The following is a 48,938-nucleotide window of genomic DNA, read 5'->3' as shown; positions in this document are numbered from 1 at the left end:
GAATCATTCAATGCTAAGGTGAAAGCATTCAGGGCAACTTCCAGGGGAGTTAGGGATGTTAAATTTTTCCTATTCAGGCTTTCTAAAATCTATGCTTAAATCTCATTCCCCCCCAAGAATTTCGCTTGATCCCTTATCCCTTCTTTTGATCTTAGTATAGGTATTCCTTTAGGATGCCTTCGGGATGCTGCTGTACTGCGCTTAGGTTTGCTCAATGGTTAGAAGATGGTTGGATAATGGTTGGATGATCCCTGGTAGGTCTAATTGACCTTTCAACGATGTTCTAAGGATCATGTGTAGCTGACGAAATCTAGAGCTCCTTCCAAAAGGATGTCGAAGGGATTAAGTACCCGGGATTAGCAGATAAGAATCAGGATTGGCTTTAAATCGGATAGTTTTTAATAATTTATGGAGAAGTATAACATACTGATTTCCCCTCAGAATTATATAAAAGATTTGCATAATCCTGTAAGCCTTAATTTAAAGCCGAGGGCCATCTTTGTGTCTCCATATGAAAAGACTGTTTAGCCTATTTCTTTGTCTGTTGTTTCTGATCGTATCCACTGGATTTACGACTAGCGCACATATTTGCAAAGGCGTAAAACAGGAGATCCGGTTATTTTCTAAAGCGCAGAAGGATCAGGTGTGTCCGGTATGTGCGTTAAAAAATCAACAACGAACCAAAAAGAAGAACTGCTGCAAGCACGAAAAAGATCAGGTAAAACTAGCGGATAAAGTGCAAAAGATTGCGCAACAGGAAACGCTTTTGAAGTTTTCTGGAGAGGCAGTGCTATACCTTCATCCAGCCAATACGACCATTTGGGATGATCAATTGTCAGCTGTTAAAACGGATACCCTTTACTTTTCTTCCCCATTAAAAAGCCCCCCTTTCTATATTTTACATTGCGTATATCGGATTTAGGCCATTATCATTTTGAAATCCGGAGCCTGGCAAATGCTCCTTCATCATGATGGTTTAATTTCTAATTGCAGATATAAGACAATGAATACAAAATTCATTGCGTTAGCGGTGCTATGCGGCTTATCGACGGTGTCGTATGCCCAAACTTTGCAACTGCCTGACGCATTACAACGTTCAATTCGGAACTACGAAAAAATAAAAGCAAAGGAGGCTCTGGTAAAAGCTTCCATGGAAAACACCAATTATCAAAAAAGTCAATATTTACCAGATTTCACTGTTTTGGCGCAACAGAGCTTTGGCACGATCAACGCGCAAAACGGTCCGATGTATGGTTATGGAGGCTTAGGTTCGGCGGCAACTTCGATGCCTTTGGCGGAGCAAAACTGGAATGCGGCTTTCGGATCGCTATACCTGGCGAATGTCAACTGGAACCTATTTACTTTTGGTAGGATCAAGAATCAGGTGCAGTTGGCCAAGGTAGAAGAAAACCAGGCCAACCGCGGATTTGCCATTACTGGTGATACAAAGTAACCAAAAGCTTCGCTTGTCATTGTCTGTGCCAGAAGTAAACACGCCTTACTTGAACATTGGTGATACCATTCGCTTCATGGTGAAGTCTATTCCTCAGAAAATGTATATGGCGAAAATTTCTAGGAAATCGGGGGCATTGGATGAAAAGTAGCATTCAGAAAAGATAGAAGCGGATTTGATGAATGTCAATCAGGAGCTAAAGCCATTGATGGTAGCAGAAACCAATATTCCTTTGCAAGCGAGGGAAGCTAGCTTTTTTATTCCGAAAACTGCTTTAGTGGACGCGAATTTAGGGGTTTATGTGATCCGAATTGAAAATGGGAAGACGAAGAATATTCCCGTTGCTAAAGGAAGGATGATGCCGGATAAGGTGGAGGTATTTGGAGAATTGACGGATGGAGATCATATTTTGCTGAAAGCAAGTGAGGAGATCGAGGAAGGAACAACGATTAAAATTTAACTTTTTGTTGTTTAGTTAAATTGCTTACAAAAGCCAACTTCGGTTGGCTTTTGTGGTTTTTGATCTCAACTGTGCGTATAATAGGGGCTTTTGAATATGTCACACTTAAGCGCTTCCAGTCAGAGAATTTCCGGAGTTTTTTGGGGAAACGCTCTTTTTATTTTAAGACATAATTGTTTTATAAAGAATATTTTGATGTTTTTTTTGAGAAAGTTTTTACGCAATTATTTAAGGTATTTGGAGCGTTAAAGACCATACTTTATGACGATTATTATCCTAATACTGTAAAAATCAGGAATTATTTTTTGAAAAAGCAGCGCTGGTATTTATTAATAAACAAGACATTAATGGCATTTTTGATCATTTTATTGACAATAATGTATAGTTTTTAAGGGTGTTTTTCTTGTAACGAACCTGTTATGTGCCAAAATATGTGTGGAATGGCATTTTTTATGGGAATTGTCAAAAAGCGCAAACGTTTGTGTAGAGTGCGTAAACCTTTTATTTTAATGGAAATAGAACTAGGGTTAGTAGAATTCTGAGCATGTTAACTTCGTTTTTACGGCGTTATTTTTCTTGTATAAGTCTTTTTATTACCTGTTTGCGTATTACTAAACGCTTTTAGTTTTTTCGTGCAAAACTTAATTATTAAACGTTACGTTTTTAAATATGGGATTAGTATTATTCTACAATAAAAGATGATAGTCTCTGTTTTTTTTTATTCATAAAAATTCATGGGTTATTTTTAATACTGATTAATTTATGTCTAATAAGTTGATGTTAAATTTATGTTTAACGATGTTTTTATTGCTTTTATACGATAATATCGGCTTAGGCAAACGTTTGCGCTATACTTTTTGAGGACTTCAATGTATAATAGTTCTAAATTGCTTGCATTAAGTATTACATAATCCTTGAGCTTTTTGCTGAATACAGAATAACTCGTTCTGTAGCATGTGGATAGCTGAGCCACAAGGAGGCATTATATGTGATGAATGATAAACAAACCAACCAAACCAACCTAAACCGAACCACTATGATTAAAACTTTTACTTTCTACCAGCAATTGAGTCTTCATTGCTTGACCCGGATATAATATCCTAATTAATACTGTCACCAGTTGATTCCATTCTAAATTGTAGCGCAGGACATCGAACATAAACTGAGCAATTCAGAGTTAGGGTTTTGCCGCTTCATTTCTAATTTGAATCTCCAACCGCCAAAACACGATTTGGCCGGAACGGTATTGTTATGCCTAAGCTTTAAAAACACGGTGCTTTCTGCGCTCAGTAAGTCACCAAAACTAAATCGTCCAATACTTAATTAACACGAATGAAAATGGTCCGAATTATTGCGGGTGTCACTTGTGCGTTCTTGCTTTCTGCGCTTTGTCCTTCAGAGGCAGAAGCAAGATCCCTTCATGCCACTCCTCTGAATTACAATTTGATTTTTAGACAAGACACGGTTCCCAAGGTCTTAAAGAAAGCAATTGATACTGCTGCCTGGGTAAACAATGTATCTCGTAGAAATAAAGGAATCGATTCCTTGAATTTAAAAGTCCTGGCTCTTAGCCCGAATATTTCTCTTCAGCAGATGCTAAAGGGAGGGATTGCCGGCTTATACGTTCAGGAAACCAATGCTGAGCCCGGAACAGAACAAAGTATGTTGATCAGGGGCTTATCTGCTCCGGTTTTCAAAAGGAGAGACATTTATGCGGTGCAGCCCATAGTTTATTTGAATGGAATTCCATTGACGCAGGACAATCCTTTTGCTTTTGATATTCAGAAATACGACTACAATAGAATTGGACCTGCCACCAATCTATTAGCAGGAATTGACATCAGCAACATCAGCTCTATTGAGGTGATCAAAGATCCCGCAGCTTTGGCATTATTGGGACCAAATGCGGCAAATGGCGCGATTTGGGTAACCACCAAGCAAGCGAAAACCGGTTTTAGAAAAATTAGCGTCAATAGCTATTTTGGAATGGTCCAGGCAGGTTCAGCAAATACGGTGAATGCAGCATTTGAAAACAATTTTAGAAAACCTTTCTATCAGAAATACGCTACGGTGGCCGATTATGCAAATTATGCGGGTTATTTAAGTGACTCTACAAATACTGATTATTATGGCCCGTCTAACTGGAACGATTTATACTATAAAACAAAGCCTATTTATTCGGTAGATCTGAGTTTAACTGGTGGATCTGATCGCGCCAACTTCCGTTTCTTCGGGGGGGTAACCAGAAATGCAGGTAGTGCAGATGAAACCAGTTTGAACCGATACAATGCAACTTTTCAGATCAATATGGCGCCATTCGAATGGCTAACTGTATCGAGTATGGTAAATGTGGTGAAAATGGACAGGAGCAGAAACAGAAGTTTAACCGATCGTTATGCCGAAACCAGATACCTAACGGATTTTAGTAGCCCTTTATCTCCAAATAAACTAAGTTATGGGGGCTTTTTAAATGAGTATGAAAAAGCAATTGATGAAAATTCAAATAACCTGATTCAAGGATCTTTTGGTTTGACATTTAAACTAAACAAAGTAAAGTTTACTTCCAGCCTGATGTTTGACTATACGGAAGGCATCAGGGACGTATTTTATCCTTCTACCTTAATGGAGGGCAATAACTATGTGTCGAATTACTTTGGCTTTAACCAACGTGCGATCTGGGATAATGCGTTTACCTACGATTGGAAAATCAATCAGGACCACAAAATTGATTTCAGATTGGGGCAGTCATTGCAGTATGATGTCTACAAGTACAACTATGCAAATGCCTACAACGGACCAAATGATTTCATCAAAATCAATCTGGTAGACCGCAACCTTGAAGCTTATCACTCATTTTATGTATTCCGCTATACAGATCGGGAGAAAGCGACTTTGGCTTCTTTTTATGGTAGCGCAAAATACAGCTATAAAGACCTCCTGGAGTTCAGAGCAGTATTGAGAAATGATGGCAGCTCTTCTGGTCAGCCAAGCAGCAGATGGATGATTGCTCCGGCAGCAAGTGCCAGCTGGAATCTTAAAAATCAATTCTTAAAAGCGAATAATTTCTTCCAGGATTTAAGCGCGCAGGTATCTTATGGACGCAGTGCAAAATTGTTCCTTGATGATCGTTTTTCTGGCGGGCCTCAATATCGTGTAGAAGGTGGGTCCAAAGAAGAACCAACCATCCCTAGTTACGGTGGACAAGGTGGGGTAACCAGACCTTATACTTCAGGCTGGGTAGGCTATGGCATTAAAATGCCGCATACTGACCAGTTTAATTTTACGCTGGCAGGAAGTATGTTAAAAGACCGGTTAACTGCGAGTGCAACCTGGTATCTAAAAGAGGATAAGGACATGGTGCTAAATATTCCTTTACCTGCTGAAAGTGGTTATACCAGTGAGTTTCGAAGCGGTCTTGGCGTAAAAAACACAGGATTAGACTTGACGTTATCGGCATTAATGCTTAAAAGTGTGCGTGGTCTGAACTGGAATACAGGTTTGAATTTCAACATCAATAAGAACAAACTACAAACCTTACCTGGCGGACTGAAGTCATTAATCATTGGCGACAATAAGCTAGAGGTTGGTAAGCCAATTGATGCTTTCTGGGTGTATCAGAATGAAGGAATTTATAACACCAATGGAGAAGTTCCGGTAAATCCGGCGGATAATCAAAGATTATCATTTGATGGATTGGATCTGAAAGCAGGTGATCCGAAATGGAAAGATCAGAATGGGGATTTTGTGATCAACCAAAAAGATAAAGTGTTGACCGGTAATCGACTTCCAGTCTTCACAGGTGGTTGGTCTAATGGATTCAGTTACGGTAACTGGGATTTAAATTTCCAGATTTTCTTTGCGGTAGGTAATAAAGCCATCAATAAATATGATGCCAGCCGTTACGATTTTATCAATCAGGAGTTTACCAACAACATATATTCTATTAAGGAAGTCACCTCTTGGCAGACTTCTTCAGATGTTAAATCTTATCCAGTTTACAATGTTTGGAGTAATGTGATTCCTTACCGTGCAGATCAGGATCTATTCTTAGAAAATGCTTCTTATGCGAAGCTAAGAGCAGTTTCTGTAGGTTATGATTTTTCAAAGTCAAGGATGTTTAAAGCCATGAATTCTGGTATCAGCAGGGCCTACTTATATGTAACCGCCAATAACCTGGTTACAGTTACTTCATTTTCAGGTAGAGATCCAGAATTGGTAGACTATACAGGAATGTATACAGGAGCGGGAATTCCTATTCCACGCACCTTCACCCTGGGTATAAAATTAGATTTATAGTAACTGATATGAAACAGATGAAGATGATATCTTTTAACAACAGCAATATATTTTTAAAAAAAGCACTTGGATTGGTAGTGCTAAGTGCCTTGGTGCTGGGTAGTTTTTCCTGTAATAAGGAGCTGGAAGTAAAGCCAAGCCGCTATACTGTAGACAAAAACCATTGGAAGAGCATTGATGATGCGAAGTCAGGTATTTTTGGAATGTATGGTTTAATGCGTACTGCAATTACCAGCGATAACTTACACTGGTTGATGGGCGATCTGCGTCAGGGTGATTTTGTAGCCACCAGCAGACCAGATTTAAAAGCAATTATTAACGGGCAGCTGAATGCTTCTTATCCGGTATTGAACGAAATCACGAACTGGCGTAAATTTTACGCAGTGATCAATAGCACTTCTCTATTTATTGAGCGCTCAAGGGAAATCGTCGAAGCTGACAAACGATATACCCCAGTAAATAATAATGTAGATGTGGCACAGGCAAGAGCTTTAAGGGCATTTGCTTATTTCTATATGGTACGCATCTGGGGAGATGTTCCTTTGCTTACTTCTTCTCATGATGGTAATTTTGAACAACATGACAGAACAGCTCAGGCAAAGGTACTGGCCTTCGCAGAATCAGAATTGATTTTGGCGGCTAAAGTCCTGCCTTATTATTATGGTGGAACAGATCCGCAGTTGCCAGGAGAGTACTTTGGTATTACTGCGCAAGGTTTGAATGGGGTTTTGTTTACTAAGATTTCAGCCTATGCTTTATTGGCACATGTTTCTGCATGGCAAGGTCGATATATCGATACCGAAATTTATACCAAGTTTATTATGGACAATTATACTAAAGGGGATGGATACGGCCCGAGGTATATCAACATGGATGAATTAACGGGAACAGGTTCCGGTAGTCCTTTTGCCTATAAAAGGGGGACGATTATCGTTGGTTTCTCTTCTGAATACGGAAACGGTGAGTCTACGGCGAATGGACACATTGAACAACTGACACTTGCCCAGCCGCTTGTTCAGAAAATAAGGCCAGATATTTACGTGCCTAAAGAAGTCATTGCCGCTGCCTTTACCGATCGTAAAGACCTACGTTTTGGTTTAGATACCATTACAAAAATTCATAGAACGCCATATTTTGTAAACTTCACCACAGATATGCCGATTTTCAAGAAGATCGCAATTCTGGCCAATGGTGGATCAGCAGGTTCTTTTGCCATTTTCAGCTCTACTGCGCTGTTTACGCGTCTGGAGGAGTTGACCTTATTAAGAGCAGAGGCTTTGGCAGTGATCGGACAGCGTACTGATGCGATCGCCAATCTGAATATTGTCTTGAGCCAAAGAGGTGTAGCTGCTATTGAGGCCCTTTCTACTAAAGATCTGATCGATGAAATTTTTGCAGAACGCAGAAGAGAATTGATGGGAGAAGGCTGGAGATGGTATGACCTAATCCGCTATAACAAGATTAAAGGAACCAATCCCGATTTCAATAAGCTGATTACTGAAAAAGGGATCTACTGGCCAATTTCCAAAGATGTCATCAATGCTAATCCAATGATCACTCAAAACACCTATTGGAAATAAACGGAATAATATTCATTCTCAATTATTAAAAAAATGATCAAAAGAAATATACAAATAAGTAGCAAACGCCTGGCAGGTTATGGCCTGAAGGTTTTGTTGGCTGTAATTTGCTGTTCTGCCATTTTCTCCTGCAAAAAGAACGACTCTCCATATTATGATTATAGAAATGAAGTGCAGGAATTTGATGGTGATATCCTGGCTTATTTAAATGCCAATAGAAGTCAGTATGATTCGATGTTATTGGTCTTAGACCGTTTACCTGCCTTAAAGGATTCCTTGGTAAACAGAAAACTAACCGTCTTTGCATTGAACAATAAGTGTTTTCAAACTGCAATTTCGGAGCTGAATCAGGCCCGGGCTTTACAGTCGAAGCGCAAACTTTCTCTACAAAATTCGGATATCCTGGAGCTGGATACCATGATGTCCAAGTACCTGATTCGCGGGAACTATGGTACAGAAAGGCTAAGCCCATTTGTGGATGGTTCCTATGTAGAGAGCATCAATCATGACTATCCAATGCACATCCTTTACAAGAAAATTAATGCTTCTGGATTTGAAGGTGGTGGCCCTCAGGTATTGACATTCAGTGATCCGAAGGGCTCTATTTTCGTGAAATTCTGGGAGCGTACGCAAACTGTAGCAGTCAATATTAAGGCCAAAAATGGGGTCATCCACATCCTTTCTCCCGGACATGTTTTCGGATTTAATGAATTTGTAAAAAGAATAAATAAATAAGGTAATCATATGATGAATAATAAACAGCCTTTAGCATTACTATACGTTTTGATGGCAGGAATGACTTTACTCCTGACTCCTTCGTGTAAAAAATATCTTCCTGATGCCCGCTTAACATTAGGTAATGATGCGGCATTCACCACTACTACTTACGAACCCGTATTGGGAAGAAATACCTTATTTACAGGGAATTTTAACATAGGAAATTCTACGCTTTCCCAGCCATTGGACTTTAAGATCATCAACCTGCGAAGGAAAAATGGTGATCCGGCGCCAGAATTAACAGAGAACCATCCAACATTGGTATGGAAACAGCCTTACCTGGGAGATGAAAAATCCCTGGAAGAAATTGAGGCAAAAAGAAAGATAGAATATCATCCCTTGTTTGAAATCAGGGAACATTCCGGTCAGTTTCTGGTATGGGCAGGTGCTAACTCTACTTTTGTAAAAGTACGTCCGGATTCAGGTTATGTATTTGACGTGGAAGTTTCCAATTCCGGTGGACGTAGATATTTCCGCGATTTCAGGTTAAAACCTTTTCGTGAACGCCCTTATGAACCATCTAACCTTGATCCTATTACCGGTAATGCGACCAGCCCTGCTGTAAATGCTTCAATTGTGAACAATGTAAAAGGTGTTCGTACTTCACGTAACATGGGTGGTGGAGATGTCGCAGTTTACTTTAACAGAGTGGGAACTGGAAAGTCCCTCACCTTCAAGTTCCTGGATTCCGCACAAAATGTAATTGATCCAAACCTATTTGCCCTAACGAAATGGGAAAGCCTGGTTCATGGTTTTAAAATGGAGAAAACAAACACCCAAGTAAAATATGAAGTGGCTTATCCGATTCCTTTGATCACCTATCAAACCAAATATACAACGCCTAGCGGCGAAAGGGCAAGAGCAGTTTTCAGGTATGAAAGGCTGGGCTTTGGTGGTATCCGTGAGGAAGCAAATCTGGGCATCGACTTCAGTATTTATCAGGAAGGTAGTTGGGAGATTGTGTTCCAGTTCAGGAATGAGAGCCCAAAATTCAATAATGATTAATTAAATATTCAGAATATCAAATTTATACAATATCTAATATGAGGTATCTCTTTATAATATCTGCTCTGTTGTTGTGCTGTATCAGTACCGCCACAATAGCCCAGCAGAAAAAGGTTCTGATACAAGGAACTGTAATCGATAAAAAGGAAAAGGTAAGCATTCCGGGAGTAAATATCTTGTCAGGTACCCCCCTGGCTTCTGTCGGGATGACCAATGAAAAAGGGGAGTTTTCAGTGTCGGTACTCCCTGATGCAAAGCTGGTATTCAGTTATGTCGGATATACTACGGTTACTCAGAAACTGGATGGGAAGACAAAACTGACCATTTTTATGAACACTTCAGCCAGCTATCTGAATGAGACGGTAGTGGTGGGTTATCAAACGAAATCTAAGATTTTAAGTACAGGTTCCAGTGTTGTAATTACGGGTAAACAGATTCAGGATGTACCTGCTGGTAACGCGATGGAATTACTTCAGGGTAAAGTTGCCGGTTTAAATATCCAAAACAATAACGGGATGCCAGGGATGAGAGGAAGTATCAATATCCGTGGTCTTTCCAATATCAATGTATCTGGTGCAGGCGATAATGCCTTCCTGACACCCACTTCTCCATTATTTGTAATTGATGGGGTGCCAATTGATGATAACAGTAGCTATGAGTACGGTTTCCAGCAGGCAGGTCCTGGGATTAGCCCGGTGTCCTTAATTCCTACGGAGGACATTGAAAGAATTGAGGTTTTGAAGGATGCACAGGCAACTTCCCTTTATGGTTCAAAAGGTGCCTATGGGGTAATCCTGATCACTACAAAACGTGGTAATTCAAAAATCCCAATTGTAAGTTATACTTCAAAATTCTTCATGAACACTGTCCCTCAGTTGCGTAAGGTTATTGGTGGAAGAGATGAGCGTATGATGAGAATTGATCAAATATTGAGATACGATACCAGTTATTACCATGGTCTGGGCATGATCAATAACAGTGCGATGCTTTCAGATAGTTTAAATGCTTACTGGAACAATTCAACAGACTGGCAATCTTATTTCTATAGACAAACCTTCAACCAGTCGCACAACGTAGATATTTCTGGTGGTGATCAGTTGTTCAACTATAAAGTGAACGTAGGTAGTTATGCGGAAAACGGGATTCTTGAAAATACCGGTTTCACCCGATACAACCTTAATATGAACATGCAATATCAGCCTAGCCCAAGGTTTAAGCTTTTTGCTTCCATTAACAATGCATTAGGAAAAAATAGTGTGGGTAGTGGAAACGGGCTGCTGCAAACCGGCGTAGCTACCGGGGGTAGTTCGTCCTCCTTATTACCGGCTCCTTCTCAGTTTAGCGCGGTGAATGATTTGCTGGCCAGTTTGAAAACGCAGAACGACAATAAAACGGTAAATACAGTAACCACTCTTGATATTCAGTATGAATTTATCAAAGGACTACGTGCCTCTACGAACTTCAGTTATAATTTCAATACTGCAACTGAGGATACCTTCAGACCAAGTTCATTAAGTAACGGAGGAGGTGGGCAATCTACTTACTTTAACGAAAGAAGAAGCACGGTTTATAACAGGAACATGCTTTCTTATTTCAAGACCCTCAATGATAAGCACAATTTTACCGCTTATGTATTTAATGAGATCAACATGAATAAGGCTAAGGCGGATAAAGTAAGATTGGTATCCAATGTGAGTGATTATATCCAGGGCCCTTATGGCTATGGTTTTTATAACTCAAGAGGAGGAACGCTGGATAATTTTGCCGATGCACGCTCAGTGGCTTTTGCGGGTGCTTTTACCTACAACTACGACCAGAAATATGTGATTGACTTAACCTATCGTGTGGATGGTACTTCTACTAACGGACCAGATGCGGGATACTCTAAAAACCCATCCATCGGATTAAGGTGGAACTTCTTTAAAGAGAACCTATTTAAAGATTTTAATTGGTTGGATTATGCTTCCTTAAAGGCCAGTTATGGTAAAAACATCAATCCTAATGGAAGTATTTATGATGTATATGGTAAATACCTATCTGGACCTGCTTACAATAACAATACTACAGTAAGCTTAGATAAAGGGGTAATTCCAAATACCGGACTATTGCCGACCACTACGATGCAGCTGAATGCTGGATTTGAAATGGGGATTTATAAAGACAGACTTTCCTTTACTTTTGATACCTATTACAAACAGGTAGATAACATTTTACGTTCTAAAGCAGTAGCGAATATTAACTCTTTTGGATCGATCAGTACCAATGAAACCAGTCTGGTGAATTATGGATATGAATTCTCTATGAGGGGAAGACCATTATCGGAAGGCAGTAAAGTAAACTGGACATTGTCATTTAACGGTGCCATCAATAAAGATGTATTGACACATCTGCCAAATGGTGATCGTGAATTGATTTATGATGATGGCAGACAGTTGATTCTTTACCGATTGGGAATGAATAGTTTGTCGAACGTATTGTACAATACCAAAGGGGTTTATGCGACGAGTGGAGCAGTACCTGTAGATCCGCTTACAGGTTTAAGATACCGTACTGCAGGAGGAAACCCTGCTTATTTCCAGGCTGGTGATCCATATTTCACCGACTTGAACGGAGATTATATCCTGGATAACAATGACCTTGTTGTTGTTGGTAATTCACAACCTAGGTTTGTCGGTGGTCTTGGCTCTTTTGCACAATACAAAGGCTTTTCACTCAACATGAACTTTTCTTTTACGTTGGGTAGAGACATCATTAACAATGCTTTGGCAGACCGTCTGCAGAATTTTAGTAACCCTACTGCACCAGGTGCGATGGTACCATTGAATGAATACAATTCATGGCAGAACCCAGGCGATATAGCTGATTTTCCTAATGGTTTAGATTTCACCAGACAAGCTCGTGTACAGCCCTTCCGTTATAACCAGACCTTATTTCAGGAAGATGGAAGTTACTTGAAATTGAATGACGTCACTTTATCATACAATTTAAACAGGAAGTTTACACAGCGCTACGGCATGAACTCCCTGCGTATTTATGGCACAGCTAAAAACCTGCACACGTTCTCGAATTATTCAGGTCCAAATCCTGAAAATGTAAGTGCATTAGGAAGAGATACTTCAGGGGGATACCCAAATAGCCGCTCTTATACCTTAGGCTTAAGTGTTCAGTTTTAATTATTTAAAAAGATATTATGAAACGTTTGATATACAAATCTTTAATCCTGTTATGTGTACCCCTGGCTTTCTCGGGTTGCAAGAAGTTCTTAAATGTAACACCAATTGATAACCTTTCCGGAAATAATTATTGGCAAACCAAAAGTGATGTAGAGAACTTCACCAGAGGGATTTACGCTACTTTGAGAATAAAAATAGCTGGACCTAGTGCCGGAGGTTATTTTCCGGCCATGGATCTTCGTTGTGCGCCTATAAAGAAAGTTGCCAATGGTTATGAATTTATTAATCAGTTGAGAACTAATAATTTTAAAGGCATTCAAAGCGACAATAAAGATTGGACAGGTGGCTATGCCGTTAAAAATTTAACGACATGGAACGCTTTTTATGACATGATCCAATCGGCTAATATTTTACTGGTGCAGATCGATAAAATACCGGATCCAAATTTTACATCGAATGATAAAAAGCACTACCGCGCTGAAGCAGTGTTCTTACGCAATCTAGCTTATTTCTTTATGGTTAGACAATTTGGTGATGTTGCTTATTATACAAAAGCCTACAATAGTGAGCCATTGGAAAGAATGCCTATGGTTCAGGTCTTAAATCTTTGTCTGGAAGACATGAACAAATATAAAAATGATCTTCCATGGACTTATGAAGATCCTTCTACAGTTGGCATCCGGGCAATGCGCGGTGGGGCAATTGCCCTAATGATGCACATGAACATGTGGGCAGCAGGCTTTGATGAACCCAATAAACTAAAATATTATACTGCAGTAAAGCAATTGGGCGCAGAGTTGATGAACAATGGAGGAAATTACGAATTGCTACCTATGACCAGAGAGGAAAGTAAAAAAGTATTTAAAGGACGCACCAAAGAAAGCCTTTTTGAAGTTCTGCAAAACGTGAACTATGGGGAGGTCTTCGCTGCTTATGCTTCGCTGTCCAGCCTATTGGTACATTATCCTTATCTAGGTAGTGTAACTACCACAAATAGTGTGGCAGCCTATGAAAAAAAGTTCATGGAGAAATTATATTCTGATGGCAGTCCTGATTTGCGTAAAGAACTTTGGTTTGAGAACCGCCTTTCAGAAAATGGAAGTTTCCAATTTACAAAGCTGATCAATACCTATGGTGGAGAAGGACAAAATATCAAGAATGATGACAACATGATTATTTTCCGTTTGCCAGACGCCTTGCTGTTAACAGCTGAAGCATTGGCAGAGTTGGGAGAGGATAATGAAGCCCAAAAAATGTTAAATATGGTCAGAAAAAGAGCCGGAGCATTGGATGTTACTTCAACCGGTGGTGCACTGAAAGACGAAATCTATTGGGAACGTTGCAGAGAGTTGATGGGCGAAGGCCATTATTATTATGATCTGGTTCGCACCAAAAAAGTAATGAATGATAAGTACTGTTCATATCCGATTTCGGTGAGTGATTTTAATCAGGGTGCATGGACCTTCCCTATTGATCCATCAGCGATGAATAACAATCCGAAGATGACACTTAACAACTTCTGGAGATAATACGAACGCGATTTTTAACCATAAACGACATATGATGTTTAAGCTAATAAAAAAAATAATCCCGGTTTTACTGATTTCTATAGGCCTTTTTTCTGCCTGTAAGAAAGATAAGTATTTCTTTGATACGGGTGTTCATACCCCAAATTATAACGGAACAATTTTAGAATACCTGAAAGCAAAACCTGCCTATTTTGATACGCTGGTAAGGGTGATTAAAGTAGCTGGAATGGAAGATGTTTTTCAAAAAGAGAACATCACCTTCTTTGCTCCTCCGAGTTCCAGTATTTATAAATCGGTTCGTCGACTGAACAATTACCTCCGTTTGCAGGGACGGGATACGGTTTCTAAATTAGAACAAATTAGGCCAGAAGTATGGAAAGAAACCCTGTCTATGTATGTTTTTCAAGGAAGTTATCGCCTGAAAGATTATCCTCAACTGGATACGCTGGCCTTAGTGGCTTACCCTGGACAGGGGTATTTCTCTTATGGTAAAAGAACGATGAACATAGGTGTCCTCTATAATGATGCCGGTGGGGTGAAGTATGCGGGATACCGACAATTGTATTTGTCATTTATCCCGGATTTCTCCAAACCTCTGGAGCGCCTGGTGAACATTCCGGTAGCCTCCTCTGATGTGGCCCCAACCAACGGAGTGGTTCACGTCCTTCGTTTTCAGAAACACAATTTTGGATTTGACACCGATCGCTTTATTACCAACGTGGTAACCAGTGGGATTCTTCCCGCAAATTAACAGGCTGCATTTATAAAATATAGAATTCATATGGCAAACCATAGCAAACGAAATAGACTGTTCAGCATCTCAGCTTTGATGCTGTTACTGACCATGATTACTTCTTCCTGCAAGAAAGATCTTGTATTGGGAGCAGACCCATATAAAGGAGGGAAGGAGCCACTTGGCGTGAAATTTCTGGAAAATGATACAGACAATGATCCGGGAATCCAGGGGGGGGAATACAACTTCCGCATTAGAGGATTACTGAATTATAAAGATAAGTTTGAGTTTTTCCTGAATGAGCAAAAGGCAGAGGTTTTGAGCCTGACAGATTCTACCATCCGCGTGAAAATACCTGAGTATGCAAGTTCCGGTGGTGCAACAGTGGTGTTGGAAGGTCAGACTTTTTTTGGCCCGAATTTAACCATCGAAGGTAAAGTAAACATTGATCCGACGTTTAAAGCGACAATCGGTTCAGATTACTCCATCTATGATATGTTTAAAATGCCAAGCAATGATTACATCCTTGTAGGAGCCTTCACAAATTATGAGAATAAGAATGTGAATAGAGGAATTAATAGGATCGCCAAAATAAATGCGCTTGGAGAGTTTGTGGCCGATTTTAGTGCGAAAAAGAAAGCCATTAATGTAGGCGCTGATGGAGGTTTACTTTCCATCAATCCGTTGAGCGGAGGCAAATTCATTGTAACCGGCCGTTTCAATACTTTCGATGGCTGGAAAGGCATCAATAACATCACCAGAATCAATGCCGATGGTAAATTGGATTCTTCGGTAGTGCAGCTGATTAACCCTACGCCGGATATTCCTTCTAAAGGACAGGATACGGTAGCAACCTTTAATGGTGGAGTGGATGGTCGTATTTTGAATAGTTTTATGAAAGACAATAAGATCATTGTTGTAGGTGATTTTAAAAACTATTACCGAAATTATTACGAAGGTTCTACTAAAGGTAATACGGTTACTGATGTGACTAAGATGGCGCAGGTATTGAGAATGAACGACGATGGCAGTCTGGATCTGAGTTACAATTACAATCCTGGTACCAAGCAGAGTAATGCTGGAGGAAATGGAAATATCAATGGCGCTTTTATGCAGGCTGATGGGAAAATTATACTGGTAGGTGAATTCAGCACATTCAACGGAGAGACGGTAAATCGCATTGCCAGAATCAATACAGATGGAACTTTGGATAAAAGTTTCAACTCTGGATTGGGTGCAGATAATGCCATCCTTTCCATGAGCTATAATTCAGTTACCCAAAAAATCATGATTGCCGGTAGGTTCAGTTCGTATAATGGTAATCCACGATCCGGAGTGGCCATGCTAAACGCGGATGGCAGCCTGAACGATGTGTTCAAATTTGGGGTGCTAGCGGGTGGTTTCGCCAATTTTGCAACGCAGTTGAGCACAGGAAAAATAATTGTTTCTGGTGGATTCAACAATTACAACGGTATCCTTAGACAAGGTTTTATGTTCTTAAATCCAGATGGATCATTGGCTGCGGGTTATAACAACACCGGTGCTTTCCAGGGACAGATCAATAAGGTGACCGAAACCACAACAGTGGCAGGAACACCTGCATTAATTCTGGTGGGAAGTATCAGCAAGTTTGACAACAAGAAAGTCGGCAATATTGTCCGTATATCAGTTAAAAAGTAAACAGGACCATATACCTCATAAAATTAAGCATATGAATCATAAAAATACATATCTATATAAAGGCATGAAAAGTCTATTGGCTTTGATGTCCCTTGCCCTGATTTTCTTGATGGGTTCTTGCAATAAGGATTTTCCTAATCAACTAAGTCAGGAACACAAGAACGATACAGCTGCCGTAAGTTCGAAGAACCGAAAAGTACTGTATTTAATCATTGATGGTGCAAGAGGAAGAGCAATAAGGGAACTAAATGCTCCTAACTTAACGCAAATCATTAAACGTTCCATTTATTCTTATGATGGACTTTCTGACTTTAATAAGACCAGCATGAGCAATGCCGATGGTTGGTCGACCATGCTAACAGGGGTTACGGCTGCGAAACATGGTGTTCGTTCGGAAGATTTCTCAGGAAATCGTCTGACACAATACCCTACCTTGTTTAGTAGAATGAAAGCCCTGAATCCGACATTAAGGTCTGCTTCTTTTAGTGCATCTGCAGCCTTTGCCAGTAATCTGGCTACGGATGCTACAGAAAGCAAATCATTTAATAACGATGATGTAGCCGTAAAAACTGCTTTAATGCAGGAGTTAAACAGAGATGATGCCACACTGGCTGTCGCAGAGTTTGGAAGTGTTGAAGCTGCCGGAAAGGAATTTGGCTATAGTGAAAATACACCAGGATATGCTACTGCATTACTGAAAATGGACGCTTATGTTGGGGAAATTCTGGAGGCCCTAACTAAACGTAAAAATTATGCCGGGGAAAACTGGTTGGTCGTGATTGCTTCTAATAAAGGAGGCGCATTGCCAGCAGGGCCACCTACTACAGACAAGACTGTTTATGCGGACGACAGCCGTAATAATTTTATCGCTTTTTATAATCCTAGATTTATAACTAGCCTGGTTGCGAAACCGGCTTCAGATCAGATTCCATTTACGTCCGTTGCACCAAAATTCTACGGGGGTGATGGACAGAATGTAAAAGCTGTGATTCCTAATGACAATGGACTTTATAATTTTGGGACTAACGATTTCACGATTCAATGCAAATTTAAAGGAAGTGGAACTGACAGATCCTGGCCAGTTTTCCTATCGAAATCAACTGGGATTAATAATGGATCAACTCCGGGATGGGTTATTTATCTTTCTGGTAAAGTTTGGTCTATGAATGTGAGTGGGAACGGTGGCTGGTCCAACTTTAGCAGCAACGGGGTCGTGAATGATGGCTTATGGCATACGATCACTGTAGTTTTTTATACCGAAGGTGCAAAGAAAATGGTGAGGTGTTTAACAGATGGCGTTGTGACCAATGCTGGTGTAGACATCACGAGCAGAGGGACCAGAGATACTTCAGTACCATTGGCTATGGGACGTAAGTCTGGGGATGCTGAAAATCCAGATGTACTCATTTCAGAATTACAGATTTTTAATACTGCTTTATCGAATGCAACAATTGCTGCTCAGGTTAAAAAAACAACCTTAGATCCAGCGCATCCAAACATCAATAACCTGGTAGGTTACTGGCCATGTAATGAGGGTAAAGGAAATCAATTGATCAATCTGGCACCAAGAGGAAAGGGCATTGATTTTACTTTAACAGGCCTTTATCAATGGCAGGTCTTCAGTGAATATAGTCCATTTCTTGATCCGCCGATTTCTGATTCGTTTTATTTATTGGTTCCTAACAGTGTGGATATCCCTTTTATGATTTATCAATGGATGGGAATGAATGCCCCAACAGGATGGGGATTGGAAGGTGTCGTTTGGAAGGCAAAATATACAGATGTTAAATAAAAAAATGGCTATAGCTATGAAAAGTAATAACTTATTGACTGCATCATTGGCATTGATGCTACTGGCAGTCTTACCTTCTTGCAAGAAATACGGTACTGCGTTTAAAGATGGTTACAATGATGCCTCTGGCAATGAACAAGGAACGATAACGGTAGATACCGCAATGAGTAGAGTAGATCGCTCGATGTATGCGAAAGCACGTGTTTTCCCTGGATTGGTAGATGCGGCAGAGCCTCGCCTGATAAACGAAAAGGTTAAACTTGACCTGAATTTTTCTTCTTCTACGGCACAGACCCTGAGAATCTCTGTGGCACCAAGCCCACAATTTAGTACAGGTTATTATGCCCCTGCCGGGGAATTGATTAAGATTGTTGTTCCTGCTGGAATATCTGGATTAAGCGTACAGGTAGGTGGCCATACGGATAACCTGACAGGTCATGATCCTTTGTTAAGAGATCCGATTATATACACCGTGAAACAGCTTTTTCCAGGTGTAAACTATGTGCGTAACCTATACGGTGGTACCATCTACATCCGTGCGCAGGTGGCAATTGCCCAACCGGTAGAGTTAATTTTTACCGGAGCGGTAAAAGCACCTGATTTTGTACTGGGAGAAATCACCGATGCAGAATGGAATAAGAAAGTTCAGGAATCTTCTGTACCCTGGCTGGAAATGAGAAGTAAGCGTGTGATATTTCTGATCCCAAGAAGCTTCTTGTTGAGAATGCCAGTGGCTAATCCAACGGCATTAATGACAGAATGGAATGCAAAGTTCGAACTGGATTACAATGGCTGGATGGGCTTATCTGATAACAGCGCTGATATCAGAGATAGAAGTCCTCAAAGTGCATGGAGAGGGATTCTGGACATTCAACTTTCGGTTGGTTATGGTCATAGCGGTTTTCCTTTTGTAGGTACGATGGACGATGAATGGTTTGGTGGAATGACTAACCTTCAATCTTTATTGAATGGCAGCAATTGGGGAACTTATCATGAGTTTGGCCATAACTGTCAGCAGGGCCTTTGGAGCTGGAGCACTTTAGGTGAAACGACGAATAACTTGTTTAGTTTTAAAATTGCCAACCGTAATAAAGTAGGATATGCAGGCTTGCATCCGGCAATGCCTAATGCAAATACGGAAGCACTTGCTTTCGCTGCTTCTAAAACAGCGAAGAATTTTGATACATATTCAGTATTTGGTCCTTTCCACAGGATTATTCCTTTTCTGCAGATCTTTGACCTTTATGGCTATGACGCAATGGCTTATTTATACACAGAAGCCAGACATGCCGCGCGTACCCCATTAACGGATATTGAAAAGCATGATTTTGTTTATGAGAAATTTTCTGATTATGCAAAAACCGATCTGAAGTTGTTTTTTGAAGCCTGGGGTATTGATTTAACTCCTCAGATGAAAAGCAAAGTAGCGGCATTGTATCCCCGATTAACTAAAACCATCTGGACCTATAACCCAATGACCAAAACAGGTGGTACTGGAGCGGTGATCATCGAACCTACAGTGACGGCAAGTTCTGAAGAGAGAGTAGGGGAAGGAACGAATGGTTTTGCTAAAAATTTGATTGACAACAATAACAACACCTTCTGGCATTCACAATGGCAGGGATCCCCACTGGGAGCGATGCCATATACTTTGACCTATGATTTCGGGGAGCCAACGTTGGCAAAAGGAATGTACTTTGTTCCAAGAGATAATGCAAGTCAAAGACCTAAGGACATTGATATATTCACCAGTACAGACAATGTGAATTGGACGAAAGAAGGCTCAACAGTAATGACGAATGCGTTTAGTCGATTTAACTACAACTTCCCTGCTGCTAAAACCGCGAGATATTATAGGTTGGTGATTAAGAACAATCATAGTGGTACATCCTTCGCAGCATTAGCTGAACTTGGGCTTATTAGATAATTATTATAGAAAATCAGAACATGAATAATCATATTATAAAAACACTTTTTCTAGGCCTGGCAGTGAGCACTGTGTCTTTATTTTCTGCTTGTAAGAAATACGACAATCCTCCTCCGGTTTTTGAGGAATACGGAACCTTACCTTCTACAAATGCCAGGAAGGTCTTGATCATCGGTATTGATGGACTGGCTGGTGCGGAGCTGAAGAAGATTAACCCGGCGACGATTGGAAGTCTGATCGCCAATGGTAAATACAATTATGAGGTGATTGCGGATGTCAATGCTGGTACGATTCCTACCTGGGTAAGTTTGATGACGGGTACATCTTCCAATAAGCATCGCGTATTTACAGATAGTTTCCGACCATCGCCAAATGAGGATGAGCATGTGACTTCTGTCATCTATCCAAATTTTTTATATAGGATTTTAGAGACAAAACCAGATTTAACAACGGTTACTGTTACTTCCAATCCAACATTGAATAGGTACTTCAATGAAGCGGCAAGGCCCGTTCTGGCCGGTAATGATGCCAGTGTAAAAGACTCTGTGCTGAAGGTACTTCAAAACGCCAATCCAAGTGTCGTTTTAGCAAATTTTCAAGACGTAGAAACTACTGGTAAAAAAGATGGCTATACCGCAGATGTTCCGACTTTCAGTGCAGCAGTGACTAAAGTGGATGGCTATATTGCTGAAGTGCTTGACGCTTTGAAGAAGCGTAAGGAGTACAATAAGGAAGAGTGGCTGGTGATTGTGACTACAAATCGCGGAGGAAGTGAAACGAGCCCAAAAGCAGGATTTATCGTTTGCTCTAATCCAAATCTGAAATCGGAAGCATTGGTGAAGAAAGGGTTCAATACCATTGCGTTTAATAACTCAAAAATTGCTGCGGTCATTGAAAAAGACAACGGCCTGTATGATGGCGGGACCAATAAAGATTTCACGACTCAGGTACAAGTGAAGTTCAACAACAATGCCACCTGGCCAGGTTTTTTCTCTAAAAGTACAGATGTTGGAGGCCACGCCACTACAGGTTGGACCATGATTTATAATGGTGGCAATTGGGAGGTGGTAATTGGGGGTAAGAATAACGGCGGAGGATCCAGCTTGTTGGGCGGAACTACTGTAAATGATAGGAAATGGCATACGTTAACACTCACCGTTAAAACCGTTGGAGCAGTAAGAACGGCCAAAGTGTATACAGATGGAGTCCTTAACAGGACGACCGATATTTCAGGATCTCTAAATTTAACGACTACCGAGCCTTTGAAAATAGGTTATCGTAATCAGGACAATGGTGGAACCAATCTTGATTTTAATATTGGAGATGTACAGTATTTTAACGTTGCTTTAGATGATGCCACCGTTAAAAATAACATCGCATTACAAGATATTACCAAACATCCTAATTATGCTAATTTAACTGGTTTCTGGCCGGTAGATGAAGGTGCCGGGGCATTGTTAGTGAATAAAGCACCTGTTGGTTATAGTTTTAAGATGACTGGTCCATATAGATGGGTAGGATTGGGTACAGATATTCCGGTAAGCAGAGTTCCACAATCGATGGATGGAATTTCTGTAGTTACCGCAGGGCCAGATGTGACTGCGTTATTGTATTATTGGTTAAAAATACCGATTAAACCAGTATGGGATGTAGATGGAAGCGGGTGGCTGTCGAAATTTGAGGTTGAATTCTTAAAGTAAACCGATAAATGTTATTATTGTATGGCCCTGGAAATCTCTAGGGCCATATTTTGATAAAGACACCCTTTTTACAAGCTTAAAGAAACGAATGAATATGATGCTAAATTTTAAAAGACGACTGATCCCCATTGTTTTATGTGTACTCACTAAAGCTGCTACTGCCCAGGAACTGCCAGTAGTGATTTATCCCCAACCTCATCAAATGGTGACGGAAACCGGATCGATTTCTTTAGAACAGGCTTTTTATGTAAAACCAGGATCGGTAAAGCCAGAATTACAAAGCCTGCTAAGTACGGTGTTAAAATTGGATGGAGGCAAGAACGTATTGCCAGTAAAGGTTCAAATAAATAAATCTGCCGGCCAGCGTTCCGGGGCTTATGAATTAGCCATTAATAAAACAGGTATTCAAATCACCGCTGCGGATGATCGGGGTGCTTTTTATGCAGCGCAGACCTTAGTTCAGTTGGCAAATGGGAAGGTTAAACTTCCTTTTATAAAGGTGATTGATTATCCAGATGTTCCCTTCAGAGGTACAGTAGAAGGCTTTTATGGAGATCCATGGACACAACAGGATCGTGTTGCACAATTACGCTTTTATGGTCAGCTGAAATTGAATACCTATATATATGGTCCAAAAGATGATCCTTACCATTCTTCCCCTAACTGGAGGTTACATTATCCGGAAAAGGAAGAGGCAGATATCAAATTGTTGGTGCAGGAAGCAAAAAAGAATTACGTTGATTTTGTATGGGCCATTCATCCTGGAAAAGACATCAAATGGAATCTGGAGGACAGTACAGCGGTACTTAAGAAGTTTGAGATGATGTATGGTCTTGGCGTACGTTCATTTGCGGTATTCTTTGATGACATTTCCGGAGTGGGTACGGATGCTGCAAAACAGGCTGGCTTATTGAATTACATTCAGTACCAGTTTGTGAATAAGAAAAAGGATGTGACACCATTGATCATGTGTCCTACAGAATATAATAAAGGATGGTCTGATCCGAAACCTGGAACTTACCTTGATATTTTGGGTGAAAAGTTAGATCCGGCGATTCACATCATGTGGACTGGAAATACGGTAGTTGCTGACATTACTAAAGAAGGTTTGGAATGGGTAAATAAACGCATCCGCCGTCCGGCTTTTGTATGGTGGAATTTCCCGGTAAGTGATTATGTACGAGATCACTTATTAATGGGCCCATCTTATGGAATTGATATCGACGCGCAAAATGAGATGTCTGGTTTCGTGTCTAACCCGATGGATAAAGCAGAGCCTTCTAAAACGGCCATATTTGGGGTGGCATTGTATACCTGGAATATGAAGAGTTATCAGCCAGAACAAGCATGGTTAGCTTCGCATCGTTATATTATGCCGGAAGCTCCAGAAGCTTTTCAATTGTTTAATGCCCACAACAGTGATCCAGGGCCGAATGGGCACCGTTACAGAAGAACGGAGTCAGTGGAGATGATACCTTATACCACCGCCTTTCTGAAGTCTTTAAAAGAAGGGGGATATGCTGCTGCTGATGCGCAAAGACTTAAAGCGGAATTTGAAGCGATGATCGCTGCGTCGAAAGACATTCCTTTGAAAAGCCAGAACAAAAGGTTGGTCGAACAGATCACACCATGGTTGGCACAGTTTTACCTGCTTGGAAAAGCTGGTGTGGCAGTGATGGACCTGGCAGATGACTGGAACAAAAAATCGTATGTTTCGGCATGGGATAAGTACTTGGCGACAGAGCGTTACCTGGATAGCATGACGGAATTGGATCAGAAGATGAACCTTAATCCCTATCAGCCGGGTGTTAAAACAGGCTCATTGGTGATGCTACCTTTCGTAAAAGAGGTTTTACTGACCGTAGGTCAGCAAATGACGGCTGGAAAGGGTTTGGCAGCTGCGGGAACAGCAGTTCAGAGTTCAGACCAAACGGCACTTTATACGAACAATGCCAAGTTGAAGAGTCAGCCCTTGCAAATTGGAAATCAAAGCGTGGCGCTTTCACCTGCACTGGAGACGATTACGCTGAACGCGGGTGATTACTTTGGCGTACGCCTACATCCTAATTTAAAGCCTAAAACCTTACAGTTTAACCTGGAGTCAGCTACCCTTACGAATTGGGGAGGCTTTGAAAGCTCTGCGGATGGGCTAAACTGGGTTGTTTTGCCGGTAGAAGAAAAAAAAGGGAAAGGATTGGCGACTGCATTTGATGCGACTAAAGATCGATATATTCGTTTTAGGAATAAATCTGAAAAGGCACAGAATCTATACCTTAAAATGTTTAAATTGGAGGTGGGGACTAAAAATGAAGCAGATAACGGAGTTTATGTTTTGGACGGTAATTTGGCTACATATAGCACTTTTTCTAAAAATGAGCCAAGATTGGTGCATCTGCCAAAAGACTTTCAGCAGGCAGATTTACTACTGCTCTTAAGACTAAACAGAGAATCCATAACCATCTTCTCTAAAGATAAAAAAGGTAAGGAGACTATATTATACGAAGGAAATGGGGACTACATTAAGATCGATAAGGTTGCGTTGAAAAAGGTGGACACCTTATATTTTAAAACGAATGCCGTGGAACCACTACGTATTTATGAAATAGCTAAACATTAGCGTGTATCTAGTTTATGCTCATAAAAACCTGGCAGGGGATTAATTTTTATTACTTATTAAAACGATAAATATATGCAACTATATGAATGGGCAATATTGGTTTTAGCGATTATTGATGGGGTAATCGTATTCTGGATAAGTGTAATGGATAAAAAAGTATAAATGTATAAATAAGGCCCATCGTAATCGATGGGCCTTATATTTTCTAAAATAGGTTTTCTAACTGAAAAGTTCCTGAAGATCCCGGTCTGCGGTAGGGATCTTTTTCAGGAAGTCATCAAATCCCGGGTCCTCCTGAGAGCTATACATGCCATAAGCATCAAGAATATAGCCAATCTGACCATCTTTATCTTCTAAGATATAAAGCACAGAATTATCTGCGGGATCAGAATCGCCCTCAAAACGATAGGTTTTTATAATGGATAAATCTTCCGGATTATATATTTTATTGAGACCAACACCTTGCATTTTACCATGATCTGTCATCTTCACTTCATTGTCCAGTCCTTTAAGTCTTAATTTTTCCAGGATCTGGCTAAGGGTATTCATTTCTACTGGCTGTTCCATAATGATTGATGTTTGTTTCATTAATTAACATCTGTTTAGGGAAATGGTTTTTTGTTTATCTGGTCTTCTCAGAAAACAGGCCTTTAGGCCATTAAAAAAGGCGCTATCCTTGATGGAATAGCGCCTTTTTCAATATGATGATTTATCGTTCTACAAAGAGAAAGCAGCTTTCACCTGATCTACGAAATCTAGTTTCTCCCAGGTAAACAGCTCTACAGTTACAGTTTTTTCTTCTCCATAAGGAGTTTTGAAAGTTTTAGTAACGGTTTCATTTTTGCGACCCATGTGGCCATAAGCTGCAGTTTCGCTGTAAATAGGGTTTCTTAGTTTTAGACGCTGCTCAATAAAGTAAGGACGCATGTCGAACAGGCCTTCTACAATTGAAGCAATCTCACCATCAGTTTTATTTACTTTGCTTGTACCATAAGTGTTGATATAAATTCCCATCGGCTTTGCTACACCAATGGCATAACTAACCTGAACAAGAATTTCTTCTGCAACACCTGCAGCTACTAAGTTTTTCGCGATATGACGGGTTGCATAAGCTGCACTTCTATCTACTTTACTTGGATCTTTTCCAGAGAAAGCACCACCACCGTGAGCACCTTTACCACCGTAAGTATCTACAATGATTTTACGACCAGTTAAGCCAGTATCACCATGTGGACCACCAATTACGAATTTACCGGTTGGGTTGATATGGTACTCAATTTTGTCATTAAATAAATGCGCGTATTGAGGGTATTTAGCAATGATTCTTGGAATTAAGATCGAAACCAGGTCAGATTTGATTTTTGCCAGCATGGTCGCTTCTTCGTCGAAGTCGTCATGTTGAGTCGAAATTACGATGGCATCAATACGAACTGGTTTATTGTTGTCATTATATTCAAGTGTTACTTGAGATTTTGCATCCGGGCGTAAATAAGTAATTTCATTATTTTCGCGTCTTAGCTCAGCAAGTTCTTGTAATAGCTTATGAGAAAGATCAAGTGCTAAAGGCATATAGTCTTCAGTTTCGTTGGTTGCATAACCGAACATCATACCTTGATCACCTGCACCTTGTTCTTCTTTGCTGCTTCTATCTACACCTTGGTTGATGTCTTGTGATTGTTCATGAATTGCAGAAAGGATTCCGCATGAGTTGGCCTCAAACATGTACTCACTTTTAGTATAACCAATTTTTTTGATGACATCACGAGCAATCTGCTGTACATCAAGATAAGTCTTTGATTTTACCTCACCAGCTAGGATCACCTGACCGGTTGTAACAAGTGTTTCACATGCAACCTTTGAATCTGCGTCAAAAGCCAGGAAATTATCAATTAGTGCGTCGGAGATTTGATCTGCGATTTTATCAGGATGACCTTCGGAAACAGATTCTGATGTAAATAAATATGACATCTTAAATAATTAATTTTGTAATAAACAATTATATAAAATGGCCTCTGATCCTGCAATACAGGCAGTAAATTCAAGTGTATGATAAGGTTAGCACTTTTTTTTACGTGGTTGCAATCCCGCTATTTTTGATGATAGCATCGCAAATCAGTCCACTTTAATGATGCAAAATTACTATATATATTCAAATAGTCAAAAAATATCAATTATTTTGTACCGTATTTAAACCACTGTTTTGTCAAAATCTAATATTTTATTTATTATCAACCCGATTTCGGGAGGAAAGGACAAGCTGAAAATTCCAGCATTGATCGATGCGCATTTGGACCGTTCCAAGTTTAACGCGAATTACAGCTTCACGGAATATGTAGGCCATGCTTCAGAGATTGCTGAGGAAGCGGCGAGTAAGAATTTCGATGTGATTGTAGCCGTTGGAGGGGATGGTACGATCAATGAGATCGGAACGAAGGTAATGCAGCAAAATAAGATTCTTGGGATACTTCCTTTTGGATCAGGAAATGGGTTGTCGAGGTTTTTAAAAATTCCGATGAAGACCATCCAGGCGATTAAGGTGATCAATGATTTCAAGGTTAGGGTGATTGACACGGGTAGGTTTAACGATAAATGCTTTTTTAACATGGCAGGTATGGGCTTTGATGCGCACATCAGTTCAGTTTTCGCTGGGAATAAGTCGAGGGGACTATCTGGCTACCTGAAACTCGGTCTCAAAGAAATGCTGAATTATAAACCCCAGACCTACCATATTTATATAGATGGTAAGGAATATGTGCGTACTGCTTTTGTGGTCAGTGTCGCAAACTCATCCCAATACGGTAACAATGCACACATCTCTCCTAATGCATCCATTACAGACGGATTATTGGATGTGTGTATCATCAAGAAATTCCCATTGGTTAAGATACCACTATTGGCCTATCACATGTTGAATGGCACGGCGGATCAAACGGCGATGGTGGAAATTATTCAAGGAAAGGATATCAAGATTGTCCGGGCTGCAAGTGATGCAATTCACATTGATGGCGAGCCTTATTTTATGGGTAAAGAACTGAACATTTCTATGGTGCCTTTATCTTTAAATATCATTACACCGGATTATGAAGCTGCAAAGCTTCCCATTTCATAAAAAACAGCAATGAAAGCGAAAAAGAAAGTATTGAATGATTTTGGTGGTATTATGTTTTCTACAGACCCTTCTTTTGTATATGAGCAGGACAATGAGGTGGAAGATGTACCATTAGCGGCCAATCAACAAGATCTTAGGGTGATGTTGGATCGGAAAAATCGCGGAGGTAAGGGCGTAACTTTAGTCACCGGTTTTATCGGGAGTACTGATGCGCTGGAAACTTTGGCAAAGATGCTGAAATCTAAATGTGGTGTTGGTGGTGCTGCTAAGGACGGCGAGATCCTCATCCAGGGTGATTTCAGGGATAAGGTCTTGTTACTTTTACAGAAAGAAGGTTATAAAGTTAAAAAATCTGGAGGCTAACAAAGCCGCTGCTGATTTGTAATCAGCTGATTTTTAGTGTATTTATTGTTAGTGTACCAACAACAATAAGTAAAATTTTTCCTGCAAAAGCGCTGATAATACCTTTTTATCTGTATAACTTTGTCTCACTAACTTATTTATTTATGAGCAAAGCACTTACGCTTAAGCCGGATTTGGGGTATTTGAATTTAAATTCAGATCAGGCCCTGTATCAGCTTAATGTATCACAATTGGTTGAAGAGGCCTTAAAAAATGGAGAAGGAACACTTGCCGATACCGGAGCATTGGCAATAGACACGGGTAAATTTACCGGTCGTTCTCCAAAAGACAGATTTATTGTTTGCGATGAGGTGACAGAGGACACAGTGTGGTGGGGTGATATCAACATTAAATTTAGCCCTGAACATTTTGATTCGCTTCTAAAAAAGGTTACTGATCACCTGAATCAGGAAAAATTCTACGTAAGGGATGCCTATGCCTGCGCTGATGTGAGTTATAAAACGACCATTAGAGTGGTGACAGAAAGCGCTTACCAGAACTTGTTTGCCCATAACATGTTCTTAAGATTTGGGGAGGAAGGTTTACCAGATAGTCCGGAGTGGACGATTATCGCTGCACCAAGCTTTTTAGCAGATCCAGCGGTAGATGGTACCCGTCAGGGAAACTTCTCTCTATTAAACTTTACTAAAAAGATGATTCTTATTGGTGGTTCCGGTTATACTGGAGAGATCAAAAAAGGGATCTTCTCTGTTTTAAATTTCATTTTACCACAACAAAGAAATACGCTTTCTATGCATTGCTCTGCAAATGTGGGCAAGGATGGCGATACTGCAATTTTCTTTGGGTTATCAGGAACGGGTAAAACCACGCTCTCTGCTGATCCGGAAAGAGGCTTGATCGGCGATGATGAGCATGGTTGGGGTAAAGACACGATCTTCAACTTTGAGGGAGGCTGTTATGCGAAATGTGTGGACCTAACGGAAGAAAAGGAGCCGCAGATTTTTAATGCCATCAAATTTGGCTCGCTTTTGGAGAATATTAATTATTTCCCTGGAAGCCGTGAGGTTGACTTCAGCAATGTGGAGAAAACAGAGAATACCAGGGTAGCATACCCTATTCATTATATTGACAATGCAATCCTGCCTTCTATAGCAGGCGTACCTAAAAATATATTTTTCCTGACTGCTGATGCTTTTGGAGTATTGCCACCGATTTCTAAGTTGACACCAGGACAGGCCATGTTCCATTTCATATCTGGATATACGGCAAAAGTTGCTGGAACAGAAGCTGGGGTGACAGAGCCTCAGGTTACTTTTTCCGCTTGTTTTGGAAAGGCATTCTTGCCGTTACACCCGACTAAATACGCAGAACTGCTTGGTGAAAAAATGAGAAAGCACAATGTGAATGTTTGGTTGGTTAATACTGGATGGAGTGGGGGAGCTTATGGTGTCGGCAAACGAATGAAATTGTCGTACACACGAGCGATGATTACTGCTGCCTTGAAAGGTGAACTCGAAAAAGAGCGTTACAACGCAGATCCTGTTTTCGGTTTACAGATTCCTGAGGCTTGTCCAGGGGTTCCATCAGAAATATTACAGCCCAAAAATACCTGGGAAGACCAGAAGAAATATGACCAAAAAGCGAATGAGCTTTCGCAGGAGTTTATTGCCAACTTTAAGCAGTTTGAAGCTTTTGCGAGTGCTGAAATCCTCGCATCCTTCCCTAAAGTTGTGGAAAACGCCTCATAAAGCTTTTTTTTTGCTCTAAAATTTGCATATCAATTTTTTTTTAGTTTAAATTGTGAATGATTGTCTCCGAAAGGGGACAATCTTTTTTAATATACGCCGATGCGGACAGGGGGGAGACTTAGTTCAAGGGAAGAAACTAACGATTATTTAATTTGGAATTAAAATCAAAGTTATAAATTTGTTCTTGCAACAATTGTTTGTAATGATCGTTGTGTGTATTACAGAATAATAATCTAAATTTAAAAAAAACACGAGTACTAAAAACTAAAAAACTAAAAAAAAATGGCAAACGCACCAAAACCAACAACAGCTCAAAAAGAGAGCTCATCATCTGCTTCAAATTTATTTGCAACATTAGTAATTCCAATCTGTATCATTATCGGTATTTGTCTTTTCAAGTTTGTCTTGGGTAGTAGAGATAACTTTATTGACGGTGCTGATCCGGATTTGCATGAGACTATGCCAAAAGTAGGTAACTACGCAGGTATGGCTTACAAAGGTGGTGTTATCGTACCAATCTTAATGGGTATGTTCTTAATGGTTATCGTTTTCTCAATCGAGCGTATGATCGTAATCGGTAAAGCAACTGGTAAAGGTAGCTTAGATGCTTTCGTTAAAAAAGTACAATCACTTTTAAACTCAAACAACATTGAAGGTGCTATGGCTGAATGCGATAGACAACAAGGTTCTGTGGCTAACGTAATCAAATCTGGTTTGAAAAAATACAGAGAGATGGAAGTTGAGCCAAACATGGATACAGATCAAAAATGTTTAGCTATCCAAAAAGATATCGAAGAAGCAACTACTTTAGAGATGCCAATGTTAGAGCAAAACTTAACTGTAATTGCAACATTAGTATCAGTAGGTACATTAACAGGTCTATTAGGAACAGTAACAGGTATGATCAAGGCCTTCGGTGGTTTAGCTAACTCTGGTGCTCCGGATCAAGCGGCATTAGCAACTGGTATTTCTGAGGCTTTGATTAACACAGCTACAGGTATTGGTACTTCTACTTTCGCGATTATCATGTACAACATCTTAACTTCGAAAATCGATAAATTGACTTACGCTATTGATGAAGCAGGTTTCAGCATCATCCAAACTTACGCTTCTACGCATAAATAAAAAATAATGTATTTTTTTTTACCGGCTTTTATGGAAAACCGGAAGAATAAACATCATTAGTTAAATACATAAGTAATTTTTAAAATTATGCCAAGAGCAAAGGTTCAAAGAAAGAGTACTTCGATAGATATGACCGCCATGTGCGACGTATCTTTCCTATTGCTTACTTTCTTTATTTTAACAGCAACAGCACGTCAGCCTGATCCTTTGGATGTTACTATCCCTTCTTCGACATACAAGATCAAAGTTCCGGATATGGATATGGGTATCCTGTCGATTGGTAAAGGTAAAGTGTTTTATGAAATCGTAGGGAAAGACATTAAGATGGCTACCCTTGATAGAATAGGTAAACAATACAATATTCAATTCACTCCGGAAGAAAGAGAGCGTTTTGGTGTAGTTGGTGCTTTCGGTGTACCGGTTCAGAGTTTAAAGCAGTTCATTATGATGAGCGGTGATGAGCGTACTAAATCTGGTATTGACGCAGGTATCCCAACGGATTCGACAAACAATCAATTAGAGTCATGGGTGAGAGAATCACGTCATGCTGTAGCTGAACTTCATGCCGCACCAATGCGTATCAGTATCAAAGGTGATGCGAAAGAAGAGTATCCTGCGATAAAGAAAGTGATTGATATTCTGCAGAAGCAAAAAATTAACAAGTTTAGTTTAATCACATCCGCCGAAGGCGATGCTAAATAGATAAAATATTATGGCTGAATTAGATACCTCCGGCGGGGGGAAAAAGGGTAAAAAAGTAAGGAGTAAGAAAGCGAATACCAAAGTCGATTTAACGGCGATGGTGGATTTGGCCTTCTTGCTAATCACCTTCTTTATGTTGACCACTTCCCTGTCGAAACCAATTGCAATGGATATTGCAAAGCCTGATAAAGATGACAACTCGGTAGAAAGAAATGCATTACGTGCTTCTGAAACCATGACCATTTTATTAGGTAAAAATGATAAAGTAGCCTGGTACATGGGAGAAGCTGGTAAATCAAAACCTAATGTTGAGAGTTTTGCTGATATCAGAAAATCAATATTAGATAATAAAAAGAAAGTATCGGAAACTACTGGTGGAAGAGAGATCATCATGGTCATCAAACCTACCTCAGGTGCTACTTACAAGAACTTCGTTGATATTATGGATGAGTTGTCGATCACTAAGATCAAAACAGCTCCTGCAATTGACGATGAGAACATTACTGATGCTGAAAAAGATTTCATGAAAAGTGCTGGAATTTTATAATAAAAGAATTAACAATATTAAATAGTAAGCTATGTTAGGTTCTAAAATAGATTTATTGAAACGGGAATGGCTTGACGTCGTCTTCGCGGGTAAAAACAAGAAGTACGGAGCATATCAGCTTCGTAGTACGAGTACCGCGAATACCACAAAGGCATTGCTAATTGCTTCTAGCATTTATGTAGTTGCGTTTTTAGCCCCAAAAGTGATCAGTATGATCAAAGGAAGTCTTCCTGAAGACGAGATTGTGAAACAAGTAGAGGTTACAGTTCAATCACCTCCACCGGTGAATCCGGATACCCCTCCACCTCCACCGGTAGAGCCACCGCCACCGAAACAGGATCAGATTAAATTCCCTCCTCCGATTGTAAAACCGGATAACGAGGTAATTGACAAGGAGCCTGTTCACATCGAAGATTTGAAGAAAGCGGATCCAGGTCAGAAAACCATTGAAGGTGATCCTACTGCTGATATTGTAATTGCCGGTCCTGTTGGAGATGGCCCTAAACAAGCAGCTGTGGTAGAAGATACTAAGGTTTATGACTTCGTAAGTATTGAAACTCAGCCAGGTTTCCCTGGAGGTATGGAGAAATTCTACGCTTATCTAAGAAAAGCAGTAAAATATCCACCAGTGGCTATGGAAAACAACATTCAAGGTAAAGTGTTCTTATCTTTCGTAGTAGAGAAAAATGGAGACTTAACTGACATCAAGGTAGAAAGAAAACTTGGTGGTGGTACTGATGAAGAAGCGATCAGAGTATTGAAAAACAGTCCACGTTGGACTCCGGGTATCCAGAACGGAAAACCGGTTCGTGTGAAGTACAATATTCCAATCAGCTTTACCTTATCTCAATAGTATTACAGAATGTTTAATTTCAAAACATTTATGCAGAAATCGCCTCAACAGCGATTTCTGCTCATTTTAGGCCTGGTGATGTTTACGTTTTATTTCGTCTTGGGCTTATTATTGATCTTCTGGACTGATATTCCTTTTGAAATCCAAAAAACTTATCGCATCTTGTTTGGGTTATTACTAATCGTTTATGCAGCCATTAGATTTGCCCGGTTAATTAATCCAAAAGACGATTAGCAACGAATTATGCTAAGTTAGCCAGTTGAAATAACTTAGCATAATCGAATGAACTAACAAAAAATTTGATTCAAATGAAGCACCTAAGCCTGATATTGCTGTTATTCGTATTTGTTGCCTGTAAGCGTAAACCAGAGCGTACAGTGGAACAAAGCCGTACCTCAGGTACGGTGACCATATTGGCTGATGAGTCTTTTGCCAGCGTGTTGGCAGACCAGATTGAAGTTTTTAAAACGGATTATCCCAACGCAGAATTTACGGTGATCGAAGGTGATGAGAATAAGATCTTTCCTACCTTTTTGAATGATAGCATCAGGGTGATGATTTCTTCCAGAATGCTGACTCCGGAAGAAGATAAAATGTATAGAAACAGAAATATTGTTCCTAAGACTTCGAGATTCGCCATTGATGGGATTGCATTGATTGCCAATACAGCCAATCCGGATAGCACAATTACTGTGCAGGAAGTGATCGATATTCTTCAGGGAAAATCGGCTCAGGGTAAAAAACTCGTGTTTGACAATGCTTATTCAAGTACCTTACGTTACTTTAAAGAGCTTGCTCAAGTGAAAGAGTTGCCAAAAACTGGAGTTTATACACTACAGAACAATAATGATGTCATAAAATACGTTGCTGATAATAAGGGTTTTATTGGCGTAGTTGGGGTAAACTGGTTAATCTCGAATCAGGCAGCGATGGCGGGGCCAATTGCCAAGGTCAAAATGCTCGGTGTAAAGAATTTACCAGGAAAAAAAGGGGATGATGCGTATTATACGCCGATTCAAAAGAATTTAATAAGTGGGATATATCCTTTTTTAAGAAACATCTACATCATTAATGCCGAAGGCCGCGAAGGTTTAGGCACGGGACTTGCAAACTGGTTAGTTAGCCAGCGTGCTCAATTAATCGTACTCAAATCCGGACTAGGTCCGCATAAGATGATGCCTAGAGAATTTAATTTAAAGAATACAAACTAAATTTTATATTTGAACTATGAAGCTTATTTTAGGAGCTTCATTACAATTAAAACAATAGTGAACCATGAAAATGACAAAGAAAGCAATAGCCTTAAGTTTAGGTTTAGTAGTGATGGGCTCTGCCTCTTTTGCTCAAAGCTTGAATGATGCAAAGAAGGCGATAGATGCCGAACAGTACCAGAAAGCGACCAACATGCTAAAAGCATTGGTGAAATCACAAGCGAACAAAGGAGAGAACTACTTTAGTTTAGGTGATGTTTACCTAAGAATGGATTATATCGATTCCGCAAGAGCAACTTTCGCTCAAGGTGTAACGGCCGATCCTAAAAACCCTTTAAACTACATCGGTTTAGGTGAAGCAGATTTATTTGTTAATAATCCTACTTCAGCAAAAACGAATTTTGATAAAGCTGTAGATGTATCTTCTAAAAAGGATTATATCCCTCAGTTATACATCGGTAAAGCCTATATTGCTACTAAGAATAAGGACTTTGCAGCTGCATTGCCTTACCTGCAAAAAGCAGATGAGTTGGATGCAAATGATAAAGACGCAGAAACTTTTGTAGCACTAGGTGATTTTTATGCTGCTCAGAAAAAGAACTCTGATGCGTTGACAAACTATATGAGAGCGCAAAATATCAATGCGAATCTTTTAAGAGCAACAGTTCAAATTGGTAGAATGTATACGGAATCAAGAGCATTTCCTGAGGCTGAAGAACGCCTTAAAGAAGCAATTGCTGCTGATCCAAACTACGGTCCAGCTTACAGAGAGCTTGCTGAATTGTATATGCAATGGGCAAATCAGGTAGCTGCAGAACAAGGTCCTAAGTCTGCTTTGGCATTGACTAACTATAAAAAATACCTTGACCTGACTGACAACTCGTATGATTCTAAATTGCGTTACGCGCAGTTCTTGTTCTATGCTAAAGATTTCCCAGCTTTAGAGCAAGTAACTACTGAGTTGGCTACAATGAGTCCTAACAACGAAAAATCGCTTGTGGTATCTAGATTACGTGGTTATTCTGCTTATGAGAATAAGAACTACCCTAAGAGCTTGGAATACATGAACGAGTTTTTTGCGAAAGTAAAAGATCCTTCACGTATTATTGCTGACGATTATCTGTACTTGGGTAAAGCTGAAATGCAAACTGGTAAGGATAGTTTAGCTTTAGTAAACATTGTTAAAGCAGTTGAAAAAGATTCTACAAAGGCAGATGCACTAGAAGAAATTGGAGCTTCTCTTTTTAAATCTAAAAACTATGGAAAAGCAGGTGATGTATATGCGATCGCGCTTAAAGCAAATCCTAACGGTCCAAACAGTTTGACTAATAACTACTATTTAGGTACAGCAAAATATTATGATTATGCTTTCAAAGATAGGGATGGTAAACATCCTGATAAGAAAATTTTAGTGGATGCAGATTCGGCTTTTGCCAATATCATCAAAGCTAAAAATGATTTTGTTTTGGCTTATGCTTTTAGAGCCCGTATTGCAAAGTATAACGATGATTTAAATAACCCTAAATGGTTGGGAGTTCCTCAGTATGAGGAATTGATTAAATTGGTGACGGTAACTAAGCCTGAACTTGCAGCAGCTCAACCAAAAGAATTGGTAGAAGCGTATGTTTATGTAGGTTCTTATTATGCAGGAACAGATAAAGAAAAAGCAAAAGAATATCTGAATAAAGCTTTAGCTATTGATCCTGCAAATTCAGGTGCTCAAGAGCGTTTGAAGCAATTAACAGCTCCGGCAGCTAAGACTCCGGTAAAGAAAAAGTAATAATTTCCAATAAAAGAAAAAGGCAGGGTTGTTATCCTGCCTTTTTCTTTTAATTTTGTCCCAAATTTAATGCCATGGAAACCCAAAGTGTACCTGTAGATTTTTTACCTATTGTATTTCAAATTATTGTTGCTCTAGGATTTGTTGTTGTGACTTTGATTGCCACACACTTTTTAGGCCCAAAAAGAAAGACAGCTGATAAACTAGCGACTTTTGAAGCTGGTGTAAAGGTGGTAGGTAATGCTCGTCAGCCTTTCTCTATTAAGTATTTCTTAGTAGCGATCCTGTTTGTATTGTTCGATGTGGAGGTGATCTTCATGTACCCATGGGCAGTGAACTTCAGGGAGCTTGGAATGGCCGGTATGGTGGAAATGTTCATCTTTATGGGAACCTTATTGCTAGGTTTTATCTACGTTTTGAAAAAGAAAGCTTTAGACTGGAATTAACCTATTTAGATTGTTTCTAAATGATCAAGGTTTAGGTCAATTCCTTTCAAAATATTGTAAATTTGTGGTTCATTCTTTGTAGGAATGAACCTTTTTTCGTTTTGTATCATGAGTAACATCAATATAGTAGACGCGCCTCCAGGCATAGAAGGATCTGGTTTTTTTGCCACCTCTTTAGACAAAGTAATTGGTTTGGCACGTTCCCATTCATTATGGCCCCTGCCATTCGCGACTTCTTGTTGCGGTATCGAATTTATGGCTACAATGGGTTCTCATTATGACTTCGGTCGTTTTGGATCTGAACGCTTAAGTTTTTCTCCTCGTCAGGCGGATTTATTAATGGTGATGGGTACCATCGCTAAGAAAATGAGTCCGGTATTAAAACAAGTATATTTACAGATGGCAGAACCTCGTTGGGTGATTGCTGTAGGTGCTTGTGCTTCCAGCGGTGGTATCTTTGACACGTATTCAGTGCTTCAGGGGATCGATGAGATCATTCCTGTAGATGTTTATGTTCCAGGTTGCCCGCCAAGACCAGAAGCGATCTTAGATGGCTTTGGGAAAATTCAAGAGCTGGTAAAAAATGAGTCTTTGAGAAGAAGAGATTCAGATCAATACAAAGAAATGTTGGCTTCATACGGAATTTTATAATGGCAGAGGTGACAAACAATGAAATCTTAGACGCGCTATCTGCAAAGTTTGGCGCTAAAATCACTGGTGTAAATGAGCCTTATGGTTTACTTACGTTCGAAACCACAAAAGATGTCATCATCGATGTGTTGAGGTTCTTAAAAGAAAGCGACACTAACTTTAACTTCCTGACTGATATTACAGCAGTTCATTATCCGGAGAAAAAACATGGGATTGCGGTGGTTTACCACTTACATAGCATGGTGAAAAAAGTAAGGGTGAGGGTAAAGGTCTTTATCGATGAACATCACCCAACAATTCCTACGGCTACTGTTCTTTGGAATGCAGCGAACTGGATGGAAAGAGAAACTTATGACTTCTTCGGAGTAAAATTTGAAGGTCACCCGGATTTAAGAAGAATATTGAACATGGATGAACTTGGTGTTCACCCGATGTTGAAACAATATCCTTTGGAAGATCCAAATAGAGTAGATAAAAAAGACGAATACTTTGGTAGATAAGAACATGAATCACAATCAACCGGTATATACAGATAATGATCCTCAGAGTGAGTTGGTAACCCTGAATTTAGGGCCTACTCACCCGGCAACACATGGTGTTTTTCAAAATGTAATTCAATTGGACGGAGAGCGTATTGTAAGTGGTGTTTCTACCATTGGCTATATTCACCGTGCTTTTGAAAAAATTGCAGAACACCGTCCATTCTATCAGATCACCCCGTTGACAGATAGATTGAACTACTGCTCATCGCCGATCAATAATATGGGATGGCACATGACAGTAGAGAAATTGCTGAACATCAAAATGCCTAAAAGGGTAGATTACTTAAGGGTAATCGTGATGGAACTGTCCAGGATCGCCGATCACATCATTTGTAACACCATTATTGCTCAGGATACTGGTGCAACCACTACTTTCCTTTACCTGTTCCAGTTCAGAGAGCACATCTATGAGATCTTCGAGGAGATTTGTGGTGCCCGTCTGACGACCAACATTGGTAGAATTGGTGGTTTTGAAAGAGATTTCAATGAAATCGCTTTTGCGAAAATCAATAAATTTTTAAAAACATTCCCGGTAGCATTAAAAGAATTCGAAAGTTTGCTTGATCGCAACAGGATTTTTATTGACCGTACTTCAGGTGTGGCTGCAGTTTCTGCAGAAATGGCCTTGGATTATGGCTGGACTGGTCCATTATTGCGTTCTGCAGGAGTAGATTATGATGTTCGTGTGAGTGAGCCTTATTCTTCCTACGAAGATTTCGATTTTCAGGTTCCTGTAGGTACCAGCGGTGATATATATGACCGTTACCTGGTGCGTAATGCAGAAATGTGGGAAAGTGTGAGCATTATTGAACAAGCTTTGGAGAAATTGAAGCACGAACCTGCAGGAGTTTTCCATGCGGATGTTCCGGAATTCTATTTGCCAGCTAAAGAAGAAGTTTACAACAATATGGAGGCTTTAATCTATCACTTCAAAATTGTGATGGGAGAGATTGATGCACCAAAAGCGGAAGTTTACCATGCAGTAGAAGGTGGTAACGGAGAATTAGGTTTCTATTTGATCAACGATGGTGGTAGAACACCTTACCGTTTGCACTTTAGAAGACCAAGCTTTATAAATTATCAAATGTTTGCGCCCATGAGTGTTGGTATGATGTTATCAGATGCCATCATTAACATGAGTAGTATGAATATTATTGCAGGAGAATTAGATGCTTAAAGTAGAAGAACAACAACCTGTACAGTTCTCCTCAGCTTTAGTTGAAAAGTTTGAAGAGATCGTTAAAAGGTATCCGGAAGGAAAGCAAAAATCCGCTTTATTGCCAATTTTGCATGAAGTACAAGCAGAACTGGGCTGGTTAAGTCCAAATGCTATGGATAAAGTTGCGGAATATCTGCGCATTGAGCCAATTGAAGTATATGAAGTAGCCTCGTTCTACAGTATGTACTTTTTAAAGCCACAAGGGAAATATGTTCTGGAAGTTTGCAGAACAGGACCTTGCTGTCTGGTAGGTGCAGAGAAACTGATGGGCCATATTGAAAAAAGCCTTGGCGTTAAAGAAAATGAGGTAACTCCTGACGGCTTATTTAGCTGGAGAGGAGTAGAGTGTTTAGCTGCTTGCGGCTATGGTCCGGTATTACAAATAGGGCCTGAGTACACCTTCTATGAGAACCTTGACGAAAAAAAGGTAGACGATTTGATACAAGACTTACGCAAGAAATAATGAGTCGTAAACTATTATTAGAACATATAAACGTACCGGGCATTCATACATTGGATGTTTATCGCCAAAAAGGCGGGTACCGTGCTGTGGAAAAGGCGTTGAAAACTCTGACTCCCGATGAAGTTGTGGAAGAGGTAAAGAAGTCCGGATTACGTGGTCGCGGGGGTGCAGGATTTCCTACGGGAATGAAATGGAGCTTTTTGGCTAAACCTGAGGGGGTAGCACGTTACCTGGTTTGTAATGCCGATGAATCGGAGCCAGGAACATTTAAAGACCGTTATCTGATGACTCACATTCCTCATGCACTGATTGAAGGTATGATTGTATCCAGCTTTGCTTTGGGTGCTAAAACCTCTTTTATCTATGTACGTGGTGAAATGATGCCTCAAATTCGTATTCTGGAAAAAGCTATTGCTGAAGCTAAGAATGCAGGATTTTTAGGTAAAAATATTTTAGGTTCAGGTTACGACCTGGAATTATACGTTCAGCCGGGTGGTGGTGCTTATATCTGCGGAGAAGAAACTGCACTATTAGAATCATTAGAAGGAAAACGCGGTAATCCAAGGATTAAACCTCCATTCCCTGCGATTGCAGGATTGTATGGTTGTCCGACGGTAGTTAACAATGTGGAATCTATTGCTGCTGTGGTACCCATCATTAATGATGGTGGAGACGAGTATGCAAAGGTGGGTATTGGTCGTAGTACCGGTACAAAACTGATTTCAGCCTCTGGAAATCTGGTAAGACCAGGTGTTTATGAGATTGAATTGGGCTTACCTGTAGAAGAATTTATCTATTCTGATGAATGGTGTGGTGGTATCGCCAATGGCAAAAGATTGAAGGCAACAGTTGCTGGTGGATCTTCTGTTCCGGTACTTCCTGCTAACCTTTCTTTAAAGCTTGCTAACGGGGAACCTCGTTTAATGAGTTATGAATCTTTATCTGAAGGTGGTTTTGCGACTGGTACGATGATGGGTTCGGGTGGTTTCATCGCTTTTGATGAAGACCAATGTATGGTTAGAAACACCTGGAATTTCTCCCGTTTTTATCACCATGAGAGCTGTGGACAATGTTCACCTTGTCGTGAGGGTACTGGATGGATGGAAAAAGTGCTTCACCGCATTGAGTATGGCCATGGTAAAATGAGCGATATTGATTTGTTGGTAGATGTTTCTAAGAAAATTGAAGGGAACACCATTTGTCCACTAGGTGACGCTGCAGCTTGGCCAGTAGCAAGTGCCATCAGACATTTCAGAGATGAATTTGAATGGCATGTGAAAAACCCACAGTTATCCCTGGATACAAATTACGGATTGGCAAATTATGCCGAGCCAATAGCTAAAGCAGTTAGTACAGAAAATTAACGATCAAACCGATGCTTGGAGCGTTTAATAGCAGGAAAAGCGGAGCGATGATAAAGAATATCTTTAACAATGAGTGATAAAGTTAAGGTAACCATAGACGGAATAACCGTAGAAGTAGCGCCAGGGACAACCATCCTTAATGCTGCGCGCCAAATCGGTGGGGATATTGTCCCTCCGGCGATGTGTTATTATTCCAAATTAGAAGGTAGCGGTGGTAAATGTAGAACCTGCATCGTAAAGGTGAGCAAGGGTTCTGAGAAAGACCCGCGTCCAATGCCGAAATTAGTAGCTTCATGCCGTACCACTGTAATGGATGGTATGGAAGTATTGAACATTACTTCTCCAGAAGTGATCGAAGCAAGAAGTGGTGTCGTGGAGATGTTGTTGATCAACCATCCATTGGATTGCCCGGTGTGTGATCAGGCTGGTGAATGTGACCTTCAAAACTTAGGTTATGAGCATGGTTTGCAGAAAACAAGATATGAGTTTGAAAGAAGAACTTTTGAGCGCATTGATATCGGTGATAAAATTCAGCTACACATGAACAGGTGTATCTTGTGTTACCGTTGTGTATTTACTGCAGATCAGATTACCAATAAACGTGTTCACGGGATCTTAAATCGTGGAGATCATTCAGAAATTTCTACTTATATCCAAACGGCTGTCGACAATGATTTCTCTGGAAACGTAATCGATGTTTGCCCGGTTGGTGCATTAACAGACAAAACTTTCCGATTCAAAAACAGGGTTTGGTTTACTAAACCTATTGATGCGCATAGAGATTGCCCTACTTGTAGCGGTAAAGTAACGCTATGGTATAAAGGAGCAGATGTTTTGCGTGTTACCGCACGTAAAGATGTTTATGGTGAGGTGGAAGAGTTTATCTGTAATACTTGTCGTTTTGACAAGAAGAAAACGGCAGATTGGACAATTGAGCATCCTACACACATTCCAGATACCTCTGTAATTTCATCTAATCACTACGAGACTTTAATACCTTTACCGGTAATTCAGGAAGATGAGCGATTAAAAGAAGCAAATAGGATTGAACTAGAAAAAACCACTAAATTCTAATGGATATAGCTTTTGTAATAGAAAAATTTGTACTGGTAGCGATTATATTCGGTATAAGTTTATTGATAGCCATGTATTCCACTTATGCAGAAAGGAAAGTGGCTGCATTTCTACAGGATAGGTTAGGACCGGACAGAGCAGGTCCATTTGGAATTCTTCAGCCTTTAGCTGATGGGGTGAAAATGTTCATGAAAGAGGAAATCATTCCTACAAACGCCAGTAAATGGTTGTTTATGGTGGGACCTGGTTTAGCAATGTTAACTGCTTGTATTGGTACAGCAGTGATTCCTTGGGGTAGCGCAATTACTGTTGGTGATCGCGTGATTCCTTTGCAGGTAACTGACATCAACGTTGGTATTCTATATATTTTCGGAGTAGTTTCTTTGGGTGTATATGGTGTAATGATCGGTGGATGGGCATCTAACAATAAATACTCTTTATTAAGTGCGATTCGTGCAGCATCACAAAACATCAGTTATGAGATTGCAATGGGACTTTCCATTATTGCCCTGTTACTGGTAACGAACTCTATGAGTTTGGGTGAGATTGTTGCCAATCAACACGGATGGCGTTGGAATGTATTGTATCAGCCACTAGGCTTTTTGTTATTCATGGTTTGCTCTTTTGCAGAGACGAACAGAGCTCCTTTCGATTTACCGGAATGTGAGACTGAGCTAATCGGTGGTTACCATACGGAGTATTCTTCTATGAAACTAGGTTTCTACTTGTTTGCAGAATATATCAATATGTTTGTTTCTGCAGCAGTAATGGCTAGTTTATATTTCGGTGGTTATAACTACCCTGGAATGGATTGGGTACTGGCACAAACAGGAACAGTGATTGCCCCGTTAATTGGAACGGCAGTCTTCTTCCTTAAGATCTTTGCTTTCATCTTCTTCTTCATGTGGGTACGTTGGACGATTCCTCGTTTCCGTTATGATCAGCTGATGCACTTAGGTTGGAAGGTCTTAATTCCTTTGGCCATTGCGAATATCATTATCACAAGTATTGTGATTGCTATAATTGAAAAGTTTTAACTGTCCGCATTTAGCGGTATAATTAGGAGGTTTAATGGAACCATTAACCAGTAAAAAGAAAGTATTAGAGAAAAAGCCCCTCACGTTTGCAGAACGCATGTATTTGCCTGCAATCACTAAAGGCTTAGCTATTACCATAAGCCACTTCTTTAAGAAAGAAGCGACCATCAGATACCCGGAAGAACAAAGGGAGTTTTCTACGAATTTCAGAGGGATGCACTCTTTGAAAAGAGACGAAAATGGTAAAGAGCGTTGTACGGCTTGTGGGCTTTGTGCATTATCTTGTCCAGCTGAAGCGATCACCATGATTGCATCAGAGCGTAAACCGGAAGAGATAGACCTTTACCGTGAGGAGAAATACGCCTCAGTATATGAGATCAACATGTTACGTTGTATTTTCTGTGGATTGTGTGAAGAAGCCTGTCCAAAAGAAGCCATCTACTTAGACGGTCCAATTGTCCCTTCGGATTATCTGCGTAAAGATTTTATTTACGGTAAGGATAAATTAGTAGAGGCACCATTAGAGAAGAAATAATTAGCATACGTAACCTTCGGGTTATTAATATAAACAGTTTAAACATATCATAGATGGGTACATCGGTATTCTATTTTGTAGCAGCATTAAGCGTCATCTTTTCACTGATGGTTATCTTTTCTAAGAACCCAGTGCATAGCGTGCTTTACTTAATCGTTACTTTCTTTACATTAACGGTTCATTACATTTTATTGAATGCACAGTTTTTGGCAGTCGTGAACTTTATCGTTTACATGGGGGCCATCATGGTCTTATTCCTCTTTGTACTGATGTTACTCAACCTCAACAAGGAGAACGAGCCCTTAAAATCTAACCTGGTAAAAGTTGTAGGCGTGATTGCAGGATGTTGCTTAGTCGTAACTATTATTGGTTCTTTAAAAGCAACAGCGATTTCTGATCCGGTATTGTTGAAAAATCCTAATCTAGGATTGGTAAAGAATTTAGGTAAGGAATTGTTTGGTCCTTATATGTTGCCTTTTGAACTGTCTTCAGTACTATTGTTGACCGCAATGGTAGGTGCAGTATTGTTAACTAAAAAAGAAAAAGTATAGGATTTGGGTTTGCATCATTTGATGTAAAACTCTTGACCATAATTAAGTATAAACTGAATGGAAAACATAACTCAGGGATTGCAGGGAGTACCACTTAACCACTACATCTGGCTAAGTGCGATTATTTTCACCATTGGTGTAATTGGGGTATTGACCCGCAGAAACGCCATCGTCATCTTTATGTCGGTAGAATTGATGCTGAATGCAGTAAATTTACTGTTGACCGCATTTTCGGTACATAACAATGATCCGTCAGGACAAGTATTCGTATTTTTCATTATGGCACTTGCTGCTGCAGAAGTTGCAGTTGGACTAAGTATTATTGTAATGGTGTACAGAAATACACAATCTATAGATATAAATGTGTTGAATCGCCTTAAGTGGTAATTAATAAGAATAAAGTAATAACATGATAAATTTAGTTTGGCTGGTTCCCTTAATTCCTCTTTTAGGCTTCGTTATCAACGGCCTGGGAAGAAATACGCTTTCTAAAAACCTAATCGGTTTCATCGGAAGCAGCGTGATATTCATTTCCTTTGCTATCAGTGTAGGTATCTTCTTCGAATTGGGAGCAGATGCGAATAAGTCGCACGAGATCTTCTTGTTCGACTGGATCAGTGCTGGTAAGCTGAACATTCCACTTTCCTTCCTGTTAGATCCACTCAGCTCTATTATGCTGTTGATCATTACTGGGGTGGGTTTCTTAATCCACATTTACTCTGTTGGCTATATGCATGCTGATGAGGCTTTTGGGAAGTTTTTTAGCTACCTGAACCTATTTATCTTTTTCATGTTGCTATTGGTATTAGGTTCTAACTATATCGTAATGTTCATCGGATGGGAAGGCGTAGGACTTTGTTCTTACCTTCTAATTGGATTCTGGTACACGAATAGTAGTTATGCTTCTGCAGCTAAGAAAGCTTTCATCATGAACCGTATCGGTGACCTTGGATTCCTCTTAGGGGTGTTCTTTATCTTTACCACTTTTGGTACTGTAGAGTTCTCTAAAATCTTTCCTCAGGCGGCAAATATGCTTCCTGGAAACGGTAGCATCGCCTTAATTGCTTTGTTGTTGTTTATTGGTGCCTGCGGTAAATCGGCTCAGTTGCCTTTATTTACCTGGTTACCTGATGCGATGGCTGGTCCAACACCAGTTTCTGCATTGATTCACGCAGCTACCATGGTAACTGCAGGTGTGTATATGATCGCAAGATCAAACGTGATCTTCGACCTGGCACCAATGATTCAGCATATTATCGCGATCGTTGGTTTAGCTACGGCAGTATTGGGTGCAATTATCGCCTTAACACAAACAGACATTAAAAAGGTACTGGCTTATTCTACAGTATCTCAATTAGGATATATGTTCCTTGGTTTAGGAGTTGGCGCTTACAATGGTGCTTTCTTCCATGTGATCACTCACGCTTTCTTTAAAGCGTTATTGTTCTTATGTGCAGGTTCTGTAATTCATGCTTTACACCATGAGCAAGACATGAGACATATGGGTGGCTTACGTAAGAAATTACCAGTTACATTTATCACCATGTTGATCGGAACGATTGCAATTGCTGGTCTACCTCCATTCTCAGGTTTCTTCTCTAAGGATGAGATCCTGGCGCATGTCTATGCACATGATAAAACGATGTGGGCAATTGGTGTATTCACTGCATTCCTTACTGCTTTCTATATGTTCAGAATGTTGTTCCTTACCTTCTCAGGGAAGTATCGTGGAACGCACCATGCAGAAGAGAAAATTCATGAATCTCCAAAGTCAATGACTATTCCTCTAATCGTATTGGCAGTGTTATCTGCTATCGGTGGAATGATCGGTGTTCCTGAAGCATTAGGCGGAAACCATTGGTTGTCGCATTGGATGGCTCCTGTGATCAAACACGCTACTGAAGGTCCAGATCATGCAACAGAATATATGTTAATGGCAGTTTCTGTAATAGGTGTACTGATTGCAATTGGCTTCGCTTATGTGAAATACGTTAAACAAAACCATATTCCTCTTCCTGATGAAGGAAAAAGAACGGCTTTGGCTAATCTGTCTTACCAAAAATTCTATATCGATGAGATTTATGATTTCCTAATCAGAAGACCTTTAGATGCACTTTCAACTTTCTTCTATAAAATTATTGACAATAAGATTGTTGATGGTATAGTGAACGGTTTAGGCTGGGGCACATCGGAAGCTAGTAAAGGTTTACGTTTGGTTCAGTCTGGAAACGTTGGCTTCTATCTGTTAATGATGGTGGTAGGAATCATCTCATTGTTATTGTATACTTATTTATCTCTGTAAAAGATCGTTCAAGAAAACATAATGGAACAACTTTTAATACTTCTTATCTTTCTACCATTGGTTGGCGCCGTGGTTACTGCATTCCTAGGTAATGCAGCGAAACATGTGGCTCTGGGGTCAGCAATCCTTTCGTTAGGCTTGACTCTAATCACGGTATGTAATTTTACACCGGATGCCAGTACGCAATTTGCGGTAAACTATCCCTGGATTCAGGATTTGGGAATCAATTTCCACGCGGGAATTGATGGCATTAGCATGATCACTATTTTATTAACCAACGTATTGGTTCCGATCATTATCCTATCGGCTTATCAGCATGATTATAAAAAGCCCAATGCTTTCTTTGCATTGATCTTGTTCATGCAGTTTGGTTTATTATTGGTGTTTACAGCTTTAGATGCGTTCTTATTCTACATTGGTTGGGAAGCAGCGCTAATTCCAATCTATTTTATCTGCGCAATCTGGGGTGGTAAAGACAGAATTAGAGTAAACATGAAGTTTTTCGTGTATACCATTGCTGGATCTCTATTCATGTTAATGGGTATCATTTATCTATACTTACAAAATCCTGCTCATAATTTTGAGATCCAGGCTTTCTATAATTTAAATCTTGATGCTGTACAGCAAGGCTGGATTTTCTGGGCTTTCTTTATCGCATTTGCGATTAAGATGCCGATTTTCCCATTCCATACCTGGCAACCAGATACGTATACTGAAGCTCCAACTCCAGGAACCATGTTATTGTCAGGGATTATGTTGAAAATGGGTATTTATGGCGTAATCAGATGGTTGTTGCCAATTGCTCCGGTGGGTGTTCAGGAATGGGGTCATTTAGCCATTATCCTTTCTATTATAGGGGTGGTTTATGCTTCTATTATTGCTTTTACGCAGAAGGACGCCAAGAGATTGGTTGCTTATTCTTCTATCGCTCACGTAGGATTAATTGCTGCAGGTATATTCGCATTGAATACACAAGGTATGCAAGGTGCTATGGTACAGATGTTGAGTCACGGTATCAATGTTGTCGGTTTATTCTTTGTGCTGGATATTATTGCCAGCCGCATGAAAACTAATAAAATTGCAGATTTAGGTGGGATTGCAAAAAAAGCACCTCAACTGGCCATTGCATTTTTAATCATTGTATTGGGAACGGTAGCACTTCCGGGAACAAATGGTTTCATTGGCGAGTTCTTATTGCTGATCGGAATTTATCAATACCAGGTTTGGGCAGGCGTTTTCGCTGGATTGTCTATCATCTTTGGTGCGGTATATATGTTCAGAATGTATCAGAACATTATGCTGGGAAAAACCAACGACTTAACCATCGGCTTTACAGATATTAAAGGATCTGAAAAAGTAGTATTGTATGTCATTTGTGCCATGATTATTGCTTTAGGTGTATATCCTAAACCAATTCTTCATTTATCTGAAGCCTCGGTACAACAATTAATAGAACAGGTATCACAAAAATTAACATCGGTAAACTAAGCAAATGAATATCATCATAACAATTATTGTTACAGCTTTAGTGGTGCTTTATGCAGGTTTGTTTAAAGCTAAAAAAGCGTTATTACCCCTTACCTTAATTGGGTTGCTTACCTCACTGGCTTTTGTAGTTACTTCCTGGAATACCAACCAGACTTATTATGGAATGATGCAAATGGATAATTTTGCATTAGCTTTCGCTGGTCTTGCTATTATAGGAACTCTTTTCATTTTCCTGTTGACACAGAATTACTTTTCTGCCAATAGTGAAAACACTGCAGAATACTTTACCCTGATACTTTTTGCCCTAACGGGAATTGTGATCATGGTATCTTACAAGAACATGTCGATGTTATTTATCGGTGTGGAAATTATGTCTGTGGCGCTTTACATTCTTGCAGGGATTAGAAAGAATAATTTTGCTTCTAATGAGGCTTCCTTAAAGTACTTCTTAATGGGTGCTTTCTCTACAGGCTTCCTATTGTTCGGTATTACCCTGATCTACGGAGCTACGGCCTCTTTCGACCTTGATATGATCAATAAGTACCTGGTAGAAAACCCTCAATCAGTTTCGCCATTATTCTACACAGGCGTGATCTTGTTGTTAGTTGGGATGTGCTTCAAGATTGGTGCTGCACCTTTCCATTTCTGGACTCCAGATGTTTACGAAGGTTCACCAACATTGATTACAACTTTCATGTCTACTGTAGTGAAAACTGCAGGTTTTGCAGCGATCTTACGTTTGTTCGCGGATACCTTTGCGCCACTTCATGATTTCTGGTTAGTGCCTTTGATGGTAATTGTATGTCTGACGCTATTCATTGGTAATGTTACTGCTTTATTTCAGAAGAACTTCAAAAGAATGTTGGCTTATTCCAGCATCTCTCATGCAGGTTATTTATTGTTCTCTTTAGTCTCGCTTACTGCCAGTTCGATGAACAATGTATTGGTTTACGCTGTTGCTTATACTTTCGCAAGTATTATAGCTTTTGGCGTGTTGATTTTAGTAAAACAGAAAACGGGTAATGATAACTTTGAAAGCTTTAATGGCTTAGGGAAACGTAATCCATTTGCTGCACTTGCTTTGACAGTAGCGATGTTGTCATTAG

42 protein-coding genes (1 of these 42 cut by a window edge) are annotated in these 48,938 nt (G+C 39.9%); 40 read left to right on the top strand and 2 right to left on the bottom strand.

The features are described 5' to 3' along the window. Positions 1-511 precede the first annotated feature (511 nt). The 16 genes from GM920_RS14165 (at position 512) to GM920_RS14090 (ending at position 24,722) form a co-directional block, all read left to right on the top strand. Entirely contained in the window at positions 512-922 is a 411-nt protein-coding gene (locus GM920_RS14165; protein ID WP_182958485.1) for an HYC_CC_PP family protein, read from the top strand. An 81-nt stretch (positions 923-1,003) separates the two neighbouring features. Then, positions 1,004-1,453: a TolC family protein gene (locus tag GM920_RS14160; protein WP_182958483.1), complete on the top strand. Its 450-nt coding sequence runs from the start codon at positions 1,004-1,006 to the stop codon at positions 1,451-1,453. Beyond that, positions 1,440-1,604, top strand: a complete 165-nt coding sequence (locus GM920_RS14155) for a hypothetical protein (RefSeq protein WP_182958480.1) — start codon at positions 1,440-1,442, stop codon at positions 1,602-1,604. The genes GM920_RS14160 and GM920_RS14155 overlap by 14 nt, the downstream gene beginning before the upstream one ends. A 27-nt stretch (positions 1,605-1,631) precedes the next feature. Further along, positions 1,632-1,913, top strand: coding sequence for an efflux RND transporter periplasmic adaptor subunit (locus GM920_RS14150; RefSeq protein ID WP_182958477.1), 282 nt, complete (start codon positions 1,632-1,634; stop codon positions 1,911-1,913). Between the two features lie 1,332 nt (positions 1,914-3,245). After that, complete coding sequence (locus GM920_RS14145; protein WP_182958475.1) at positions 3,246-6,209, top strand: SusC/RagA family TonB-linked outer membrane protein; 2,964 nt, start codon at positions 3,246-3,248, stop codon at positions 6,207-6,209. Positions 6,210-6,226: 17 nt separating this feature from the next. Beyond that, positions 6,227-7,789: a RagB/SusD family nutrient uptake outer membrane protein gene (locus GM920_RS14140; protein WP_235964527.1), complete on the top strand. Its 1,563-nt coding sequence runs from the start codon at positions 6,227-6,229 to the stop codon at positions 7,787-7,789. 33 nt (positions 7,790-7,822) lie between these two features. Continuing rightward, on the top strand, positions 7,823-8,524 hold the full coding sequence (locus GM920_RS14135) for a hypothetical protein (protein ID WP_182958472.1): 702 nt from the start codon (positions 7,823-7,825) through the stop codon (positions 8,522-8,524). A gap of 9 nt (positions 8,525-8,533) precedes the next feature. Beyond that, a complete protein-coding gene (locus tag GM920_RS14130) occupies positions 8,534-9,571 on the top strand; it encodes a DUF5007 domain-containing protein (protein ID WP_202986114.1) in 1,038 nt (345 codons plus the stop codon). 38 nt (positions 9,572-9,609) lie between these two features. Continuing rightward, positions 9,610-12,744 carry a SusC/RagA family TonB-linked outer membrane protein gene (locus GM920_RS14125; RefSeq protein ID WP_182958469.1) on the top strand — a complete coding sequence of 1,045 codons (3,135 nt, stop codon included), beginning with the start codon at positions 9,610-9,612 and terminating at the stop codon, positions 12,742-12,744. 17 nt (positions 12,745-12,761) lie between these two features. Beyond that, positions 12,762-14,273, top strand: a complete 1,512-nt coding sequence (locus tag GM920_RS14120; RefSeq protein ID WP_182958466.1) for a RagB/SusD family nutrient uptake outer membrane protein — start codon at positions 12,762-12,764, stop codon at positions 14,271-14,273. A 31-nt stretch (positions 14,274-14,304) separates the two neighbouring features. Continuing rightward, the gene (locus GM920_RS14115; protein WP_182958463.1) at positions 14,305-15,024 is read left to right on the top strand and encodes a fasciclin domain-containing protein; all 720 of its coding nucleotides are present in this window, start codon (positions 14,305-14,307) and stop codon (positions 15,022-15,024) included. Between the two features lie 30 nt (positions 15,025-15,054). After that, a complete protein-coding gene (locus GM920_RS14110; RefSeq protein WP_182958460.1) occupies positions 15,055-16,686 on the top strand; it encodes a DUF5008 domain-containing protein in 1,632 nt (543 codons plus the stop codon). Between the two features lie 31 nt (positions 16,687-16,717). Then, entirely contained in the window at positions 16,718-18,478 is a 1,761-nt protein-coding gene (locus GM920_RS14105; protein ID WP_182958457.1) for a LamG-like jellyroll fold domain-containing protein, read from the top strand. Between the two features lie 16 nt (positions 18,479-18,494). After that, positions 18,495-20,405, top strand: a complete 1,911-nt coding sequence (locus tag GM920_RS14100) for a M60 family metallopeptidase (protein WP_182958454.1) — start codon at positions 18,495-18,497, stop codon at positions 20,403-20,405. Positions 20,406-20,425: 20 nt separating this feature from the next. Then, on the top strand, positions 20,426-22,105 hold the full coding sequence (locus GM920_RS14095; protein ID WP_182958451.1) for an alkaline phosphatase family protein: 1,680 nt from the start codon (positions 20,426-20,428) through the stop codon (positions 22,103-22,105). 94 nt (positions 22,106-22,199) lie between these two features. After that, the gene (locus GM920_RS14090; RefSeq protein WP_182958449.1) at positions 22,200-24,722 is read left to right on the top strand and encodes a beta-N-acetylglucosaminidase domain-containing protein; all 2,523 of its coding nucleotides are present in this window, start codon (positions 22,200-22,202) and stop codon (positions 24,720-24,722) included. A gap of 219 nt (positions 24,723-24,941) precedes the next feature. Here GM920_RS14090 and GM920_RS14085 read toward each other — a convergent pair whose 3' ends face one another. Together GM920_RS14085 and metK are read right to left on the bottom strand one after the other, a co-directional pair. Next, on the bottom strand, positions 24,942-25,310 hold the full coding sequence (locus tag GM920_RS14085) for a hypothetical protein (protein WP_235964526.1): 369 nt from the start codon (positions 25,308-25,310) through the stop codon (positions 24,942-24,944). Between the two features lie 129 nt (positions 25,311-25,439). Then, a complete protein-coding gene (gene metK / locus GM920_RS14080; RefSeq protein ID WP_182958446.1) occupies positions 25,440-26,690 on the bottom strand; it encodes a methionine adenosyltransferase in 1,251 nt (416 codons plus the stop codon). A 232-nt stretch (positions 26,691-26,922) separates the two neighbouring features. Here metK and GM920_RS14075 point away from each other — a divergent pair, with 232 nt between their 5' ends. The 24 genes from GM920_RS14075 to GM920_RS13960 all read left to right on the top strand — a co-directional run. Further along, positions 26,923-27,831, top strand: coding sequence for a diacylglycerol/lipid kinase family protein (locus GM920_RS14075; RefSeq protein WP_182958444.1), 909 nt, complete (start codon positions 26,923-26,925; stop codon positions 27,829-27,831). Between the two features lie 9 nt (positions 27,832-27,840). Next, a complete protein-coding gene (locus tag GM920_RS14070) occupies positions 27,841-28,194 on the top strand; it encodes a translation initiation factor (protein WP_182958441.1) in 354 nt (117 codons plus the stop codon). Positions 28,195-28,337: 143 nt separating this feature from the next. After that, complete coding sequence (gene pckA, locus GM920_RS14065; RefSeq protein ID WP_182958438.1) at positions 28,338-29,942, top strand: phosphoenolpyruvate carboxykinase (ATP); 1,605 nt, start codon at positions 28,338-28,340, stop codon at positions 29,940-29,942. A gap of 282 nt (positions 29,943-30,224) precedes the next feature. Continuing rightward, a complete protein-coding gene (locus GM920_RS14060) occupies positions 30,225-31,067 on the top strand; it encodes a MotA/TolQ/ExbB proton channel family protein (RefSeq protein ID WP_182958435.1) in 843 nt (280 codons plus the stop codon). A gap of 87 nt (positions 31,068-31,154) precedes the next feature. Next, a complete protein-coding gene (locus GM920_RS14055; protein ID WP_182958432.1) occupies positions 31,155-31,769 on the top strand; it encodes an ExbD/TolR family protein in 615 nt (204 codons plus the stop codon). Between the two features lie 10 nt (positions 31,770-31,779). Continuing rightward, positions 31,780-32,316, top strand: coding sequence for an ExbD/TolR family protein (locus GM920_RS14050; RefSeq protein WP_182958429.1), 537 nt, complete (start codon positions 31,780-31,782; stop codon positions 32,314-32,316). Between the two features lie 31 nt (positions 32,317-32,347). Then, positions 32,348-33,169 carry an energy transducer TonB gene (locus GM920_RS14045; protein ID WP_182958426.1) on the top strand — a complete coding sequence of 274 codons (822 nt, stop codon included), beginning with the start codon at positions 32,348-32,350 and terminating at the stop codon, positions 33,167-33,169. Positions 33,170-33,199: 30 nt separating this feature from the next. Then, on the top strand, positions 33,200-33,403 hold the full coding sequence (locus GM920_RS14040) for a hypothetical protein (RefSeq protein ID WP_235964525.1): 204 nt from the start codon (positions 33,200-33,202) through the stop codon (positions 33,401-33,403). Positions 33,404-33,477: 74 nt separating this feature from the next. After that, complete coding sequence (locus tag GM920_RS14035) at positions 33,478-34,380, top strand: substrate-binding domain-containing protein (protein WP_182958421.1); 903 nt, start codon at positions 33,478-33,480, stop codon at positions 34,378-34,380. Positions 34,381-34,444: 64 nt separating this feature from the next. Beyond that, entirely contained in the window at positions 34,445-36,160 is a 1,716-nt protein-coding gene (locus tag GM920_RS14030) for a tetratricopeptide repeat protein (protein WP_182958417.1), read from the top strand. Between the two features lie 74 nt (positions 36,161-36,234). Further along, complete coding sequence (locus GM920_RS14025) at positions 36,235-36,606, top strand: NADH-quinone oxidoreductase subunit A (RefSeq protein ID WP_182958414.1); 372 nt, start codon at positions 36,235-36,237, stop codon at positions 36,604-36,606. Positions 36,607-36,714: 108 nt separating this feature from the next. Continuing rightward, positions 36,715-37,257, top strand: coding sequence for an NADH-quinone oxidoreductase subunit B (locus GM920_RS14020; RefSeq protein ID WP_062546543.1), 543 nt, complete (start codon positions 36,715-36,717; stop codon positions 37,255-37,257). Then, on the top strand, positions 37,257-37,757 hold the full coding sequence (locus GM920_RS14015; RefSeq protein WP_182958411.1) for an NADH-quinone oxidoreductase subunit C: 501 nt from the start codon (positions 37,257-37,259) through the stop codon (positions 37,755-37,757). The genes GM920_RS14020 and GM920_RS14015 overlap by 1 nt, the downstream gene beginning before the upstream one ends. Positions 37,758-37,761: 4 nt before the next feature. Next, positions 37,762-38,976, top strand: coding sequence for an NADH-quinone oxidoreductase subunit D (locus GM920_RS14010; RefSeq protein WP_182958408.1), 1,215 nt, complete (start codon positions 37,762-37,764; stop codon positions 38,974-38,976). Next, the gene (locus tag GM920_RS14005; RefSeq protein ID WP_182958405.1) at positions 38,969-39,481 is read left to right on the top strand and encodes an NADH-quinone oxidoreductase subunit NuoE family protein; all 513 of its coding nucleotides are present in this window, start codon (positions 38,969-38,971) and stop codon (positions 39,479-39,481) included. Before GM920_RS14010 ends, GM920_RS14005 begins: the two co-directional genes overlap by 8 nt. Further along, entirely contained in the window at positions 39,481-40,845 is a 1,365-nt protein-coding gene (gene nuoF, locus GM920_RS14000) for an NADH-quinone oxidoreductase subunit NuoF (RefSeq protein WP_182958403.1), read from the top strand. The genes GM920_RS14005 and nuoF overlap by 1 nt, the downstream gene beginning before the upstream one ends. A gap of 69 nt (positions 40,846-40,914) precedes the next feature. Further along, a complete protein-coding gene (locus tag GM920_RS13995; protein ID WP_182958400.1) occupies positions 40,915-41,919 on the top strand; it encodes a 2Fe-2S iron-sulfur cluster-binding protein in 1,005 nt (334 codons plus the stop codon). After that, entirely contained in the window at positions 41,919-42,956 is a 1,038-nt protein-coding gene (nuoH, locus tag GM920_RS13990) for an NADH-quinone oxidoreductase subunit NuoH (RefSeq protein ID WP_182958397.1), read from the top strand. The genes GM920_RS13995 and nuoH overlap by 1 nt, the downstream gene beginning before the upstream one ends. Positions 42,957-42,990: 34 nt before the next feature. Beyond that, positions 42,991-43,491 carry a NuoI/complex I 23 kDa subunit family protein gene (locus GM920_RS13985; protein ID WP_182958394.1) on the top strand — a complete coding sequence of 167 codons (501 nt, stop codon included), beginning with the start codon at positions 42,991-42,993 and terminating at the stop codon, positions 43,489-43,491. Positions 43,492-43,544: 53 nt separating this feature from the next. Continuing rightward, entirely contained in the window at positions 43,545-44,042 is a 498-nt protein-coding gene (locus GM920_RS13980) for an NADH-quinone oxidoreductase subunit J family protein (RefSeq protein WP_182958391.1), read from the top strand. A gap of 57 nt (positions 44,043-44,099) precedes the next feature. Beyond that, positions 44,100-44,429 (top strand): NADH-quinone oxidoreductase subunit NuoK, encoded by a 330-nt coding sequence (gene nuoK / locus GM920_RS13975; protein WP_182958388.1) that lies wholly within the window; start codon positions 44,100-44,102, stop codon positions 44,427-44,429. 22 nt (positions 44,430-44,451) lie between these two features. Next, positions 44,452-46,344 carry an NADH-quinone oxidoreductase subunit L gene (gene nuoL / locus GM920_RS13970; protein ID WP_182958385.1) on the top strand — a complete coding sequence of 631 codons (1,893 nt, stop codon included), beginning with the start codon at positions 44,452-44,454 and terminating at the stop codon, positions 46,342-46,344. 21 nt (positions 46,345-46,365) lie between these two features. Continuing rightward, positions 46,366-47,832, top strand: a complete 1,467-nt coding sequence (locus GM920_RS13965) for a complex I subunit 4 family protein (RefSeq protein ID WP_182958382.1) — start codon at positions 46,366-46,368, stop codon at positions 47,830-47,832. Between the two features lie 4 nt (positions 47,833-47,836). Then, a protein-coding gene (locus GM920_RS13960) for an NADH-quinone oxidoreductase subunit N (RefSeq protein WP_182958379.1) crosses the window boundary here: on the top strand, positions 47,837-48,938 show its 5' portion. 272 nt of this gene lie beyond the right edge of the window; only the first 1,102 of its 1,374 coding nucleotides appear in the window; the start codon lies at positions 47,837-47,839; its stop codon lies off the right edge, out of view.

Origin of the sequence: Pedobacter gandavensis, assembly GCF_014172405.1 — a bacterium.
Taxonomy (GTDB): Bacteria; Bacteroidota; Bacteroidia; order Sphingobacteriales; family Sphingobacteriaceae; genus Pedobacter; species Pedobacter gandavensis.
Note: the sequence above shows the minus strand (reverse complement) of the source record. Positions and strands in the feature narration are given on the sequence as shown.

Coding starts and splice junctions, on each gene's coding strand:
- metK (WP_182958446.1), bottom strand. CDS start 26,690: ATGTCATATTTATTTACATCAGAATCTGTTTCCGAAGGTCATCCTGAT.
- GM920_RS14025 (WP_182958414.1), top strand. CDS start 36,235: ATGGAAACCCAAAGTGTACCTGTAGATTTTTTACCTATTGTATTTCAA.
- GM920_RS14020 (WP_062546543.1), top strand. CDS start 36,715: ATGAGTAACATCAATATAGTAGACGCGCCTCCAGGCATAGAAGGATCT.
- GM920_RS14015 (WP_182958411.1), top strand. CDS start 37,257: ATGGCAGAGGTGACAAACAATGAAATCTTAGACGCGCTATCTGCAAAG.
- GM920_RS14040 (WP_235964525.1), top strand. CDS start 33,200: ATGCAGAAATCGCCTCAACAGCGATTTCTGCTCATTTTAGGCCTGGTG.
- GM920_RS14140 (WP_235964527.1), top strand. CDS start 6,227: ATGAAGATGATATCTTTTAACAACAGCAATATATTTTTAAAAAAAGCA.
- GM920_RS14135 (WP_182958472.1), top strand. CDS start 7,823: ATGATCAAAAGAAATATACAAATAAGTAGCAAACGCCTGGCAGGTTAT.
- GM920_RS14090 (WP_182958449.1), top strand. CDS start 22,200: ATGATGCTAAATTTTAAAAGACGACTGATCCCCATTGTTTTATGTGTA.
- GM920_RS14145 (WP_182958475.1), top strand. CDS start 3,246: ATGAAAATGGTCCGAATTATTGCGGGTGTCACTTGTGCGTTCTTGCTT.
- GM920_RS14010 (WP_182958408.1), top strand. CDS start 37,762: ATGAATCACAATCAACCGGTATATACAGATAATGATCCTCAGAGTGAG.
- GM920_RS14055 (WP_182958432.1), top strand. CDS start 31,155: ATGCCAAGAGCAAAGGTTCAAAGAAAGAGTACTTCGATAGATATGACC.
- GM920_RS13980 (WP_182958391.1), top strand. CDS start 43,545: ATGGGTACATCGGTATTCTATTTTGTAGCAGCATTAAGCGTCATCTTT.
- nuoL (WP_182958385.1), top strand. CDS start 44,452: ATGATAAATTTAGTTTGGCTGGTTCCCTTAATTCCTCTTTTAGGCTTC.
- nuoF (WP_182958403.1), top strand. CDS start 39,481: ATGAGTCGTAAACTATTATTAGAACATATAAACGTACCGGGCATTCAT.
- GM920_RS14035 (WP_182958421.1), top strand. CDS start 33,478: ATGAAGCACCTAAGCCTGATATTGCTGTTATTCGTATTTGTTGCCTGT.
- GM920_RS14105 (WP_182958457.1), top strand. CDS start 16,718: ATGAATCATAAAAATACATATCTATATAAAGGCATGAAAAGTCTATTG.
- GM920_RS14150 (WP_182958477.1), top strand. CDS start 1,632: ATGAATGTCAATCAGGAGCTAAAGCCATTGATGGTAGCAGAAACCAAT.
- GM920_RS13985 (WP_182958394.1), top strand. CDS start 42,991: ATGGAACCATTAACCAGTAAAAAGAAAGTATTAGAGAAAAAGCCCCTC.
- GM920_RS13965 (WP_182958382.1), top strand. CDS start 46,366: ATGGAACAACTTTTAATACTTCTTATCTTTCTACCATTGGTTGGCGCC.
- nuoH (WP_182958397.1), top strand. CDS start 41,919: ATGGATATAGCTTTTGTAATAGAAAAATTTGTACTGGTAGCGATTATA.
- GM920_RS14045 (WP_182958426.1), top strand. CDS start 32,348: ATGTTAGGTTCTAAAATAGATTTATTGAAACGGGAATGGCTTGACGTC.
- GM920_RS14120 (WP_182958466.1), top strand. CDS start 12,762: ATGAAACGTTTGATATACAAATCTTTAATCCTGTTATGTGTACCCCTG.
- GM920_RS14070 (WP_182958441.1), top strand. CDS start 27,841: ATGAAAGCGAAAAAGAAAGTATTGAATGATTTTGGTGGTATTATGTTT.
- GM920_RS14130 (WP_202986114.1), top strand. CDS start 8,534: ATGATGAATAATAAACAGCCTTTAGCATTACTATACGTTTTGATGGCA.
- GM920_RS14060 (WP_182958435.1), top strand. CDS start 30,225: ATGGCAAACGCACCAAAACCAACAACAGCTCAAAAAGAGAGCTCATCA.
- GM920_RS14100 (WP_182958454.1), top strand. CDS start 18,495: ATGAAAAGTAATAACTTATTGACTGCATCATTGGCATTGATGCTACTG.
- GM920_RS14085 (WP_235964526.1), bottom strand. CDS start 25,310: ATGAAACAAACATCAATCATTATGGAACAGCCAGTAGAAATGAATACC.
- GM920_RS14030 (WP_182958417.1), top strand. CDS start 34,445: ATGAAAATGACAAAGAAAGCAATAGCCTTAAGTTTAGGTTTAGTAGTG.
- GM920_RS13995 (WP_182958400.1), top strand. CDS start 40,915: ATGAGTGATAAAGTTAAGGTAACCATAGACGGAATAACCGTAGAAGTA.
- GM920_RS14095 (WP_182958451.1), top strand. CDS start 20,426: ATGAATAATCATATTATAAAAACACTTTTTCTAGGCCTGGCAGTGAGC.
- GM920_RS14165 (WP_182958485.1), top strand. CDS start 512: ATGAAAAGACTGTTTAGCCTATTTCTTTGTCTGTTGTTTCTGATCGTA.
- GM920_RS14125 (WP_182958469.1), top strand. CDS start 9,610: ATGAGGTATCTCTTTATAATATCTGCTCTGTTGTTGTGCTGTATCAGT.
- pckA (WP_182958438.1), top strand. CDS start 28,338: ATGAGCAAAGCACTTACGCTTAAGCCGGATTTGGGGTATTTGAATTTA.
- nuoK (WP_182958388.1), top strand. CDS start 44,100: ATGGAAAACATAACTCAGGGATTGCAGGGAGTACCACTTAACCACTAC.
- GM920_RS14005 (WP_182958405.1), top strand. CDS start 38,969: ATGCTTAAAGTAGAAGAACAACAACCTGTACAGTTCTCCTCAGCTTTA.
- GM920_RS14115 (WP_182958463.1), top strand. CDS start 14,305: ATGATGTTTAAGCTAATAAAAAAAATAATCCCGGTTTTACTGATTTCT.
- GM920_RS14050 (WP_182958429.1), top strand. CDS start 31,780: ATGGCTGAATTAGATACCTCCGGCGGGGGGAAAAAGGGTAAAAAAGTA.
- GM920_RS14110 (WP_182958460.1), top strand. CDS start 15,055: ATGGCAAACCATAGCAAACGAAATAGACTGTTCAGCATCTCAGCTTTG.
- GM920_RS14160 (WP_182958483.1), top strand. CDS start 1,004: ATGAATACAAAATTCATTGCGTTAGCGGTGCTATGCGGCTTATCGACG.